This is a genomic window from Paucisalibacillus globulus DSM 18846 (assembly GCF_000482485.1).
Lineage (GTDB): Bacteria > Bacillota > Bacilli > Bacillales > Amphibacillaceae > Ornithinibacillus > Ornithinibacillus globulus.
The window spans coordinates 115,344-173,014 of sequence record NZ_AXVK01000021.1 but is presented as its reverse complement, the minus strand read 5'-3'; the positions used below and the strand labels follow the sequence as shown (position 1 = coordinate 173,014).

Annotated in this window: 45 protein-coding genes, 2 pseudogenes, 1 riboswitch and 2 other annotated features (2 of these 50 cut by a window edge); of the genes and pseudogenes, 20 read left to right on the top strand and 27 right to left on the bottom strand. The window is 34.8% G+C overall.

Translation table 11 applies throughout. The annotated features are described in order from the left end of the window. From K332_RS0107090 to K332_RS0107075, 4 genes are all read right to left on the bottom strand, one after another. Positions 1-518: the 5' portion of an aminoglycoside phosphotransferase family protein gene (locus tag K332_RS0107090; RefSeq protein WP_026906824.1), read on the bottom strand. Its footprint begins 487 nt before the window's first position; the window shows 518 of its 1,005 coding nt (coding positions 1-518); it begins with the start codon at positions 516-518; its stop codon lies beyond the left edge, outside the window. Positions 519-625: 107 nt separating this feature from the next. Beyond that, positions 626-892, bottom strand: a complete 267-nt coding sequence (locus tag K332_RS0107085) for a CD3324 family protein (protein ID WP_026906823.1) — start codon at positions 890-892, stop codon at positions 626-628. 412 nt (positions 893-1,304) lie between these two features. Continuing rightward, positions 1,305-2,612 carry a DUF4179 domain-containing protein gene (locus K332_RS0107080; protein ID WP_026906822.1) on the bottom strand — a complete coding sequence of 436 codons (1,308 nt, stop codon included), beginning with the start codon at positions 2,610-2,612 and terminating at the stop codon, positions 1,305-1,307. Continuing rightward, complete coding sequence (locus K332_RS0107075) at positions 2,605-3,126, bottom strand: sigma-70 family RNA polymerase sigma factor (protein ID WP_026906821.1); 522 nt, start codon at positions 3,124-3,126, stop codon at positions 2,605-2,607. The genes K332_RS0107080 and K332_RS0107075 overlap by 8 nt, the downstream gene beginning before the upstream one ends. A gap of 372 nt (positions 3,127-3,498) precedes the next feature. Here K332_RS0107075 and K332_RS0107070 point away from each other — a divergent pair, with 372 nt between their 5' ends. Together K332_RS0107070 and K332_RS0107065 are read left to right on the top strand one after the other, a co-directional pair. Beyond that, a complete protein-coding gene (locus K332_RS0107070; RefSeq protein WP_026906820.1) occupies positions 3,499-4,440 on the top strand; it encodes a phosphotransferase enzyme family protein in 942 nt (313 codons plus the stop codon). Between the two features lie 252 nt (positions 4,441-4,692). After that, positions 4,693-5,088 (top strand): hypothetical protein, encoded by a 396-nt coding sequence (locus K332_RS0107065; RefSeq protein ID WP_051359375.1) that lies wholly within the window; start codon positions 4,693-4,695, stop codon positions 5,086-5,088. 71 nt (positions 5,089-5,159) lie between these two features. Here K332_RS0107065 and thrS read toward each other — a convergent pair whose 3' ends face one another. From thrS to K332_RS0107045, 3 genes and pseudogenes are all read right to left on the bottom strand, one after another. Beyond that, positions 5,160-6,371, bottom strand: coding sequence for a threonine--tRNA ligase (thrS, locus tag K332_RS22075; protein ID WP_051359374.1), 1,212 nt, complete (start codon positions 6,369-6,371; stop codon positions 5,160-5,162). A gap of 54 nt (positions 6,372-6,425) precedes the next feature. Continuing rightward, positions 6,426-6,659, bottom strand: a binding site (T-box leader). Positions 6,660-6,785: 126 nt separating this feature from the next. Beyond that, positions 6,786-7,020: a binding site (T-box leader), on the bottom strand. 199 nt (positions 7,021-7,219) lie between these two features. Further along, positions 7,220-7,414 (bottom strand): annotated as a pseudogene (locus K332_RS24840) (DinB family protein); the annotation flags it as partial. Positions 7,415-7,605: 191 nt separating this feature from the next. Beyond that, entirely contained in the window at positions 7,606-7,983 is a 378-nt protein-coding gene (locus K332_RS0107045; RefSeq protein WP_026906818.1) for an iron chaperone, read from the bottom strand. 391 nt (positions 7,984-8,374) lie between these two features. Between K332_RS0107045 and K332_RS23215 the strand changes: the two genes are divergently transcribed. The 3 genes from K332_RS23215 to K332_RS0107035 all read left to right on the top strand — a co-directional run bounded on the left by K332_RS23215 (position 8,375) and on the right by K332_RS0107035 (position 10,795). Continuing rightward, positions 8,375-8,554 carry a hypothetical protein gene (locus K332_RS23215; RefSeq protein WP_051359372.1) on the top strand — a complete coding sequence of 60 codons (180 nt, stop codon included), beginning with the start codon at positions 8,375-8,377 and terminating at the stop codon, positions 8,552-8,554. Between the two features lie 8 nt (positions 8,555-8,562). Beyond that, positions 8,563-9,360: a DUF3231 family protein gene (locus K332_RS22065; RefSeq protein WP_169727353.1), complete on the top strand. Its 798-nt coding sequence runs from the start codon at positions 8,563-8,565 to the stop codon at positions 9,358-9,360. A 475-nt stretch (positions 9,361-9,835) separates the two neighbouring features. Then, positions 9,836-10,795, top strand: a complete 960-nt coding sequence (locus K332_RS0107035; RefSeq protein ID WP_026906817.1) for an ornithine cyclodeaminase family protein — start codon at positions 9,836-9,838, stop codon at positions 10,793-10,795. 183 nt (positions 10,796-10,978) lie between these two features. Here the strand turns inward: K332_RS0107035 and K332_RS0107030 are convergent, their stop codons facing one another. Together K332_RS0107030 and K332_RS0107025 are read right to left on the bottom strand one after the other, a co-directional pair. Further along, complete coding sequence (locus K332_RS0107030) at positions 10,979-11,557, bottom strand: hypothetical protein (protein ID WP_026906816.1); 579 nt, start codon at positions 11,555-11,557, stop codon at positions 10,979-10,981. 171 nt (positions 11,558-11,728) lie between these two features. Beyond that, positions 11,729-12,490, bottom strand: coding sequence for a Cof-type HAD-IIB family hydrolase (locus K332_RS0107025; protein WP_026906815.1), 762 nt, complete (start codon positions 12,488-12,490; stop codon positions 11,729-11,731). Positions 12,491-12,625: 135 nt separating this feature from the next. On the opposite strand from K332_RS0107025, the gene K332_RS0107020 reads away from it, so the two are divergent. Next, positions 12,626-13,096 carry a DinB family protein gene (locus tag K332_RS0107020; protein ID WP_026906814.1) on the top strand — a complete coding sequence of 157 codons (471 nt, stop codon included), beginning with the start codon at positions 12,626-12,628 and terminating at the stop codon, positions 13,094-13,096. A gap of 217 nt (positions 13,097-13,313) precedes the next feature. Here the strand turns inward: K332_RS0107020 and K332_RS0107015 are convergent, their stop codons facing one another. Next, positions 13,314-14,432 (bottom strand): nucleotidyltransferase domain-containing protein, encoded by a 1,119-nt coding sequence (locus K332_RS0107015; RefSeq protein WP_026906813.1) that lies wholly within the window; start codon positions 14,430-14,432, stop codon positions 13,314-13,316. 263 nt (positions 14,433-14,695) lie between these two features. Between K332_RS0107015 and K332_RS22060 the strand changes: the two genes are divergently transcribed. Further along, positions 14,696-15,445 carry a tyrosine-type recombinase/integrase gene (locus tag K332_RS22060; RefSeq protein ID WP_245604642.1) on the top strand — a complete coding sequence of 250 codons (750 nt, stop codon included), beginning with the start codon at positions 14,696-14,698 and terminating at the stop codon, positions 15,443-15,445. A 431-nt stretch (positions 15,446-15,876) separates the two neighbouring features. On the opposite strand, the gene K332_RS0107005 is transcribed toward K332_RS22060, so the two are convergent. Continuing rightward, positions 15,877-16,386 (bottom strand): GNAT family N-acetyltransferase, encoded by a 510-nt coding sequence (locus K332_RS0107005; RefSeq protein WP_026906812.1) that lies wholly within the window; start codon positions 16,384-16,386, stop codon positions 15,877-15,879. 410 nt (positions 16,387-16,796) lie between these two features. On the opposite strand from K332_RS0107005, the gene K332_RS22055 reads away from it, so the two are divergent. After that, entirely contained in the window at positions 16,797-17,000 is a 204-nt protein-coding gene (locus K332_RS22055) for a hypothetical protein (RefSeq protein ID WP_036688299.1), read from the top strand. 330 nt (positions 17,001-17,330) lie between these two features. Here the strand turns inward: K332_RS22055 and K332_RS0106995 are convergent, their stop codons facing one another. Then, a complete protein-coding gene (locus K332_RS0106995; protein WP_281170908.1) occupies positions 17,331-18,521 on the bottom strand; it encodes a sugar diacid recognition domain-containing protein in 1,191 nt (396 codons plus the stop codon). 205 nt (positions 18,522-18,726) lie between these two features. On the opposite strand from K332_RS0106995, the gene K332_RS0106990 reads away from it, so the two are divergent. Continuing rightward, entirely contained in the window at positions 18,727-19,893 is a 1,167-nt protein-coding gene (locus K332_RS0106990; protein WP_026906810.1) for an NAD(P)/FAD-dependent oxidoreductase, read from the top strand. Between the two features lie 54 nt (positions 19,894-19,947). Here K332_RS0106990 and K332_RS0106985 read toward each other — a convergent pair whose 3' ends face one another. The 3 genes from K332_RS0106985 to K332_RS0106975 form a co-directional block, all read right to left on the bottom strand. Next, complete coding sequence (locus K332_RS0106985) at positions 19,948-21,402, bottom strand: sodium/proline symporter (RefSeq protein WP_026906809.1); 1,455 nt, start codon at positions 21,400-21,402, stop codon at positions 19,948-19,950. Between the two features lie 441 nt (positions 21,403-21,843). Continuing rightward, complete coding sequence (ade, locus tag K332_RS0106980) at positions 21,844-23,583, bottom strand: adenine deaminase (RefSeq protein WP_026906808.1); 1,740 nt, start codon at positions 23,581-23,583, stop codon at positions 21,844-21,846. A 153-nt stretch (positions 23,584-23,736) separates the two neighbouring features. Next, a riboswitch (purine riboswitch) is annotated at positions 23,737-23,838 on the bottom strand. 358 nt (positions 23,839-24,196) lie between these two features. Beyond that, a complete protein-coding gene (locus K332_RS0106975; protein WP_026906807.1) occupies positions 24,197-26,596 on the bottom strand; it encodes a class III lanthionine synthetase LanKC N-terminal domain-containing protein in 2,400 nt (799 codons plus the stop codon). 131 nt (positions 26,597-26,727) lie between these two features. Between K332_RS0106975 and K332_RS0106970 the strand changes: the two genes are divergently transcribed. Next, positions 26,728-27,588: a helix-turn-helix domain-containing protein gene (locus tag K332_RS0106970; RefSeq protein WP_026906806.1), complete on the top strand. Its 861-nt coding sequence runs from the start codon at positions 26,728-26,730 to the stop codon at positions 27,586-27,588. Positions 27,589-28,336: 748 nt separating this feature from the next. On the opposite strand, the gene K332_RS0106950 is transcribed toward K332_RS0106970, so the two are convergent. After that, complete coding sequence (locus tag K332_RS0106950) at positions 28,337-29,188, bottom strand: helix-turn-helix domain-containing protein (protein ID WP_026906805.1); 852 nt, start codon at positions 29,186-29,188, stop codon at positions 28,337-28,339. A 232-nt stretch (positions 29,189-29,420) separates the two neighbouring features. Here K332_RS0106950 and K332_RS0106945 point away from each other — a divergent pair, with 232 nt between their 5' ends. Continuing rightward, the gene (locus K332_RS0106945; protein WP_026906804.1) at positions 29,421-31,037 is read left to right on the top strand and encodes an ABC transporter ATP-binding protein; all 1,617 of its coding nucleotides are present in this window, start codon (positions 29,421-29,423) and stop codon (positions 31,035-31,037) included. A 142-nt stretch (positions 31,038-31,179) separates the two neighbouring features. Here the strand turns inward: K332_RS0106945 and lanKC are convergent, their stop codons facing one another. The 5 genes from lanKC to K332_RS0106860 all read right to left on the bottom strand — a co-directional run bounded on the left by lanKC (position 31,180) and on the right by K332_RS0106860 (position 41,559). Next, entirely contained in the window at positions 31,180-33,840 is a 2,661-nt protein-coding gene (lanKC, locus tag K332_RS0106940; protein ID WP_026906803.1) for a class III lanthionine synthetase LanKC, read from the bottom strand. Between the two features lie 2 nt (positions 33,841-33,842). Further along, on the bottom strand, positions 33,843-35,585 hold the full coding sequence (locus K332_RS0106935; RefSeq protein ID WP_026906802.1) for an ABC transporter ATP-binding protein: 1,743 nt from the start codon (positions 35,583-35,585) through the stop codon (positions 33,843-33,845). A gap of 3,342 nt (positions 35,586-38,927) precedes the next feature. Then, positions 38,928-39,719 (bottom strand): EcsC family protein, encoded by a 792-nt coding sequence (locus tag K332_RS0106870; protein ID WP_026906801.1) that lies wholly within the window; start codon positions 39,717-39,719, stop codon positions 38,928-38,930. A 220-nt stretch (positions 39,720-39,939) separates the two neighbouring features. Then, on the bottom strand, positions 39,940-40,845 hold the full coding sequence (locus K332_RS0106865) for a M23 family metallopeptidase (RefSeq protein ID WP_245604638.1): 906 nt from the start codon (positions 40,843-40,845) through the stop codon (positions 39,940-39,942). A 210-nt stretch (positions 40,846-41,055) separates the two neighbouring features. Next, entirely contained in the window at positions 41,056-41,559 is a 504-nt protein-coding gene (locus K332_RS0106860) for a DUF1697 domain-containing protein (RefSeq protein ID WP_026906799.1), read from the bottom strand. 209 nt (positions 41,560-41,768) lie between these two features. Between K332_RS0106860 and K332_RS0106855 the strand changes: the two genes are divergently transcribed. From K332_RS0106855 to K332_RS0106830, 6 genes are all read left to right on the top strand, one after another. After that, positions 41,769-42,236, top strand: a complete 468-nt coding sequence (locus K332_RS0106855) for a VanZ family protein (protein ID WP_026906798.1) — start codon at positions 41,769-41,771, stop codon at positions 42,234-42,236. Positions 42,237-42,287: 51 nt separating this feature from the next. After that, a complete protein-coding gene (locus tag K332_RS0106850; protein WP_036688295.1) occupies positions 42,288-42,722 on the top strand; it encodes a GNAT family N-acetyltransferase in 435 nt (144 codons plus the stop codon). 489 nt (positions 42,723-43,211) lie between these two features. After that, entirely contained in the window at positions 43,212-43,898 is a 687-nt protein-coding gene (locus tag K332_RS23210) for a hypothetical protein (RefSeq protein ID WP_026906796.1), read from the top strand. Positions 43,899-44,098: 200 nt separating this feature from the next. Further along, positions 44,099-44,707: a hypothetical protein gene (locus tag K332_RS0106840; protein ID WP_156914156.1), complete on the top strand. Its 609-nt coding sequence runs from the start codon at positions 44,099-44,101 to the stop codon at positions 44,705-44,707. A gap of 15 nt (positions 44,708-44,722) precedes the next feature. Then, the gene (locus K332_RS22045; RefSeq protein WP_036688292.1) at positions 44,723-46,360 is read left to right on the top strand and encodes a DUF6792 domain-containing protein; all 1,638 of its coding nucleotides are present in this window, start codon (positions 44,723-44,725) and stop codon (positions 46,358-46,360) included. Further along, on the top strand, positions 46,357-46,695 hold the full coding sequence (locus K332_RS0106830; RefSeq protein WP_026906794.1) for a hypothetical protein: 339 nt from the start codon (positions 46,357-46,359) through the stop codon (positions 46,693-46,695). Before K332_RS22045 ends, K332_RS0106830 begins: the two co-directional genes overlap by 4 nt. Positions 46,696-46,907: 212 nt before the next feature. On the opposite strand, the gene K332_RS0106825 is transcribed toward K332_RS0106830, so the two are convergent. Next, positions 46,908-48,611: a DUF2207 domain-containing protein gene (locus tag K332_RS0106825; RefSeq protein WP_026906793.1), complete on the bottom strand. Its 1,704-nt coding sequence runs from the start codon at positions 48,609-48,611 to the stop codon at positions 46,908-46,910. A 243-nt stretch (positions 48,612-48,854) separates the two neighbouring features. After that, positions 48,855-50,918, bottom strand: coding sequence for a catalase (locus tag K332_RS0106820; RefSeq protein WP_026906792.1), 2,064 nt, complete (start codon positions 50,916-50,918; stop codon positions 48,855-48,857). Positions 50,919-51,207: 289 nt separating this feature from the next. On the opposite strand from K332_RS0106820, the gene K332_RS22040 reads away from it, so the two are divergent. Next, positions 51,208-51,765 (top strand): C1 domain-containing protein, encoded by a 558-nt coding sequence (locus tag K332_RS22040; protein WP_051359370.1) that lies wholly within the window; start codon positions 51,208-51,210, stop codon positions 51,763-51,765. Positions 51,766-51,917: 152 nt separating this feature from the next. On the opposite strand, the gene K332_RS0106810 is transcribed toward K332_RS22040, so the two are convergent. The 3 genes from K332_RS0106810 to K332_RS0106800 all read right to left on the bottom strand — a co-directional run bounded on the left by K332_RS0106810 (position 51,918) and on the right by K332_RS0106800 (position 53,320). Continuing rightward, positions 51,918-52,481, bottom strand: a complete 564-nt coding sequence (locus K332_RS0106810) for a DUF5067 domain-containing protein (RefSeq protein WP_026906790.1) — start codon at positions 52,479-52,481, stop codon at positions 51,918-51,920. A 168-nt stretch (positions 52,482-52,649) separates the two neighbouring features. Continuing rightward, complete coding sequence (locus K332_RS0106805) at positions 52,650-52,916, bottom strand: hypothetical protein (RefSeq protein ID WP_211237407.1); 267 nt, start codon at positions 52,914-52,916, stop codon at positions 52,650-52,652. A gap of 119 nt (positions 52,917-53,035) precedes the next feature. Continuing rightward, positions 53,036-53,320, bottom strand: a complete 285-nt coding sequence (locus K332_RS0106800; protein ID WP_026906788.1) for a hypothetical protein — start codon at positions 53,318-53,320, stop codon at positions 53,036-53,038. Between the two features lie 280 nt (positions 53,321-53,600). Here K332_RS0106800 and K332_RS0106795 point away from each other — a divergent pair, with 280 nt between their 5' ends. Further along, positions 53,601-55,784 (top strand): dynamin family protein, encoded by a 2,184-nt coding sequence (locus K332_RS0106795; RefSeq protein ID WP_026906787.1) that lies wholly within the window; start codon positions 53,601-53,603, stop codon positions 55,782-55,784. Positions 55,785-55,907: 123 nt separating this feature from the next. Here the strand turns inward: K332_RS0106795 and K332_RS22035 are convergent, their stop codons facing one another. Beyond that, positions 55,908-56,549 carry a restriction endonuclease gene (locus K332_RS22035; protein ID WP_051359369.1) on the bottom strand — a complete coding sequence of 214 codons (642 nt, stop codon included), beginning with the start codon at positions 56,547-56,549 and terminating at the stop codon, positions 55,908-55,910. Between the two features lie 970 nt (positions 56,550-57,519). On the opposite strand from K332_RS22035, the pseudogene K332_RS22030 reads away from it, so the two are divergent. Then, positions 57,520-57,671: pseudogene (locus K332_RS22030) on the top strand (endonuclease MutS2) (it continues 1,716 nt past the right edge of the window).

The following is a 57,671-nucleotide window of genomic DNA, read 5'->3' as shown; positions in this document are numbered from 1 at the left end:
GACCGGTAATGGAAATAGGTATTCTTCATGAGATCCTTATTGCTCAGATTGGTCAGGCTTTGTAGCACTGCAGGCTGCTCCGCATACAGTTTGCCTTGATAGCGTCCTAACTCAAGCGCAGCCTGTTCATACATATCACCGGTCAAGTCTAAACCGGATACGCCATCAATATACTCCAGCCACAACTGGAATTCATTACCTTCACTATTGATTTCGGCATGATAACATGTCGGCCAGCGAAAGGCATCTGAGAACGTCGCTCCTAAGTCAGACGTATAGAGATCATATTCCCGGCGCCATGAACCCGGATCGCCGTAACGCTCCCATTTCTTCTGAGCTTTCAGCACGATACGGTACGGCAATTTTTCACCAACCACGGTTTCGGCATTCCCAGTTACCAGGTACACATTCCCCACAGTTCCACCCTGTAACCGCATGGTTTCGTAGTCAGCCGAGATGATATCCTTCTTGAACCGTTGGCTTAAGGCATAGATTAGTGTTTCGAATCTAATAATTATTTCTATTTCTTCCATCCTCCGTTTTTCTTTTTCTACTTTAAAAGGTGCCTGTCACTTCCCGAAATATGTCGAACACCGATATTTCGGGAAGTAACACAGGCCCCTATTCAACGCATCTTATAAATAATCTTTCGTATACTGTCAACCGACAAATGAAACTTCTGCCCTAATTCCTCGAATGACTTTCCATTCGTGTATAGGTGTAGAATTTCTTCGTTTCGCTTCGTAATTAGTGCTTTTGATCCACTAACTTCTCCCCACCCCACACGCTTTTGGTTTGCTTTGGGAATGTAAATTAAATCACCTTGAATATATTCCTGCATTTCCTTCAGCAAACTAGGGGGAAGAACCTCTTTTGCATTTTTGTACTGCACGATTTATGTCCTCCTTGTTCATATGAAAATAGTTATCAACAAAAACCCGTTTTGTGTCCAATATTTACAACCCCTTTCCAATGTTTATCTTATTAGAAAAACTCGCATTCGCTCAATCCAAAGCGAATGTGTTAGTTTTTCTTATGTCGGCGGAAAGCTTTTTATACTTTCCTAACTACTAAAAAATTATAAATGATTCCTTCGATTATTGAAAGATGATAATTTTCTGATATACAGTACTAAATGAATTGGGACCGTTAGAAACGGTCCCAATTAAGACTTCCCATTACTGGGAAATCACCTCTGTAATTATGTTCAACTTAAACCAGCTCCTTTCGCAAGAGTCTATCGGTCCGACACCTTTATTAACTCATATTCTTATCCCTTCTCACAAGGGAAAGAATAGGTATAATTATTTTATCCTTACTTTCGCTTCACCATCTATCCATTCCGGGTAAAAGACAAGCTCAATGATAATCGGCGATTGATATTGATCTAAATTCTTTTCATAGGATACACCCATTTTACTTACATTAATTTCTCTTGATGTAGTAAAGAAGGAACTACTTTCTAAAATTTTCCCATCCGTATCCTTTGTCTCTCCAAAAATATGTCCGTTAAATTCATTATCTGCATGTACATCTAAGGAAAGCGTATCCTTTTTTATTTTTAGATTCCTTAGTTTATTACCTTTTGGCTGCTTCAGTATCTCTTCCTTTTCCGTATCGATAACTAAATAGGCCTCCTCTTTGTCAAGAGCCTGAATTCGATTAAAGACAAGATAAAGCTCCTCTGGCTCGTGAAAATAATTACTTTGCAAATAAATTACTTTTTCCTTGTCAGATGGACCTCCCGATGCAGAAAATCCATTAGCAATTGCTCCCCATGTTTCCCCTGTTTCATCAACCAATCTAAGGTCTTCAAAATCCAATAGTTGCTTAGTATTATCTGGATCTGCTTCTACATGAACAGCAACCCTCGTCGGGTAAACCTCCACCGTTGTAACATGTATTTTCTGGCCATCAATTTCAGCGGTTTCATTAACTTCATAAACTTTCTTTGTTTTGACCGTTTCGTCTAGTGAAAACGGGATGCTGTATTCTTCTCCATACGCCTCAAAACTTAGTAAAAATTCATTCTCATGGTAGGGAGTCTGAAAGTAAAATTCCATCATACCTTGTTTCGTCACCTCATCATCACCATAATAGGTACCATAGTAAGAGGAGACACCATTATCAAAGTTCTCACCGGTCCGATCGGTTAAATCTGCATTTTCTATAGCTAGATTTAATTTTTTTTTCGAATCCCAAGAATAAAACAAAACGATACCTTGTTCATCAGCTATCACCCCGTCAATCGTGATACGTAATCCATCCTTTTCCACATATTCTCCAATTTCCTGGTAATAGTCATTTTCAATCGCCATCATCATCCCTTTATCATTGGAAATCATCTCAACAATTTTTTCCATGCCAGGAATGTTTGAAACATATGCCGCAAATACTGGTGAGACACGGATGGAAGTAACAAATGCCAAAAGTACGATAGCTACCAGTGCCACACTTAATCCCCATTTTATGCCGCGACGATTTCGCTTTTTCCCCTCTTTTGCCTGCAGGAATCCTTTCATAATCGCAGCATCTAGTTCATCTTCAGAAATGGGCGTTTTATCCAGTGACCGACCAAACTCCTTCAGTTTTTCTTCCTCCCTATCAAACATTTAGTTCTCCACCTTTCTCCTCCAGAATGTCACGAAACTTATTTAATGCTTTGTTCAACCATGTCTTGACGGTTCCTTCTGGTCGTCCCATAACAACAGCAATTTCCTTAATCTTTAGACCGTGAAAATACATCAGGGTTAAAACTTCCCGTGAAGTATCATCCAACTGCCCCATGGCATCCTGTATTTCCATGACGGTGTGATTATCAGTTGCTCCGAGTGAATGGATCTGTTCCTCACTTACAATGATTCGTTTCTTCAATTTCAATTGGTCATTGCAATAGTTAATCATAATTCGGATTAGCCATGTTTTCATATAAGAGGGTTCGCGGAGCGTATGAATCTTTTTATACGCGCGAAAGGTCACTTCCTGGATTGCCTCCATTGCCTCATGCTCATTTTTCAAATAAGCAATCGCTGTTTTATACAAATCTACTTTATAAGCCTTCATGACTTGCAAAAAGGCTGTGTCGTCACCTTTTATGGCTCGCTTTATTACTGTGTTTTCTATCAATCTGTAACCCCCTTACTGCTCTTTCTGTATATTAGACTATGAAGTTAGGAAAAAGTTTTATGGATTTTTTCTTGGAAGAGATTGCTAGAGGCATTCATTCCAAATAAAGTCACCTTAACTAATAGTAGCATTTTGCCCCGGGATTGATGGTAGGAGAAGCTAACCACCCATGAACGTTCTCAAACAATCCACTCAAGGTCAAGATTGTATATTTCCTTTTTTTCTAAAATATCTGTATTATGTTATAATTTACAGGCATTAGAAAGGTGTGATAAGGGTGTTAACCATTAAATTATTATAATGATTCCACTCATACAGATATTTCAAATGAAGAGTGGCAACCATAAAATTTAAAGGTAGGTAACATAGATTATGGAACAAAAAATTCTTAGCTTACTAAATGAAATATATCCTGTTGATTTAATAAAAGTAGAATCAGTAACAAATGAGATGTTCCGTTGTACCAGTAGAAAAGATGACTACTTCGCAAGAATCACAAACTACAAAAGTTATGATGAACAATTAGAAGAAGTTAATTATACAAACTTCCTGTATGAAGAAGGATTAGGTGTGTCACCAACAGTTTCTTCTTATAATGGTAAGGTAGTGGAGAAGATAACCCTTAACAACAATGAAGTATTAACCGTTCTTTATAAATCGGCTCCTGGTGCACACTTACCGAGAAACCAATGGAATGCCAATATTTTAAGGGAATTAGGAAGACAAATAGGCCGATTACATCGTTTTTCAAAAAAATTTGAAGAAATACACCCGGTTAAGTATATAAACGATTGGCATGATAATGAGGAATATGCTTTTCTTAAATATATCCCTAAAGAAGAACACACTATTAGAGATACTGCACAAGAGGTATTATCAACGATTAGAAAAATACCTAAAAACCTATCAAACTATGGATTGTTACATGGAGATTTGTGGTTAGAAAATATTTTAGTAGGTCATGATTCGAATCTTACAATGGTTGATTTTCAAGATTGTGAGAAAAACTTTTATATTTTTGATTTAGCAGTTCCGATATATAGTGCGATGGAATATTCGTTTATCGGAGGAGGTAACATTGTTGACTATGGACAGGGTATTACAAAAGCAATCATCGAAGGATATCAAGAAGAAAATGAATTACCCATGGAAATGTTAGACAAACTCCCTCTGTTTATTAGATTAAAAGAAATATTTGAGTATAGCTTAATGCACATGTACTGGGATGAAGACAAGCTAACTGAAGACCAGATAAGAATAATGAACCATTTTAGGTTGAGGATTGAACAAAATCATTCACTACTTAAAAGTTAGCACGATACATTTGCTGTTGCATGAAAGGCAGCGGGATTTCAATAGAGCAATGTTGATGATCAGCACTGCTCTTCTTTATTCTAGTAATACTGTTTCACCAAATGAGCTTGAATCTTGTTGTTTTACTCCATCCCAAATTTTGATAGTTCTGATGAATCGATTGGAATGTAATCTTAAAAACAAAATAGAGCTCAATAAGTTGAAACTTAACACCTTTGTTCCACGTCTAAATTTTAAAAGGGGGTTATTCTGATGTGTAAAAGAATGTTATTTATCGTTTTATTTTTATCAGTGGTAATGGTAGCTTGTAGTAATCAAATAACACCGAAAGAAATAAAAATTGTCTATGATAACCCAACTCCTGAAGAAGTTTTAACTGGGAATGAGAATGCAGATATATTTGTCCGTAATGGTATTGTATATACTAACGCAGAGGATATTGAATGGGTTAATGAACAAGATTTTACTTTAGGCGAGGAAGTTGGCGAAATTAAAAAACAGACTACCAATAGTGATGAGTTTGAGAATTACACTGCATCCAAATTGGAAGTTGGAACTAAAATATACGAAACCGTAGAAAAAGGCGACATCTATATTGTAATAGTGGATGATAAAGAAATTAGATATTTAGGATTAAGAGAAGGCTAACTAATCGATATTGTATTAATATTAAACCAAAAGCCCAGAAGAAGTATATTCCTTCTAGGCTTTGAAGTAGGTTAACTATTTTGATTAATTTCTATGATGAACCGTTGAATTGCTTCTTGTATACCCATCACACCTAAGTTTCCCTCTTTTCGCTTTCGTAAAGCTACAGATTGACTCTCTATTTCTTTATCGCCAATCACAATCATATAAGGAATCTTTTGTTTTTCAGCTTCTCTAATTTTCCACCCCATCTTCTCCGACCTGTCATCGACTTCTACTCGTAAGCCTGCTGATTCAAATTGGGATTTCACCTCATTTGCATAAGCGGCATGTGAATCGGATATAGGTATTATTTTTGCTTGTACTGGTGCCAGCCAAAGGGGAAACTCCCCAGCGTAATGTTCAATTAAAATCGCCATAAAACGTTCTACAGAACCAAAGATAGCTCTATGAATAATAACAGGACGATGAAGGTTATTATCCTCACCTACATAAGTACAATTAAACTTTTGCGGCATTTGAAAATCTAATTGGATTGTCCCACATTGCCAGCTTCTTCCGAGAGAATCTAATATATGAAAATCAATTTTCGGCCCATAGAATGCTCCATCACCTGGATTGATTTGATAATCAATCCCCTTCTCCTTTAATACAGATTCCAACGCTAATTCAGCTTTATCCCAGATAGCTTCAGAACCCATATATTCTTCCGGTCTTGTAGAAAGTTCTACCTTATAGTCAAAACCAAAGTGTCCGTATAGCTCATCAATCAGAGCAAGAACTTTCTCAATTTCGGATTCTATCTGGTCAACACGAACAAATAAATGTGCATCATCTTGCGTGAAAGAACGAACTCTTAAAAGCCCATTTAAAGAACCTGACAGTTCATGTCTATGAACTAATCCAAGCTCTGCATAACGGATAGGTAACTCTCGGTAACTTCTTCGTTTGCTATTATATATTAATATTGCTCCTGGGCAGTTCATTGGCCTAATGGCATAATGTTGTTCTTCCACATTGGAAAAGTACATGTTTTCATGATAATGGTCCCAATGCCCTGACTGTTCCCAAAGTTCCTGTTTCATCATAATAGGTGTTTTAATTTCCTGATAAGCTGCCTTTTGGTGCTTTTTTCTCCATAGGTTTTCAAGTTCATTGCGAATGACCATACCATTCGGCAAGAAAAAGGGCATTCCTGGCGCCTCTTCCATTGAAGTAAATAGTTCTAATTCTTGACCTAGCTTTCTATGATTTCTTTTTTCTACTTCCAACTGATTAGACATTTAATTTCCTCCTAATTTTTAATTTAAATATAAAAAGACCGCATTCCTCCCAACAGTAGGGACGAGTGCGGTCGTGGTTCCACCCTAATTCCATAAAGCTCCAGTAAGAATGCTTTATGCTTAGAAAATGATAACGGTTTTTCCGATTATAGATACTTTGATCAAGTCATTTCCCTATAATAGCTCCAAGGTGGTAAATCATTCACTTTTCTACAGGGATTTCAGCCAACGACCCTGTTCTCTGATAAGAAAACGATAAATGATTCATGTCCTTTTCATTGCCTAATTATTAAATTTATATATTAGAAAAACTCGCATTCGCTCGTCTTTTGACGAATGTGTTAGTTTTTCTTATGTCGGCGGAAAGTTTTTATACTTTCCTAACTACTAAAAAAAGACCGTACTCCTCCCAATAGAAGGGACGAGTACGGTCGTGGTTCCACCCTGATTCCAAAAACACTCCAGTAAGAATGTTTTATGCTCAAAAAAAGATAACGGTTTTCCCGATTATAGATACTTTGATCAAATCATTTCCCTATAATAGCTCCAAGGTGGTAAATCATTCACTTTTCTACAGGGTTTCCAGCCAATGACCCTGTTCTCTGTTAAGAAAACGAAGAATAATTCATGTCCTTTTCACAGCTAATTCAATTTGCAATTTATAGTTGCTCACCATTTTAGTACACATAGTGGAAAAGGTCAAGTAGCTAACTGACTCAGTTTGAGTGTAAGTTGAACAAACCTTAGCTTTTGACTGGCTGTTTGATATCCCACTTATAATTCGCCGACTCATGGTTGAGGGTCTTACATCTAGTTAATCTGCTATAAAATACTCTCCAGTAGATTACTAGGTTACCTAAATACACCACCCAATGTCCTACATCTTCTTTATACCGCTTCGCCATTACCCGAACAATTTGAGCAATGTGTATTAAATCATGAGCGAACCATGTGGATAATAATTGTTTTAATTTTACTTCGCCAAACTGAGGATGGATACCTATCAATTCTAGATTGGATTCAGATTGGATAAGCGTTTTAACTTTTTCTAAACTTTCTGCTCTACTTAACAAGCTTTTTTAAATCCCCAATCTCCAAACCGAAATAAGGTTCCTTTACTCCGTGATTAAAGAAGATTCTTTTCATTTGATCACTACTAATTCTTCCTACCTTGCATGATTTCTTCATAAGTCATCTTCGTACCATCCTTTATCTGAATCGGAAGCATCATTTTTCAACAGGATGTATCTTCACCAGCGCGCCACATATCAATTGTTGTATGGATAAACTGCTCCAATCCCGTATCCTCAATTTTTATCGTCTTTTTGACACGAATACAGCCTTTTCCATAATTATAGCCATCTAATAGAGTTTCTGCATTTGCTATCTTATCTATTGTACCCACATAGAAGCTGACATAATGTTTTTGTGCGTTTAATGCAAAGATATAGTTATCCTCTTTACCATAATTCAACATCTTATAGCGTATCACCTCTTCCAACTCGGGTGCATAAGCAAGAATCATTTGTCGAATTACGAGCAATCTCTCTTTTCGCCAATCATTTTCGAGCATATCTAAATATTCTTCCGCATTCTTTGCATCATATTGCATATAAAGTCTCACTCCTACTTTTTTAATTTTAATGTTTGGGAATACACGTACCTCATCTCACTACCAAGTAAAAAATCATCCAATTTCGATTATTTTATATAACAATTTTACAATTCTTTGTTCGATGTGTCTAATGTCCTTTGTAGAATCAAATAGAAATCCCTTTTCTCATCAAATCAACTACTATCTCTACAGATTCTTAAAGACACAGGGGTCAGAACTGGTCCATACACCAAAATAGACCATTCTTAAAACTACTATAAAATGAGAAAGACCAGAGATATTACCATGTCTTCGGTCTTATTCCTCTATTTACTAAAAATGTATAAACCTCCAGAAAATACAGATGCTATATTCAATGAAAAGCATACGGAATATTGGAGGACTATACATGACCGAAAAACCTAAAATGAGTTCAGTAGAATTTGGCGCACTATGGTTGACCTATCATAAAAAAGGCGTCATTTTACGGATGTTAGAGTACTTTATTGAGAAAGCTTCTGACCCAAAAGCGAAAGAGCTTATGTCTGGTTTGTGGGAGCAACTTCACAAAAAAAAACGATTGAAATGAAAACCTTAATGGAAAATGAAGGAGCTGTTGCCCCGGAGGGATTCACCAAAAAAGATGTGATTCTAGAGGCACCAACGTTATGGGAAAATGGTTTTGATATTATGTTCAGTCGAATTCTAAAAGAAATCAGCTTAGGATTATATGCAAATCATATACCATCGACCTATCGTAAAGATATCATTATGCTATACAGTGATCTCACGAAGCTATCAGATACGTATTATGAACATTTCACACAATATCTTCTTGAAAATAATTTTCTATCCCGGCCAACTTATATCAATATGCCAAAATCAATTGATTATATCCAGAATAAGGATTATGTAAAAGGAACAAATATTCTTGGAAAAAAACGCCCGATTAATTCCGTTGAATATAGCAACATATATCGTTTAATTGAGACGAATATTTCAGGTATGCAGCTATTGGAAGGATTTATCCAAACGGCAAAGGATGAAGAAATAAAGAAATACTTTACCAAAGGAAGAGAACTTTCTAAAAAAGTTATAAGGGAGTATTCAAACATTGCTCTAGAGGATAATATTCAACCACCTGCTACACCTGGTGGCACAGTAACTAATTCAACAATAGCGCCATTCTCTGAAAAGCTAATGATGTATTGTAATTATCTCCTTTCAGGACTTAGCCTTGGGGCAGGAGGTTTTGTGGCTGGTTTTAGTTTAAGGAATGACCTGCAAATTAAGAATGCAGTCTTCGCCAAAGACATCTTTGAATACCAACGGGAAGGTATTATGCTCATGATATCGAAAGGCTGGTATGAGGAACCACCGAAAATGGATTTATAATTCATTTAAGGAGTTTGCCCTATGGATAAATCACTATGGATTATTGTTCTTCTCGGTGATTGTGGGGTATTTATTACATAGAATTTTTCAAAAAGCTGATTACTTTATAAAGGTAGTCTGCTTTTTTTGAATTCAGAATGGATAGATGATCAAATTGCTTATTCAAGCAATGGCCACGATTGCAGAAAAATAAAGTTCTAGTTCCTCGCTTAACGAACGAGGAATTAGGATTTTATTTCTTCATTTATCAAATTATTCCTAACCAAAACTAAATTGTATTGGAATACCAATTCCCTCTTTTTCCTCTATGGTTCCACCTAAAAATTTTGATACTTTAGGCCAGTTAAGAATGACTTATTTTTAAACCCGTACTTATAATTAACTTTTCATTTATCACAAGGCAAACTCATATAGTACTACAAAATTAATATTCTAAATGTTAAGATTAATTATATGGCTATAAAGGGGGAATTGTATGTTATTTTTAAACGAAAACGATATCAGACAAGCCATTACAATGAAGGAGGTTGTGGATGGAATTGACCAAGCATACCAAATTTATGAAGCCAATCGTTATAAGGCACCGGTTCGAACACAAGTAACAGATGGAGATGATACATTAGTATTAATGCCTTGTATAACAGAAGATTCCATTGGTACGAAGCTAGTCACCATTTTTCCAAATAATGTGGAGAAAACCATTCATGGATTAGTTCTATTGAATAATAGAAAAACAGGTCAAATAGAATGTTTACTAGATGGGTCCTTTTTAACTGGCTTTCGAACAGGAGCCATCGGTGGGTCAGCCATCAGGCATCTTGCCAAGCCAGACGCATCCAAAGTGGCTATCATGGGAACAGGTGTCCAAGGACTTTACCAAGCCGTAGCCGCTTGTGCCGAACGTCCCATTAAAGAAATCTATTTATTTAATCGTTCACCAGAAAAGATACCTACCTTCAAAGAAAAACTACAAAAGTGGATAGGAAACGAGATTAAACTAGTTGAGGCAAACACCGTAGAACAAGCAATAGCTCCTGCTGACATCATTATTACGACAACCACCGCTAAGTCACCAGTACTCCCAGATAATCAGGAATTACTTCAAGGAAAATTAATCATTGGGATTGGATCATTTCAACCTGACATGCGAGAATTCCCAGAATGTCTCTACCAATTGACAGACTGTATTCTACTAGACACCGCAGATGCTTTAGAAGAATCAGGGGATTTAATACAGCCACTTGAAAAAGGATGGATAACAAGAGAAGCTATCCTCCCAATGTCTAGCTATCTCAAAAATCCTAACAAAACCAAAGCCGAAGACCAAACGATTGTATTCAAATCAGTAGGTATGGCCCTATTTGATGTTGTCGTTGGAAACATAATTTATCAACAAGCCATTCAAAAGAACATCGGTACAACCCTTACCCTATAATATCTGCGCCCCATTATTAAGTTTAAACGGTTCAGTTAGAGGTGCAAAATTGATAATATCATCATATTTAGCAAGTGAATTAGCAACACAATTTGCTTGCTATTTTTTATTGTAATATCTGTGTTTAGACATAGTAATTAGTAATGGTTCCAACAAGATGACAACAGCTGTTGTCATTACAAACTATGAAGATAGTTTAAATATGCGATTTTGTGTTTTAAGAAAACATTCCAAATTAGTAAATAGATTCTCAGATTTCAAAAGTGCTTTTTTCTCTAGGCCGGTTAGTTCAATTGCATTATCCGATGCAAGTTTGTTTGTATATTCAAACAATCCATTCATAAGCAAATCAATCTCCTGCATTGAAAGTGGAATGTTGATCTTTTCGTAATTTGGAATCCTTTTTACTTCATCCAAACGCTCCATCATATCTGAAATCAACTCCGTAGTAAGAGCCCCTTTGCACACAGCGTCCAGGTAAACCTTAAAAGCCTTTTTAAATTTCACAACAGGTTGTTGTACTTTTTTTGAATCAAAATAATGTCTTGTTAGCTTATAACCACTCTTACCTATCTTAATAAGGGTATCCCTATTATTCCAGGCATAATGAAGAATAATCTCTGTCTTACTGGCTTCACTAAGATGTTTGACAAGTTGTCCTTTGTTATCACGTACCACGCCACCAATTATTTTATATTCTCCGGTATCAATCTTCTTTATTATTCCATCAGGGATTTTCAAAAAAACTTGAACAACTGTCATTCTAACCACTCCTTTAATCTACCTCACATGCTTAATCTAAAGCAATCTTTTGAAAGACGGAAGAGAAAATATAAAATAAAACTGTATCTTTAGTTGAAGAAAAAGCGCACTTTTCCTTCTTGAGGTAATGCACCCGTTACTTTAAGTACAATACTTCACATTCTTTTTCGGTTAAATAACCCCGTACTTCTTCAATGCAAAAGCTATCCCATCTTCACTCGATTTTTTTGTTATAAAATCTGCTACCATTTTTAATTTTTCGTTTCCATTCCCCATCGCAATGCCAAGTCCTACTAATTCCAACATATCTATGTCGTTCTCTCCATCCCCAAACGCAATAGCCTCAGACTTATCAATATTAAAATACTCTAATACTTTGATAATTGCTAAAGATTTTGATATGTCTTCTTCTAATACATTTAATACAAAGGGATGCCATCTTTTAAAGGTTAGGTGCGGGAATTTCTTAATATATTTCTCGACCATTTCGTTATTTGCGAAGAGACATATTAAAAATATCTCATGATTATATACTTGTTGGTTTATGTTAGGATAATCCTTTAGTGATAAGGTTTCCCTTAATGCTTTTAATATGTTGTCATTCTTTACACCATTCATACTAAAATCTTCCGAATAGAATGATAATCCATGATTCTCTGCATATGCAAATTCAACCACTTCTTGAACTATTCTCTTATCCATTGGCACTTTATGAATGATTTTTTTATTATGTTTTACATATGCTCCATTAGCGGTAATGAAAGTATGAATTCCTAACGCTTCTATTTCGTTACACATGGATAATGGTCTACCTGTTGCTACTACAACCTTTAGCCCCTTTGTTTGTAACAATTCAATCACTTCCTTGGTACTGCTTGAAATGCTACCATCCTCATGGTTAGTAATAGTTCCATCAACATCAAAAAAAACAATTTTATACTTCGTTTATAGCTCCTTTAAATTATTTTAAGAGTAGTAATGTTACTCTTATTTAAACAAATTGTACCAAATTATTAGTATTTAAGGTTAATATAGATACAGAGTATTCTTTCTAAAGGAGCGAGTATGATGTTAGATATGTTTTTATATAACTGGCAGGTACGAGAAGATTGGTTTAAATGGTGTGAATCCTTATCTGTAGAAGAGTTGCGAGTAGAAAGAATTGGCGGTATGGGAAGTATTTTAAAAAATCTTGTTCATATTATAGATTGTGAACTGGTTTGGGTTAATTATATGCTTAAAGAGCCACTTGTTTATGCCGAAAAAGATTCCATTTCTTGTTTAGAGGATGTAATAAAATTTTCAAATTTCACCAAAACAATAACTCAATATTTTCTTTGGAAAATGTCTGATGACTTTGAAAAAAGAAAAGTAGAAATAAATAGCAGGAATGGTACTACATATTTATTTACCAATGGAAAGATCATTCGTCATATGATTTCTCATGAGATTCATCATATTGGGCAATTATCAATTTGGGCGAGGGAAATGGGACTAAAACCAATTTCTTCGGATCTAATTATTAGAGTATACTCTTAGATTATATGCCCCTTGAAATAATTTTTTTAAAGGGGATATAATTCTATTTCTTTAACTTCCTTATTCTCCTAAACTGCTACATTAGCTTAATATCTGTTACCCTACCCCAATACTAACATAATATTACAAAATCTTAATCATTAGAAACAGGTGACCCTATTGGATCACCTTTTTCAACTCTTGCACCCGTTTGTTGAATAAGGATTATTCAATCCTTTTAGAGTGATTGTTCTACAAGTTTTTGAAAGTCTTCAAAGTTGTTAAAAATCTCCAGATTGACTCCTCTTGATTCTAAAAAGTTTTTTACCGATATATCAAGTTCAATAACAGCATCCTTTAATGAATTAAGATCATTTGGATTATAAATTGAGATTAGATCATAGAACGCTAGACGTTGGTACACTTCATTTAAAATATCGAAAGTAATAAGTTGGTTATACCAAACTCCTTTTTCAGCGAATGCCAAAAACCTCATAATTTCATTTTGAAGTTGAATTGTAGCGAAAAATGCACCTTTATAATCTCCTCTATCACAAGCAGAAACAACTTTATTAAAGATTGATTTTTCTTCTTCATAAAAACCTTTAAAAAGGGAAGTGAACTTTGGAATCTGGGCAATTTTTTCTTGCTCTGTAATTACCAATAACCGCATATTATTCAAAAGTTCTTCACTGGCTCTTTGAATTTCATTATAAGCCTTAGATACTATGATTGTGTTTACCAGCTTTTCAAGATTAGCTGGTTTTATTTTTAATTCATTTATTTGTTCAAGACTTCCTCCCCACCATCTTTTCAAATATACCTGATTAACCATAGCAAGACTTTCAAAAATATTTGTTAATATCTCATAAGATTCATATCTTATAGCAGAAAGATTATCACTGGACTTCTCTATATTCATTTTATAAAGATGAAGATAACAATCTTTTACCTTCAAGAATGCTTTATCTATCATTCCCTTTCTACTTTCCGGTCTCTCGATTTTTGAAATTTCATCTCTTATTTGGTTAAATCGTTTTTGATCCTCGTCGGTTTTTACGTATAAGATTTTTGAATCTGCAATAATGGAAACAATAGGCTCCTCGAATGACGCAATTCTTTCTGCCCTTTCCCAACTAATTGGGAATAAGTCATAACCAATCCCACCTAAAACAAATTGAAAACTAGCTTGAAAACCTCTATCTGTACTAGGTATAAAAAACATATCTAAATCTGATAATTTAGTTGCTTTTCCTTGAGCATAGGAACCATAATATGCAATTAGAGCAATATCATCCTTATATTTCGTTTTTAAATTTTCCACCAATATTTCAGCGATTTTAAATACTTCTTCCACTTTTATCAGCCTTTCTTTCTATATTGACTTAGTATTAAGACTATTTCTCTAAAAACTTTATAAATCCCTGCTTGTTCCATTAACCTGTCCTTTAGTTCAATAACGTAACTTAATTTTAACATTAAATTCCATTCAATTAATCCGAATTATTTAAATAATTATTTTACTTGACTACCTGGAAATGATATTGATATTAATAATTTCGGGAGTGAGTAATTATGTTATTATCGGATGCCGCATAGGGTTATGAGGCAGATAAGAAGATTAAGGGATTTTCCGCACAAACATTAAATGCTTATAGGCTTCAAGCAAAACTACTAATTGGTTATCTTGGGAATATCAATATGAATAATATAACAACCCTACAACTAAAGAATTATTTAGCTGAATCTAGTAATAATCTAAAACCATCAAGTTTGTCTCATCGTATTAGATTTATTCGTTCCCTATTTCGATGGTCACACGAGGAAGGCATTATTGAGTTAAATCCCGCTAGTAAAATTAAAGAACCAAAGGTAGGTAAAAGGATTCCAAAGTTTCTTACTGAAAGAGAAATTGAGTGTCTACGGGATGCGTGCTTTATTCCAGTAGAGAAAGCTTTATTTGAATTTATGTTTTCTACTGGATGTCGAATAGGGGATATTGTTTCATTGGACCGAAATAGTATTAATTGGGGAAATCAATCTGCTATTGTTCGTGGGAAGGGGGATAAAGAACGAGAAGTGTACTTCAATATACGTTGCGATATTTGGTTAAAGAAGTATTTAGATAGTAGAGATGACAATGATCCAGCTATATTCGTTACCGAACGTTCTCCGCATAGGATGAGTATAGCTCAAATGAGATACATCATTAAACGGATATCCAAACGTGCAAAAATTAATAAAACTATTCACCCTCACCAGTTAAGGCATAGTTATGCAACTCACCTGCTGAATAACGGAGCTCCGCTAGAAGTTATTCAAAGCCTGTTAGGTCACGAAAAAAGTGAAACAACTAGAATTTATGCTTAATTAAGTGGAAGACTTCGGCAAGAGTTTTATAAAAAGTATTTTTAAAGTAAAGAAGAGCAACACTGGTAAATCATCGTTGCTCTTTTGAACTATTGCACCAGTTAGTTGAATTAGAAAAAGAGCTACATAATGTTGGTTCGGAATAAAGTTTAATGTAAAATATCCCCCAAAATCAATATTTTAAGTTAAATGATAAGAACCCGTTTTGAAAAATGATTAATCAAAAGGGTTAATTCCTTGTGGAGTACTATGCGATTTTTATAATAAAGTTTGATATTTTTTTACCTAGTAATTCTAAAATAATTGCGTCCGATTGCGGTATAAATATTATATTTTTGCTGAGACAGATTTAAGAAAATCGGTTTCCTTATAGCTATTTGTGTTTATTATGGGTCAAGAAGTTGAGAGTTTATATTTCATTTCGAGAGAGTCTATATCTCCGATGCTTCTTTTATATTTTTAATAGCCAACATAGAATTGCCCTGAACGATACCTGTTTCTGAAAATCCAAATGAAGCGTATAATTCTTTAGCTGTGAGATTACTTGTGTGATAAAAGAGTGCTACGTATTCTGCTTCTCCAAAAGGCATCGCTTCAATATCCATCAACATTTTTTCAAAGGCAAGTTTGCCATACCGTTTCCCCTGATAACGCTTGTCAATCATAATATGCCAAACAAAATAGCCCATCTTCCTGTAAAAATCTTCATTTTCAAATGATTCATGATCCAATATATCATAAGTATACATCAAAAACCCCACTACAACTCCATCAGCATAAATGGCGAAAGGGATAGCAGGTTCCCCGTCTTCGTTCAACACATAAGCGTCTGCAATACTTCTGAGGTTAGTAGTAAGTATAAAATCTTTCTGGTTTTCTCTAACCTCAAGTGCTATTACTTCATCTATGTTATCGCTGGTTATTTTTCTCAATTCAATCATTTTTTTATTCTCCTCTCCTAAGACAAGTCATTTCTACATATGATCTCAAATCATTCCAATAATTTATTTTTCTTTAGTTTTCCCCGCATTCAATAGCTCTTTCTCGTCAAAAATTACTCATTTAATTAATTGTTCGGCATCCCACTTAGTAATACCTGCTTGTTAAACTAAACTGCAAGTTAACTTAATATCTCCTTTCCATACTAACATAATATTCAAATAATATTATTGTATTTTTAAAAAGAAAAAGACAATCATTTTTAGACCGCCTTGTTGTACTATCGCACCCATTAGTTTAAGTACATTTGTTCACAAGTTTAAAGTTTTTAGAACCTGCCTGTTATTTTTTGAGTATAAGTTTAAATGCCGTTACAAATAATACCCCTATAACAAATGAGGGGGTTAATAAAATGGAAGAATCACCTACAAGTAATAATGGAATGAACACAAGCAATAATGGAATGAGTACATCTAATAAGATAAACCTTTCAGGTCTTGGTGTTGGAGCAATTGTACTAACCACTGTTTATACGGCGGTTTTGGCTTCACAGTTAATGGCTACCAAGCATAAAGTCGATTACCTTTATTACAAAGAATTAACACAAAATAAATAGCTAATTATAGACGGTGCGTTTTCACCGTCTTTTATTTATATAAAACAGAATTTGAACTAACCTGCCCCGTTAGTTTAAGTTCGTTTCTTCACAATCTTTTTTTATCTTACCACAGAATTTACTATAATTAGAGTATATATTGAAAATTTCAAATAAATAGCACAACAAAAGGATCCGTCATTTATTATGACGAAACCAATGTTATTGATAAGTTTATTTAGCTGATTATTTGCCCTTTAATATGTGTTTTATTTAAGGTGATATTTTTGTTGTTAATTAGGATTTTGTACTCCAGAACGGAACCGTTTATATTCAGTTGAAGAAGCACCTTCATTGTAAGCCCTTACAATTTTTACGAAGCCATAAATACAATAATGTACAATCATCAAAGTTCTTCGTATCTAAATTAGTGATCGCCTCAATCTTCTGCAAACGATAAATTAGGGTGTTTCTATGCAAATATAAAGTCTTTGCTGCTTTGCTAATATTCATGCTCGTTTCACAATAGACAATAAATGTCTTCGCCAACTCCTGAAATTTTTCATCGTTCGTAAATGCTTTTAAATTGCCTCTTACCTTCTCATAGAAACTATCGTTTACCTGCACTGGAAGCAAAGTGATGAGTAATTTCCAATTATGATAACTATAGATAGTTGGGGTAATATGTAACTTCTTTCCATAACCTATTAGCCTTTCCGCTTCCAGATAAGATTTGTGCATGCCCTGCAAATTAGTACAACTATTCCCCACAGCTATTCGGATATCCGTAATATCATAGATTTGAAAATACTGTTGCAACTTAAGGCTATGTTCATGAAATTTCTTCAAGGCCTCTTCATAATCTGCTTCATTCTTCACTGTTTTCAATACGACTATTTTCTCCGTATTTAAAAATGTGCAAAATGATTGTTCATCACATTTATAACTTTTTAGTGTTAATTCAATTAACTTTTCATTCAAGTCTTCTAAATGAAACGGAATAGAAAAGTTATCGATTCTCATTAATGCATCACCAATATCAATCACAATACAAAGTCGCTTTGCCACATAAGAAAAATCAAGCATTTCACAAAACTGCTTTACCCGATGTTCACTAATCGATTCATTTAATAAAATATATTGCGCAAAACTCTCTAGATTTTTATTCTTTAAGCTTTCTAGCTGACGATAAACCGTTTCTTGCCACATCATTTCAATGTACTGTTTAACTAAATAGACGTAAGGCTTTACCTCTTCTGGTGGACCAATTAAGCCAACAACACCAATCGTTTTGTCATCAAACTGTAGTGGGGCCGCTGCTCCTGGTAAGACATTATCCATATCTTTGACTTTATCTTCAAAGTATAAAATTACTTTCCCCTCTCTGATCACCTCTTTTGAAGGAGTATGCATGGTCCCTTCTCTCTCCGGAATAGAGGAACCGATAATTTTACCCTCTTCATCACTTAAACTAAATGGAAAAGGCAAAATATCCGTAATATTTTTTACTACCTTTTGTGCAAATTGTACTAGTTGCTCGATGAGAATCCCTCCTCTTCAAATGCCCTTTGTCCATTATTCTAGCACTTCATCCGTTTTTTGAAAATAAAAAATAAATAAACTTTTGTATAGTTTAACTATAGATTTCCATTATCCTATCCGATATAACTAGATTACTAGCTAACAATTTTCTTATGTCGGAGTAAAGTCTTTATACTTTCTAAACTACGAAAAAAGGGTGAATACGATGGAACATCATACAGATGTCATTATTGTCGGTGGAGGGGTTATTGGTTCAAGTGTTGCGTACAATTTGCTACAAGATGGTTTCGAAGGTGAGATTACCATATTTGAAAAAGACAAAACATATGAATTTGCATCAACCCCTAGAAGTGCTGGTGGAATTAGACAATTATTTACCTCAGCTATCAATGTTCAAATATCACGATATAGCTTACAAAAATACCTTACCTTTCCAGAAGATATGGCAATTGGATTGGAAAAAGCAGAGATAGACTTTCAGCAACGAGGTTATTTATTTCTAGCAAAAGACAATCAAATGGAATACCTTCGAAAACAGCATGTCGTTCAAACCCGAAACGGAGTACCCGCAGAACTACTTTCAAAAAACGAACTACAAGCAATTATCCCAGAACTCCATATTAACGACCTAGTAGGTGGTCTTTATTGTGCTGAGGATGGATACCTCGACCCGTATTCCGTCATGCAAGGCTATATACGCAAGGCCAAGCAGCTCGGGGCTAATTATGTATATGAAGAAGTAGACGCTATCTGTAAAGAAAAAGGCAGTGTCTCGGGTGTGAAATTAAGAAATGGCGACTTGTATCATGCACCAATCGTCTTAAATTGTGCAGGAGCATGGGCGCCCGCAATCAGTGGAACAGTTGGTATTTCTATCCCAGTTGAACCACTAAAACGACAGATCATCCAATTCGACTTTGCCAAGCCACTAGAAAATGATTTACCACTTACTGTTGATCCATCCGGCGTTTACTTCCGCCATGAAGGTAGCTCAGTCATAGCCGGCTATTCAGAAAAAGTAAAACCAGGGATTGATTTCAAATGGAGTAGAGAATTTTTCTATGAGACACTTTGGCCAGTTCTTGCCCACCGGATTCCCAACTTTGAAAAGGCAAAAATTAAAAGTGGTTGGGCTGGCATTTACAGCATGAATACCATTGATCAAAATGCCATTATCGGATCACACCCACAGTTGAAAGGCTACTATTTAGCATGCGGTTTTAGTGGGCATGGTATGCAACAGGCACCAGCAGTTGGGAAAGGCTTATCGGAGCTAATTCGAACCCAGAAATATGAAACACTAGATTTAAACCAACTTTCCATTGAACGATTTTCTACGAATAAATTAATAACGGAAGGTGCTATTGTCTAAAAAAAATAAAAAGCATTAGCGGTGTTGAACTAAACCACTAATGCTTTATTCATGTTACATAACTTTTTCCATGTTCACTTCTTCCGCATTGTTATCCGGGAATAGAAGACTAAATACAACCCCGAAGATCAATGCGATAAAGAATGTTGTGAACAAGGAAGTAATCATACTCTCTAATGGGGTACTAATCCATAAAATGGTACCGAACAGCCCAGATAAAATCGTTGCAATTACCCCAACACTGGAGTACTTTTTCCAGAAGAACGTCATAAGAATTGCTGGTGATAACGTACATCCGACACCGGCCCAAGCCCAACTAACAATAAGATACAATAACGATTCTGAAACGAGAGCAATTGTCATTCCGATGAGCCCAAACACCAATACGGATAACCTTGATACCATAACCAACTGTTTTTCCGTCATCTGTATACCTAACGCTTTATGAATAATATCCTCACTAACTGCCGCTGTAACAACAAGTAATTGGGAATTCGCCGTAGAGATGATTGCTGCAAGCACACCTGCAAGCAAGATTCCTGCAGCCCATGGAGGCATAAACTGTAGAATCATGGTAGGTAGAATGGTTTCAACATCACTAAAGGATCCTTGGTCATAAATCGCAATCGCGCAAATCCCGATTAAGAATGCCCCACCATATGCTAAGAATGTCCAAATAATAGCTACGACACTTCCTTGTTTGGCTTCTTTTTCATTCTTCAAGGCCATAAACCGAGAACTTAGCTGAGGTTGTCCCCCTAAAAATCCGAAGAACCATGAGAAGTTATTGAAGAATAGTACCCCGAGCGAAAAGCCAGTTAAGCCACCAAACCAGGAACTATACGTACTTCCTGCAGTATGTAAAGATTGTGTGATGGAAAGATCATTTGTAAAAATGTAAATTAAGGCAATAATAGGGAGACCAACTAAGGTGACGAGCATCATGATACTTTGGATTACATCTGTCCACACAACAGAGATAAATCCACCAGTGAATGCAATGAGGACAATAACCACCATGGATACGATAACACCAATATAAGTAGGCATATCAAACGTAGTCAATAACATCTTACCTGCACCAGCCATTTGTGCACCAACATAGAACATTAAAAATCCACCAATAAGAATACCACATAACCACCGAATAAGTTTAGCCCTCTGACCAAAACGATTAGCTAGAAAATCAGTAAGGGTAAGGGCATCTTGCTTATCCGTCTCTTGCATAAATCGCTTCGCTAAAAACAACCAGGAAAAGATAATCCCTGATGCGATACCAGCAGCTACCCAGATTCCGGAAAGTCCAGTGGCAAAAACAAACCCAGTATATCCTAATAACAACCAGGCCGATTCACCAGTAGCCCTTTCCGAGAAAGCAAGTGCCCAACCTGGTAACTTCTTTCCCCCCAATAAAAAGTCTGACTGCGTTTTACTTGTCTTACTAAAATACGCACCTATTAAGATCATAATAATACAGTAAACAAGAAACATGACTAGTATTGTTTGCATATTTTTTTCCCTCCCATTTGTTTTCTAAATATTATAATAATTATGAACGGATTATTATACTTAATCTATGGTTAAAGTGCATAAAAATGTAAGGGTTTACAAATTGATGTAGAAAGATATTAAATAAAAATCCTTGCTTATTGGTGTAGTTCTTTAGACAGTGCAGGGTGTACAAAGTGCATAGTATGTTTACTGGTGCCTATCACTTCGCTAATTCTTGCAATTCCTGTCGGCAACTATCGATTAAAAGGAGGTCAGAAATATGGGGAAAGACTTGCCGCTTTATAATTAGAAAATTTGCAGCCTCCACCAATAGAAAGAGGTATACAAATTCAATTACGAATATGTATACCTTTGGTTTGCGTTGTTAATTTGTACTTCAAACTGACCTATTTACTAATTGTTGATTGGATGAACCCCATAAAAGTCCATAATTCTGCACTAACCCCTTACTGACACCGGAACAAACTCAAATTTAGTCACATCCACCAGCCCTAAGTCCGTAATTTTCAAAGTAGGAATCACCGCTAAAGACATAAACCCTAACGTCATAATTGGATCAACATCCTCTGCTATTCCAAGAACTTCATGAGCTACTTTGTTTACCTTACTTTGCTCAGAAACGACTTCTTCTCCTGAAAGATTACTCATCAACCCCGCTACAGGAAGCGCCATCGTACAGATGACTTCCCCATCATCAACCAAGACCACACCACCGTCTTGCTTTTTCAAACTCTCAATCGCCACGGCCATGTCCTCGTCATTCGTTCCTGTCACAATCAAGTTATGGGAATCACGGGCAATGGAAATACCAATCGCACCTTTTTGAATGCCATAGTCTTTCAATAAACCAACGAACACATTCCCAGTATTATTATGTCTTTCTACAACAGCAATTTTTGTGACTGATTTTTCCGGATTATACTGGAATTCCCCTGCTTCGTTCCGTTCTACTTCAACGATTGCTTCATTGGTCAATGCCTCTGTTTGAATAACCTCAATTGCTCTTGCTTTATTCGAATCTAATTTTAAACGGAGCTTTTCTTTTGAAAAATCGCCAATATGGACACTAGATTGTACAGCCGAGATATCCGCCTTGGTAAATGGTGCCACATATTTTCCTTGATCCGCCACCAGTTTTCCATCAATGTACGTTTGTTCGACCACCATATTATTAAGATCAGAGAATACTACTAAATCTGCCTTTAATCCTGGTGCCACTGCGCCACGGTCATGTAACTGACAGCATTCAGCTGTATGAATAGTAGCCATCTGGATTGCTAGAATCGGATCCACGTTTTCTTCTACACAAATACGAATGGAATGATCTAGATGTCCTTTTTCAATAATCGTTTTTGCCTGCACATCGTCCCCACATAATACACAACGACGTGCATTTTGAGGAGTAACACCTTTTAGCAATGTACGCAGATTCTGTGTAACAGATCCTTCTCGTAAGAAAACATACATGCCTCGAGAAATTCGTGCCTGTAATTCTTCCACAGTGGAACATTCATGGTCATTCTCGATACCCGCAGCAATATAGGCATTAAGATCCTTACCACTCACCATTGGGCTATGTCCATCGATTCGTTTATTTAACTTTCTAGCAACTAGTATTTTATCTAGAACACTATCATTCGCCTGTATCACACTTGGAAAATCCATAAATTCCGCTAGTCCTGCGACTTTTCCCTCTTCAAAAGGAGCAATCATATCGTCTGCAGTTATCACCGCACCGGCATTCTCCATGTTGGTAGCTGGAACACAGGAAGGCATCATATACTGGATATCTAACGCGGTGTGTTTAGCCGCTTCCATCATATAATCCAATCCTTTCAGCCCTGCCACATTCACAATTTCATGAGGATCTGCCATAACCGTTGTTGTCCCATGGGGTACAATTAAACGACCAAACTCTTCTGGCGTCACGTAAGAAGATTCCACATGAATATGTGGATCAATAAAGCCAGGTGCAATATACTTTCCATTTAAATCAACAGTTTCTTTCGCCTCATATGTTTCGCTGATACCTGCAATTTTGCCATCAACAATTGCCACATCACCATGAAGAATACTCCCCTGATAAACATCCACGATTTTCCCATTTTTTAAAACTAAATCCGCGGGTTCACGGCCTGCTGCTACATCGATTAGATGTGTCAATTCACTTTTTTCCATTTCAAATTCCCCCATCCCTGATGTCATTCACTCTGTTTGTCATTAAATAAAAATAAAAAGCCCGAAGAACTGCCACACCCTTATATCTACGAGTGAGCAATATCCTTCGAGCTAAATGCCGAAAAAGTATAGTAATAGAATAATAGATATTCCCTACTATATTTCGCTACCCATAGTCAGTTCATTTACGGTGAACCGGTAGAAACTCGCAAGCCATATCCTTGCTATTATATGAGTGAATGGTATGTAATTAATTTTCCTTATTATAGCACTTCATAATGGGAATTCAATAGGAAAAAGGGTGATTAAATATTTCTGAGAACTTGAAAATGAATTGTATAGCGGATTCGGAAGAATGTTGAATCATAATCAAGCCACTGAACCTGTCCCCACGGCTTCTCATCTCTTTGTTTGCAATACGTCTTTTTGTGTTATAAAAAATATTCATTTTCCCCTTATTTTGTGTAACTGCCTAAAGTTCTATTGACTATTATACATAAAGTGAAACTTTCCACTTACCAAAGTTACTACAAATTGACCAAATAAAAACCCAAACCAAAATACTTCTCCCATTGGTTTGAGTTTTTTATGAACCTTAAATGGAACTATTAAGCTACGTTTTTTTAAATTGTACTTTTGAATTAACCATGCTTTCCATATGGTGATATAAAATCATCGCCTTATTAATTAGTAACCTTAGAAGAGGAGTTAATCGTTTCACTTCCTTTTGACTATTTTCCTCGTAAACCTTTAGCAACCGTTTATAAAAGTGTGAAATACCATTCATCCCGCTATTGAAACTAAAGTCGATTTGAAAATGATTGGATGGGTATACATGAAATGACCCAATTTCAAATTTAAAAAGTCGTATAACCGAAAATTTATCCATAGCACTGGTTAAGTAATCTTTATCCTTAAAGTATAAGTAGGCATCTAGGAAGGTATCTGCAATTCCTGATAACCCATATAAATACGACGGATTATTAGGGAAGTTATGGTCAATACCTTTTAAATATTCCTTCGTTACACGTTCTAATTTTAACGTACGATTATGGTTCAGGATTAAAAACGCTACTTTTATAAAACCAGCACTATAATTTAAATAAGGTGAACAAGTATTATTACTATTAGGGATTAGCTTGCCGTACCCTGTCTCTAATCCATTTTCATCAATACTTAACAATATTGCAGTTGACTTATCTACAAATTCAGGATTCTTTGTTGCTTCATATAATCTAATGTAAAAAAATGCTACCGCCAATGCACCATTTGATAAACTGTATTTCTTATTAGTTAGAAAAGACTCGCTCTCTTTTTGTATTGCCACTTCTAGATCTAAAATTTTATTCAGAATGCTTTTAGCTGGGGACACATGAAATGCTTTTAATAGAACAATGCCTTTATTTACATTACTTAATGCCCCAAAATCTACTTCCAGCTGATAATCAGCACTATAATACGTGTAACCACAAAACTCCCGAATTTCGTTACTTGGATAGAAATACGGTTCTTGTTCTTTGATTATCACATATTTCTGATTGTTTATTGTTTCTGTTAGCTCCAGATAATCAGCTAATACATTGCTTGTATCAACTATTGTTTTACCTAAATAAGGGTCTAAGTTACATGATCTGCTAGGATTTCTTAAATCAACTGAGGGGTTGTATATTAAATTATAGATTAATTTGTATATTCTTGGAGGTATTGAGTACCTCTTAATAAATTCCATAAAAATATTCAATGTAGATTTACCACTTCGGTCAATAGCAAGCACAGTATTTGCATTACATAAAATATTCATTAGTAAGTACCCCAATTTTTGCTTATCTTGATCAAATATATTCAGCCCTGATAACTTTTCATTACTAAACTGAATATTGGGTACAAAATAAGTATCTTTTGACTTATTCTCCGTAAAACAATCTTCCATATCAATGAAATATACATTGAGATTTTCGTCAATTATTATATTATCTGGGGAAACATCAACTAATGCAATTTTTCTATCATGTAGTGCAGCAAAAGCAGATATAATATTTTTCATTACTTGTTCAATTTTATTTATAGAATTATGAATACGTTCTGTGGAAGATTCATGAATAGTTACAGGACTATAATTAGAAGAAAATTCTCTTAATGTTTCTCCTTCGATATATTCCTGAACAGAGTAATAGTGCTCCCAATCATAAAAGGATTCAATAAGCTTCGGTGTATGTGGAAAATCCTGTAACACATGTAACACTTCACTTTCCTTTTTTCTAAAGGAGATGACAGTGTCCTTTTCAGAAATTCCAATATTTGGACGAGCCTCCTTAATTACTACCTTTGTTCCATTTTTGTTTGACCCTAAATAAATGCCACCACCATTGGTTTGATGAATTACCTTATCAATGGTGTAATGTTTAAACAAATATGGCTCTTCCATTGGAACCTCCTCCTTATTTTCTAGAAGAGGATCTACTATTCCGTTTTTTTCCTTATAATATGGACCTTCTATATCTGGAACCTTCTGTCCGAACCCATCATAAACAAAGTCTGTTTTATCATTAGGTAAAATTAAACCATACCGATAATATATAACCTTAGAATCTAAATATCTTTTATCGGTGAGAATATATGGTCCATGTTCATCGCGTAATATCGTGTAAAGCTCCCTTATAGCTGTGATAAATTCTAATTTATTAAAAGGATAAATGGTAATAAATTTTCCAGCCGATTTTCGATCACAGTTTTTTGATAAAAGGCCATGTAAGGTGTGTTTATTGTGGATGTATTTAAACGATATCTGTTTTTCACTACAGTACAAACCAACTTTATTTAAAATACTTAAATAGTTATCAAAGAAACATGAGATGTGTATTTTCCATCCTTGTCTCGGAAAGGCCTTTAAATCACTATCTAAAAATGTATGGTGTACCCCCTCAATTTTATAATTAAATAAATTCTCCTCATTACGTAAAATAATTGTTTTATCTTTGGCTTCCTTCACCCCAGCCTCATCCAATAGTCCCATTTTGCTCAACTCCTATCCAAAATCATCTTATTTTCCTTTTCAATGTACACTTTATATATTATTATTATTTTGAATATTACATCAGAAAAGTTTCATATTTGAAACTAACAAATATTTAGGAGGATAAAGAATTGAAATTTTACGGTTCTGTTATTAGAGAAATAAGAGAAAGTAAACAGGTGACTCTCGATATGCTGGCAGATGAAGAAATTTCAAAATCTATGCTTTCAAAATTTGAAAGAAATCAAGCTGATATTTCTTTATCAAGATTTATTCATTTAATTAGTAAATTACATGTTTCATTTTCTGAATTCATGCTTATAGCCAATGAATATGAACTGGATGAGTTTAAGAAGCTAATTAGTGATGTAACAGGAGCATATCAAAATGAAAGTGTATTAATACTGAATAGATTGATGCAAGATCAGCAAGAACTATGGAAAAGGACAGGCACGACACAATATAAATTGAATTACATTATGATCCAAGCTTTAAAAAATGATCTAACAGGAGGCGAGAATTTAGAAGAGGATATTAATTATCTTACAAACTTTTTCTTCAATAGTGAAAACTGGGGTAACTATGAATTAGTCTTATATGGTAATACAATGTCCATGCTTCCATATGAGCAAATTGTCATTTTGTCAAAGGAATTAGTAAAGAAAACATTTATATTTAAACATGCAGAAAGTAACCTTGCCCTAATTATAAACCTACTCATCAATACCATCTTATTATGCCTAGAACAAAGAAATTTAAAAAATGGCCTATATTTCCTCACTCACTTAAAAAACGAAAAGATCCCAGAAAACTTTTTCCTAGAACGTGTAATCTTACTATATGTTGAAGGATTATATGAACATTTAAAAAATGAAGGAACGAAAACAAATGAGGGATTTAAGAAAGTACAATATTCCCTAGACATCATGGAATCGATTGGTGCAATTACCTATCGAATAAAGTTTGAAGGATTTTTAAAAAATTTCTTATAATATTGTGTTTCTTATATGAAACATTTTTTAGGTCTCAAGAAAACCTCAGTTATAATCTAAATAACAGTTCGGCAAGAGGTAACAAACCAAAACAGTTTCGAACTGTTGGAGTAACAAAATACTTTAAGCAAACAAAAAAAGTTTTGTTAGTTAATAGGTAGAAGTCAGTTATTGCATTGCCACTTACTAGCTTATCTTTCATACAAATACTAAGATTAAGGAGGTGCTATTATGAAACTTTTAGACCTACAAAAATTAGATCCAAGCGAACTTATTAACCCGAACGGACCCATCTTTACTTGGAAATGTCCTGATGTGCCAGAAAAGTAATATAACAAATTAAACTTTCACTTCATTTTACATCACAAAAATTAGAGTAGGAGGTGCTACCATGAAACTTTTAGACCTACAAAAATTAGATCCCAGCGAGCTTATTAACCCGAATGGACCCATCTTTACTTGGAAATGTCCTGATGTGCCGGAAAAGTAAAAAACAAATTAAACTTTCACTTCTTATTACATAATCAAGATTAGAGTAGGAGGTGCTACCTGTGAATTATATAGAATTTCAAGGTATTGATAATAATATACTTGGTACACCCAGACAACTTTATCATCACTTGGAAGTGTACTATTACATGAATAAGTTCTATTAGAGAACTATTAATCAAATAAAAGTTAGCAGAGGGTTGAATATAGTCAACCCTCTTTAACTTCCAATCCCAAGTAACAGTGAAAAATCTCGGGCTTATTTCAATATCTGTTTTAAGTAATCACCAAATATACGTTCAAATTGAAAAGAACCCGCCAAATTCATTACAGCTAATGCCTCTTTTGCTTCTTTTTCGCCTTGATTTCTTTCCCCAATTTTAATACCGTACAATCCCTTAATAAACTTTAAAATGACTCTTTCCAGAAAGTATGTTTCATCCATATCCAGTTCTTCGATTATCGTGATAAACATTTTTGCATCGTGTAATCGATTTCCCGTCAAACAAACCATTGCCATATTTTCAAGCGTATTAATAATCGTTTCAAAGCTTTGTCGGTTACTATGAAATCTCTCCGTTTTCTTAGCCAAATCCTTCGAAATCGTAATGGATGTTTCAAAAGGAATGAATGCCATCGCATTCGCAAAAATAACCATATCGAATTGTGTCCACATTTCACACTTAAAAAGGTAATCAATTAAAAAGGCTGGGTCCTCACCATTTTTCATATCCTCCCCCTGAAGATTTTTATCATGGTATTCTAGAACAATTGCGACCAGCCGGGTATACATATCCGATGTTTCTCTGTATTTTTGCCATTCTTTCTCTACTAATTGGTGCAGTAACGTTGTGTTATTTTCAATTAATGCTTTAGATAGTAATTCTAAAGAAGACCTGTTTCTTTGTTTTTTGGTAGATAAGTAGACAAACTCTTGCATGGATACTTTTAACTTATCTAAAAGATGAACTAACTTCTCAAATGTAATATCTGCCTCCATTCGTTCAAATCTCGAAATAGTTGATTTTGAAACAAAATCATCAGCTAAGTCTTGAATAGATAACCCTCGACTCATTCTGATTTCCCGAAACAATCCTCCATATATACCCATACAGCCACCCCCCTTCCCGTTTATGAGAAACTTTCAGTATATGTTACGTATCAATATACAATAAATACATAGAAAATTAAACAGTCCAATAATAGGAGGAAGCAATATGAGCACCAATCCATCAGTAAACCGTCTATTTAATAAACACTACAAACAATAAATAGAACGCCTTAACTTATATCAAACTTGGCAAAGAAGAAGTAATAAAAAATGAAGAAAAGGGAGACTATGAATGAAAAAATATATGTATAAAGAAATTTACGGAAATATAGTGATTATCATCATGCTATTTGTTATTTCTCTACTAAGTGTATTAACCGCAGTCATTCTTACGTTTGCAACGAATGCCATATTGGCTGGTGATCTAACTGCATTCATCAAATGGATATTAATTGATTTAGTTGTCTGGATCGTGATGTTAGCATTAAATTATATTGAAACCATATACGAACAAAAAATTATTCAGAGAATGTGTACACAAATTCGCGTTGAATTTGCCAGTGACTTAGAATATGTGAATTATCAAGCGTTTCACAAATTAGGAGATGGACAATATATTTCTTGGATGACGAATGATCTAAATACAATAGAAACCGTTGGATTTAAAAATGTCTATGCCTATATATCTAGTTTGTTTAGTATTATTTTAGCTTCGATTGCACTAGTCAATTACCATTCCGTTCTACTCATATTAACAATTGTTCTATCTTTAATTATGTTATTTGCACCAAATACATTTACTAAATACATCAAAAAAGCTACGATGAAGCTTTCAAAAGCAAATGAAAGATTAACTAGCAAAACAAAAGATTTTATTGGTGGATTTGATGTTCTATATTTCGCCAAAAAAAGGTATCAGTTTAGAGCAAAATTTCTTGATATAAGTACTGATTATTCCAACGAAAAGGTAAATTATGCAAAAGCGAATGCCGTTTTAACAAATAGTATTGGTCTTCTTAATATTTTTTGTCAAATGCTGATTGATGTTGCTACTGGAATCCTTGTCATCTTCAAGCAAGTTACATTTGGTGCAATTAGTACAACTGGTAATCTAGCTTCTACCATTTTTAATTCTTTAGCACAATTAAGCAGGCAAAAAATGCAAATAAAATCTGCACATGCCATTTTTGAAAAAATAAACGATTTCTCCAAAATTAGAGAAAGTAACATGCAAACAAACCAGTTACAATCGGTTAATCAGATAGAATTAAAAAATGTTTCCTACTCTTATGACAACAAAGAAGTATTGCATAATGTGAGTATGTCCTTTAAAAAGGGTGGAAAGTATGCCGTTATTGGTGAAAGTGGTTCCGGAAAAAGTACCTTACTTAAAATTATTTCTGGACAGATAAAAAACTTTGATGGCGAAGTATTCATTAATGATTACCATATAAAAGAACTGAATCTGAATGATTTAACCACATTCATCCAATATGTGGATCAAAGTGTATATATTTTCCAAGATAGCATTCGAAATAATATAACACTTTGGGATGAATATTCCGATGAACAAATTGCTGCAAGTTTGGAAAAAGCGCAGGTTAATTTTGTAAATGATGTAGACAGTGTTATGGATGAAAATGGTAGAAATCTCTCCGGTGGACAGAGACAAAGAATTGCCCTCGCCAGAAGCTTTATCCAGGAAAAACAAGTACTATTAATCGATGAAGGTACATCATCATTAGATAAAAAATCTGCACAACTTATAGAAGACATGTTACGAAATGATCCTACCTTAACCGTTGTCATGGTTACCCACCGACTAGATTCTGCAGATTATGAACTGTTTGATCATGTTTATCAATTACCTTCTATAGATAGTGCAACGAATGAAATAGAGCAAGACTAGATATTGTTCCATTAGTAAAAATCGTTTCAAGCGTATAGAAAAACTCGCATTCCTTTCTATAAGGGAATGCGAGTTTTTCTATTCTATGGATAAAGCGGATGATAATATGGTAGGGTGGCAAGAACATCTCCCAACTCCAGCATTATGAATCTTGTAATATGTCATCCAAATAAAAATTGAAATTATTTTCCTGATTAACGAGCCTATTTAAAAATAAAGCAATCCCACTTGCACCTGAACCAAAATCATTATTTATTACATGTAAATAGTCCCCTGGAAAAGCTAGACCATCCTTCTTTTTCATCAAAAACATATTCAATGAATCAGCGACTTTAAGCGCGTATCCTCTATAAACGTCTTTTTCCGCAAGAAATTGTTCTGCATCCAAAAGCACATTTCCTAAACCTGCTAATCCATTAAATAAACCAGGAAACAGTGTATATATTCTTCTTGAGTCATTTAGAATATTTTTAATGATAGGATCATATTCATTTTCCTTCGTTATCGATTGGTATCTCATTAATGCTGCCGCAACACCAGCAGAACCAGCTAACCAATATGGAGAGTGACTTATACCTCCTTCAGTTTTAGCAGGAAAAGAAATAAAACTTGATTTATCTATCGCATAGGAAAGATCGTGTTCCAACGCCCTTTTCGATGCAATTAAATAGTTGGTATCCTTTGTAATTTTATATAAATACATGAAGAATACAGCGATACCACTGGCCCCTTTTGCGTGACCGATGTATGTAAGCCCATCTGGATTAGACCAGAACATTGTATTGTTATCTGTTACATGTGCGGATTCTAATAAGTGATTACCAGCTTTAACTGCTTCATCTAAATAGGTTTGGTTGTTTGTCTCTTTCCAGAAGAATAGATTAGTTAATCCTATTCCAGCTGTCCCGGTATAGATATCATTAGAATCATGTTTTAGCGGATGCGAGTTAGCTAGATTCATAATATGATATGCGTATTCCTCTTCTCCTAATTGATGTAATACCCAGCCAATCCCAGATAAACCTAAATAGAGACTTGGGGCATATGATTCTATCGATACCTCTTGTTTCTTTATCCAATCCATATATTCGTTTCCATTATTGCCATTAATTTTATTTAAAGCATACAAAACACCTAGTGCTCCATTCTCAACATTCAAGGGATTTACTATCTTAGGATCTGTATAAAACAAGTAATCATTATTTTCTTTATTTGCTGTAGTAGTGATATATCTAGTAATATCCTTAATGACATGTTTAATATTATCTTCGGAAGATAATAGATGATTACTAGTGGACATCCTGTTTGAAAGTATTATGTTTCTATCACCTTCATCATTGAGATTTCGTAGTACCTCATCTAAATTCATACGTTCCTCTGGATTGTCATTCATTAAAGATTGAATAATATGAATGTACTTATATGGAAGATTAATTTCCTTTTGCATTTTCCCAAGAAACTCATTAACAAAACCAGGATGTAAGTCTAATACATTATTGTACGTTGATAGTGTGCTAAATAATAAACTACCTAGACCATAAAGCTCCGTCTTTAGTGAATAGGTTTTGTTTTCTAAGAATAACGGATCAATATATCCTTTAGAGTACATGATATTGGAACTGGTATCACCAATTTCTACTGCACCATCCAAATCGATAAAGATAACATTTAAATCATCTGTGATAATAAAATTCCCTAAATGAAAGTCACAAAAATAGATATTCTTCTTATGAAGAATGGATAGATTATTAATGATATTTCTCCATATAATTTCTAATTTGTTTAAGAATACATTGGTATCCTTCTCGGGCAAATTAGGATTTGAAAATACAGCACGTTCTACAATATATTCCCTTAGTAATTTTCCCTCGATGAAACTTACAACGATAAAGTAATGTTCCCACTCATAAAATGAGTCGATTACCTGTGGGGAAATATCTTCACCCTCTAGTAACGTTAGGATATTTAGCTCTTTCTGTTTTATATTTCGTGCATCAAATTTGCCAAATTTCCTCTGAAGTGTGTATGGCCTTGCCTCTTTAATCACTACTTTTTCATTTCTTTCCTTATCAAATGCTAAGTATATTCCTCCAGAATTATTGAAAGAAAAGGACTCTAAAATCGTATACCTACCATTTTTTAAAGAAGGCACTGCTTTCTCCTCCTCATTTTCATTTGGAAAAGGATCCTCAACCCAATCAGGAAGTGCAAAAATAGGTTTTCTAGAATCGACTTGATACCTATTATTAGGAGATTTCAATATATAAGACCTATTACCATCATGCTTTAAAATATAATTTCCTTTAATTCCACCATATCGATAATAGAGTACCTTACAATCAGCTTTGAACCTTTTATCACTTAATATATAAGGTCCTTCGAATCCTTTTAAGGCCTCGTAAAGTTCATTCATCAGTAACTTAAAGGAAGAAACATCAGAAGGATAAATAGTAATAAATTTTCCTGATGAGCCTCGAGGATAATTTTTATCTGAAGAAAAACTGAGTATGCCGCTATCTAGCATAAACTTAAATGATGTAGTGTTTTTGATACAAATATCGGAAACAATATCAATGATTGCCCTTGCATTAGATAACGTAGCGGAAACATGGATTTTCCACCCTTGCTCAGGTACCACTTGATCGTTATTCCTACTATTAAAGTATACTGCATTCCGATAGAGTGACCATTTTTCATTGATTTTTTCTTCCACTATTTTGATATACTCATCACTATTCTTATAGTCATTGATTGAGGCATGATAATCTTTTTTCATTATTAAGCTATAAAGGTTCGTTTCCATAATTAAGCACCACCTAAATTTATAGTTAAATTATTGAATGAAACAGTCTCTTTGTCTTTTGTAAATAACTCGTAAAAGTAAGATTTTCTTAATATCAAGGAATGAAAATCCCCTGATTCAATCAGTCTTCCATCTTCTATTACAAGGATTTCATCATAATAGGATAAGAGTCTTTCATTTAACCCATGTGTGATACTAATTATGGTTAGTTCCTTGTTTGTTAACAGGTCTTCCTGTAATCTTAGGGAGCTTTCAGAATCTAAAGCGGAAGCACCCTCATCAAGTAATAGAACATTTTTTCTTTGGTATAATGCTCTTGCAATTCCTATCCGCTGTTTCTGGCCGCCAGATATATTTTTTGATTCCTCTTGAAGGATGGTTTCCACTCCCTGCTGGAATCCACATATAACTCCATCTAAACCAGTTACTTTTAATACATAATGAAAATGTTTTTCGTCAAAAGGATGATCCAATATAATATTTTCTTTTATACTTTTGTTAAACATAAACACATCTTGTTCGACCATCGCTATGTCCCTACAGACAAGGCTTGAATCTAATCCTTTAATCTCTTTTTTATCAACATGAATACTTCCAGAATATTTTTTTAGAAATCCTACCAATAGTTTAAAGAGGGTGGATTTTCCAGAACCACTTTTCCCTACAATGGCGTACTTTCTACCCTTTTTGAATTGATAGGAGAAGTCACTTATCGTATCCCTTTTTCCATCATATGAAAAAGAGACATTGTGGTAAGCTATTGCGGTTTGAAGGCACTTTTCAGATTCATATTCCTCTAATTCTATGTCATCACCATTTGTATTAGCCATCAGTTTACTAAGCTTTTTGTTAATTTCTTTTGAGCTTTTTATTTGCGTAATTCTAGCAACAATCGATTGAATTGGATTGGTCACATTATTGCTTAGGTGAATTACAGCTACTAAGCTTCCAGCAGTTAAAGTACCAATAATAACGAAATAACCCGAAATAATTATTCCTATCACTAGTGTCAATATACCTAAAGTCATGGAAACCCCATAAAAGATAGATTGAAGTCGAAGTGATTTAAGTTTGACATCCTCAAGTGTAGTATTTATTTCCTCAAACTCCCTGTAGGACTTACTTTCCAAATTGTATGACTTAATGGTAGAAAAGCCACTTAGTAGATTTTTTAATAATGATGTATAATTTGAGAACTTCTCCGATACCATATTCTGTCGTTTACGAAGCGGTTTTCCAAAGATAGTTGGTATTAAAAATAATAAAATCCCAGAGACTAACAGTGTAATCGTGACATATGGATTAATGTATAGTAACACAATGACAGTTAAGATAAAGATAGCGACGTCACCAATAAGTTGCAAGATGGACATCATATAGTTACTTTCAATAATATTAATATCATTTGTTAAATTAGATATGTATTCGCCATTGTTAAGAACATAATAATTTTCGTAGTCCTTTGATAGGATTCCGTTAAACACATCATTCTTATAATCGGCTATCGTTCGTTTAATAAAATATGCTATTGTTACATGATTAAGGTATACAACAATTCCGAAGGTCGAAAAATATAAACTCGCCATAATCAAGTAACTCTTAAACCCTTCCATATCCTGATTAACAATATAATCCGTTAATTCTTGCAAAACAATTGCAATGTAAACTTGCATTAAAGAAAATACTAATTTAAACAATATACTTGTAGATAACAAAATCTTATGTTTTAAAAAATACTTGGCCATGAAATCCTCCTTTCGGTATCGTGTATACCTAATAAAATATATCTAAATATGGATAATAAGAAAGGAAAATATAGAGTGGCAATCTCTGAATCAAAATTTCATGTTGATTAGTTGATCAGGATTCATAGTATTCCCACTCTCAAGTTCCTATCTTTTTTTGAATTATACTTAGAAGTAATTTACTTGATCATCAGGCTAAGTTCCAACTAGCGCACTTCGCTATTTCCACCACAACCTAGGCTCCATAAACTATTAAATGTTCCTGTTGGCTCAACTACTGTTTGGTCTACATCTTGTAAATTCAGTACGGAAGTCATTTGTTTCCTCCTTTCTAAAATTCTCCGAAACTATATTCCTTTTCGCTTAATAGACAACTAGCGAATTTGGTTATCTCCACCACAACCTAGGCTTAGTAAACTATTAAATGTTCCTGTTGGTTCAACTACTGTTTCATCTACACCTTGTAAATTAAGTACTGAAGTCATTTGTTCTCCTCCTTTCTATGTAAAATTCCCTAAAAATCATACCCTCTATCGTTTAATTCACTATTAGCGAATTTGGCTATCGCCACCACAACCTAGGCTTAGCAAACTATTAAAACCACCTGTTGGTTCTACCACTGTTTGATCTACATCTTGTAAATTAAGTACTGAAGTCATCTGTTCTCCACCTTTCTATGTTTCCACTTATTTTTTTGGGGAATTCATATCCCCTATTGATTAATTCACTATTAGCGAATTTGGCTATCTCCGCCACAACCTAGGCTTAGTAAACTATTAAATGTTCCTGTTGGTTCAACCACTGTTTGATCTACACCTTGTAAATTAAGTACTGAAGTCATTTGTTCTCCTCCTTTCTATGTTAATTTCTCTGAAAATCATACCCTCTATCACTTAATACACTATTAGCGAACTTGGCTATCCCCACCACAACCTAGGCTTAGTAAACTATTAAAACCTCCTGTTGGCTCAACCACTGTTTGATCCACATCTTGTAATTTAAGTACTGAAGTCATTTGTTTTCCTCCTTTCTATGTTAATTTCTCTGAAAATCATACCCTCTATCACTTAATACACTATTAGCGAACTTGGCTATCCCCACCACAACCTAGGCTTAGTAAACTATTAAAACCTCCTGTTGGCTCAACCACTGTTTGATCCACATCTTGTAATTTAAGTACTGAAGTCATTTGTTTTCCTCCTTTCTTTGTTTATTTTTTTGGAAATCATACCCGCTATCATATAATTCACTATTAGCGAATTTGGCTATCCCCACCACAACCCAGGCTTAGTAGACTATTAAATGTTCCTGTTGGTTCAACTACTGTTTGATCCACATCTTGTAAGTTAAGTACTGAAGTCATTTGTTTTCCTCCTTTCTATGTTTTTTTACTGGTAGCTCGTTCTATGAACTTAATTATCTTTCATTGTGTAATAGACAATTAGCGAATTTGGGTATCCCCACCACAACCTAGGCTTAGCAAGCTATTAAAACCACCTGTTGGTTCAACTACTGTTTGATCCACATCTTGTAAGTTAAGTACTGAAGTCATTTGTTTTCCTCCTTTCTATGTTTTTTTACTGGTAGCTCGTTCTATGAACTTAATTATCTTTCATTGTGTAATAGACAATTAGCGAATTTGGGTATCCCCACCACAACCTAGGCTTAGCAAGCTATTAAAACCACCTGTTGGTTCAACTACTGTTTGATCCACATCTTGTAAGTTAAGTACTGAAGTCATTTGTCCCACCACCTTTCATGGATTACTAAATTGCTGCTTTTCCCTACAATGAGTCAAGATATATTATTTATGCCTTAAACGATACTTTAGTTAAAAGTCTCTTATCGAACAACTTCTCGAGGATCACATCCCCAGCTTAAAAGACTATTTATGACAATACCCGCTGGATCTACCACTGTTTGATCTACACCTTGTAAGTTAAGTACAGAATTCATTTATTCCACCACCTTTCATGGGTTACTAATTTGCAGCTTTTCTCTTCAATGAGTCAAGATATATTTTTTATGTCTTAATCGAAAAACTTGAGTTAAAAGTCTTTTATCGAACTTGTCGAGGGTCACATCCCCAGCTTAAAAGACTATTTATGATAATACCCGCTGGATCTACCATTGTTTGATTTACACCTTGTAAGTTAAGTACGGAATTCATTTGTTTCACCACCTTTCATATTTACTAATTTGCAGCTTTTAATCTTTACTAAGTCAAAGTTTCGTCATTATAAATTTTCAGAAAAAAATAATAAGCAAAATTTTGTTGTATTACCTTTCAGGTACATCAGCACACTTCCAAGTGAAAATCGGTCCATTCGGATTAACAATTTCGCTAGGATCTAATTTTTGCAAGTCTAAAATTTTCATAGTAGCACCTCCTTTAATTTTTTTGTAATCATCAAATGATTGCTGTTGAGTTTAAGTAGTAGCATCGAATGACATTTTTCTTTGATATGTAGCTTTAGTATGTTCATCACTTAGCAGCTTGATTGTAATTTTGTGCTTTCAAAGTTTCTGGTTGTTAAGTTTGTTACAGCCTCCTGTGCTGTTAGTTACAGTTTAGGCTAGGATAAATGAAAACTTAAAAAATGTTTCATATAAGAAACGCTCAATAAATCACGGTTCTTTAAAAAGAATTTTAGATGATAAATGTCCGAATAGACCCAATTTATTCCATCATGTCTAAAGAGAATCGGACCTTTATATCCTTCATTTTGTAATTAATTTTCTACCCTTTCTACATTAAGTAAATCACTCGTTTTCGAGAAATTTCCCAAAGATCCTTTCCATTTTTTCTATGTGTAAAGGGGTATATGCTATTTTCTAATGTTTCATCATTTTTTTGGTACAATGTGGCATTCTGCAATAGCTAACTAACAACCATTTATTTTTAAGACAACAGACACTTTAAACACTTGTTTACTAGCTCTTTTTTTCAAAATAATAAAATCACAATTTTTTATAAATTTTTTCTGTTAACTGTTTATTAGTTTCGCATATGAAACTTTTTCAGCTAGATATTCAGAAAAGGAAAGGATAAAGAAGCAGGCGAAGATATATGCTTTGTGAAGAAAAACTTTATTTGCGGGGTAGACTTATTGTGGGTACCAAAATGAAAGGAATTCGAGGGGGCTACGATTGTACGAGGATATGGGAGATAAATCAAACAATCAGGGTTATTCCAATAAATACTCCATAATGTTGAGGTAATCTTAGAAAGGTTAACGCTTTTCTTTTAATTATCTGCAAAAAAAATCCCTTCCAAAACTAGAAGGGACCAACAGATTGACATTTCAATATATACACAGGATAAGTAAACTATTTAGATAATTAATTTGTTAACCTCTCACTAATCTTCCGCTTCCGGTACAACATTCTCCCCGCTTCAGCAATATCCTTAACAGCAGAACGATTTGTAAAAGCACCAATTAACAGCCCAGCAATCGGAATCATTTGAAACAGCTTCTTCCACCCAAACTGATCACGGAAGGTAAAGAACACCTCTCTCCACCCCTGAAGTTCTGACATGACGAATCGTTCCGTATCCTCATCTGGATTATCAATCTTTGATAATGTCGCCAAGATTGCCTGTTTGCCAACATAATCTGAAGAGACAAATTGCAATACTTTTACAATAAATAATCGCTCTTTTTGTTCCCCTGGGTCATAGCCGTAGCAAATGGCAATATCCTGCAAGGTTTTTAGTTGTAACCCTAACAGTAACGGGATATCAATGGCCAAAGTGAAGATCCCACCGACTCCAGTACTGGCCCCCTGCGCAGTAGCAATTCTCTTTCTATTTTTCGATAAACTCTCTGAGGTCTCGTCCATTTCTACAATAGATAATTGCCTCACATCGTCCAATGTTTCCACATTCTTACCAGGATAATATTCGGTTACTTTGGAAACTGAACTTAAATAACTGCCTCCTGATTGGATATATTTCCCCATTTCATCAAGCATCTCACTCATCTTTTTTTGAATAAAAGCAGGTGTAAATTTATCTAACAGTTTAAAAGGTAGTCGACCTAGCCTTTCCCAAAACCACAAATCACTTTGGTCCTTTTCCCATTTATGTATGGTTGCTAGTTCTTGTTCTAACCATTCTTTGGATTCCGTCATGAATTATTGCTCCTTTAAGTGTGAAGATATATAGTAAATTTCTTTTAGTATACTATTATTGTCGTGACGTTCACAAAATCCTTCTAAGGAAAAGACCTCACATTAGGCTGAAAGAAATAGATTAGAACTAATGTCCCTAATACATAAAAAGGCAACATCCCTTTTCGTTAAAGCAATGTCAATGGACACTACAACGATGAGAATGCGCCTAGTCAGCCCTTTACCTTATCAAATTATTCCTAAGTAAAAATTGATCGTTAAATTTAATCGGAATACCAATTCCATCTTTTTCAGCGTGAATATGCAAATGGGGTTCACTGCTATTTCCAGAGTTCCCAACCAGGCCAATCGGGTCCATTTCCTTAACGTTATCCCCTTCTACCACTTTTACGCTATCCTTTTTCATATGCGCAATATAAACAACGGAATCCGTATTTTCGCAAGATATAGCCACATAATTCCCTTCAGGATGTTCGGAATCCATTTCAGAAGGATTCATGTCAGGAAGATGATTTCTAGACTCAAGCACTTCCCCATTACACGGACTATAAAGAATATCCCCATAAATAGCGTATTTGTCTAATTCCTTAGGATAAAAACCCTTTGCTCGTATGCCCAGTTTATTTAACTTTAAGATATCTAGAGCAAATTGTTGAGGCTCATAGGCGTTATGATAATTGATCTGGGTATGGTTGCCGCCATGACCAACATAGTAGGTTCCATCCTTTAATGGGAAGGATAATTCAATTGCCTGCTGTTGTGTAGCATAGCCAGATAGAGCACCACCGTTATAGAAACCAAAAATAATGGTTAACAAAGCAAAGATACCAATGTTTACTTTTTGTTTACCCGTTGGTTTTACATAAAAGGGTAAGGCTTTTACCTTTTTCCATGAAAAGAAAAGGCTAACGAACAACAATAGTATCATGATATACCGGAAATAGTAACCGAACCAATCCCATCGTCCAGTTTGAAAAATCCAACCGACAATCATAACAACCGCTAACACTTTGAATATCCATTCGAATTTACTACTATTCTTTTCTTTCCACAATAAGAAAAGAAAACAAAGAGGCAGCACCAGTTGAAATAATACAATTTGTAACAGAGCCAAGAGCAATACCAACTCCTCCTCCTATTCCAAATATGTAAAGCGTATACTCCACTCCTTATACGGCTCAATAGGTAATTAGTTTCGCATTTCTTGGCAAAATTTTTAATAAAGAAACATTCCTCTTGATTAATTACTTCTCCTACAACCTCCTCAAAAATAGTGAGCATTAAATCTATTACTCTTTCTTTTTAAAATTATGGGGGCTGACCCATTTTTTATAAACTACATTTTCGACAAAATTCTATCCACCGTATTGCGATTACGAAGGGTTGAGGGAATTTGAAGCTTTCTTTCAAAAAAGGCATTATTATATTTGGTTTGATGAAAATGCCCAGCTGAAATATCGATAATAATTGTTTTTTGATTTAGTACATCAAATTCATCCGTAATGGTAGTTTGAAGGAGCTCGAACTGTTCATGTGATAGGGAATGTTTTAAAAATACAATGTATACATGGTCTTTGTTGAATAAGGGATGTTGTTGGACTTTATTTAATTCTTCCTTCGTACGTATCGTTACAGGAATATCAAATCCATAGGTTTGTTTGAGCTGTACTTCAATTTGTTGTTCGTCACAGCTGTAATTATCGAATAGTATATTTCCAGTTTGTATGTAACTTCGTACGTTTTGAAAACCCATTTGTTCAAAAAGAGACCTTAAGGACTTCATATCAACTTTATTCACTTTTCCTAAGTTAATTCCTCTTAGTAATGCAACATAAGACATACCAAATTGCCTCCTACATTATTTTGTTTATTATAACTTTTCAATCATATAAATGTAAATTGAATAAATGACATTGTTAGTTTACTAGCAATTTTTGAAGAATAGGATAAGGTCTGTTTGGATTTTATGTTAAAGTATAGTTAAAGATTTTGAACATTGTGTTCTCCAACAGAGCAGGATTGTTTGGGAAAGAAAAGTGAGGGAAAAGAGTGAAAAAGGCAATAAAGGTTATCTTTAGTATGAGTTTTATCGTTTATTTATTTGTATTGGCAATGCTATTATTCTTAAATAGAGCTGGTAGTACTTGGTCTACAGGCCTTTCTTTGTTAGAAACGATAAGATTCAATTCCAACTTCATTCCGTTTAAGACAATCATTACATATATTCAAGCAATGTTTGATGGTAGTATGAATGCCGATATTCCTATAAAAAACCTATTTGGTAATTTGTTTATGTTTTTACCAATGGGTATATATTTACCATTTTTCATAAACAAAGCAAATAAAGTGCGGACATTCATTGCTTTAATGACTATCGTTTTATTACTGATTGAAACCATACAATTAATTTCAAGAAGAGGAAGTTTTGATATCGATGATTTCATCCTAAATATGATTGGTGCGTTAATCGGTTTTGGAATTTGGAGATTAAAAGTTGTGCAGAGAATACTAGGATAATAATTATTTTTTAAAATAGAATGGGTACTTAAACAAAGGGTGAGTTTGAATTTGGAATTAAAAAATGTCATAAAAGCCAAGTTAGATGATATTGAAAACATTGTTGCAGTTGATAAGGAAATTATTGGCAACGATAGCAGGAGATCCTATATAACAAATTCTGTTGAAGAAGATAGGTGCATTATTGCAAAAGATAAAAATGAAATTGTTGGCTTTTTAATTTATAATACTAGTTTCTTTGATTGTAGTTTTATATCATTAATAATGGTATCCCCATCAAAAAGACGTAAAGGATATGCAACAGCCTTAATAGATTATTTTGTCCAGATAGCACCTACAAAAAAGGTATTTTCATCAACTAATCAATCTAACAAAGACATGCAAAAAGTATTTATTGCGAATGATTTTGTAAAAAGTGGAGTCATTGAGAACTTGGATGAAGGCGACCCCGAAGTAATTTATTTTAAATCGAAGAGATTTACATAGATTATGCTAAAGATGTTTTAAAAAAAGAAATCAGCATACTATTAGACAGTTAGAAGCTTGTGGGTTAAATTTCCTCAGGCTTTTTTGTTCTTATTTATAATGTTAATTGATTGGATATTTAATTAGTAATTTGTGGTTTTCCCAGGTTTATAAGAATCACTTTCCTTAATAACTGAAAATTCTATTCCTTCAAACTCCCCTATTCTTCTACAGACACCAGAACTAAGACAAATTACGTCACTTCCACCAGCCCTTAGTCTCTATTTTCTATTCTCTGGGTACCAGTGATGCCCGAGCGATACTTAAGAACCAGAATGCCACAGGACAAAAGAATCATTTTACTTAAAACAGATTTTTATTGAACACTAACGATACATAAGGTCGTAAGAGTATTATATTCTGAAAAATAATATTATGAATGTTTTACCAGTAGATACTGGAATACGATTAGATAGTCAGTGGGAGTATATCCAATTTGGAGGTGTATATATGCCAAGCCGTGGTCTACAAATATCTATAATAGTGTTAGTAATCATTATATTTGCTGTAGGAGGTACTTTTGTTGTGGACAGAATGAATACACCCACTACACCTGCATTTCTAAATGACTTTACAGCTGAATTTCTAGTGAAAGATGCTGAGACACCAGATGGATTTCATTTATTTGAATCTGGGACAGGGAAATATACGATTTTATTTCCAGAGGAATATGTTATAGCAGAAAGTTCTTATTATAGAAAAAAAGCTTCTGGAAGTGGATCTCCTGATACGGAAAATGTTTATCTTAGCAAGGATGGTGTATCACCAAAAGAAAATAGAATGATACAGAGTTTTAACTTGTTTTTGAATCCAGACGGTAATTCAGTTATCGATGCCAGGTTAGACGGTATCCGTAGCAAATTAGGAGCTCCAGAAGATAGTGATTTTACCAAGAAAGAATTGGAAGACAAAACTATTTACTATCTAGAATATATAGATGAATACGAAACTGAAGATGGTGGCAAGAACACCTATGATTACTTGTATGGGTATATTGTAGATAACAATTCTAAACAAGCTCTTCATGTTGAGCAAAAAAATGTTTGTATGGATAGTGATACTAGAGAATGCCCTATTAATTTTGTCGAAGAACATAAAATGGGTTTAAAAATGATGGAGAGTGTAGATTTTAAGTGATATTGATGTGATCAACTTGACGAAAGCAACTTTATTAAATGATTTTTATTCGAGTAAGGATAACCAGTGTAGTAAATAAGGGACTTACAAAAGAAGAAGGAAGAATAAATTTGGAGGTGCATATATTGCCAAGCCGAGGACTACGAATATCTACAATAGTGTTAGTAATCATTATATTTGCTATAGGAGGTGCTTTTGTTGTGAATAGATTTAACACACCCACTACACCTGCATTTCTAAATGACTTTACAGCTGAATTTCTAGTGAAAGATGCCGATACACCGGATGGTTTTCATTTATTTGAGTCTGGGACAGGGAAATATACGATTTTGTTTCCAGAGGATTATGTTGTAGAAAAAAGTTCTTATTATAGAAAGAAAGCATCGGGCAGTGGGGATCCAGATACAGAAAATGTATATTTAGATAAGATGGGAGTATCTCCGAAGGAAAACCAAATGATTCAGGGGGTAAAATTATTTTTGCATCCTGATGTTAGTACAGTAGATGACATTAGATTAGACATGATTCGGGATAAACTTAACGCTCCTGATGATATTGAATTTACCGAAGAGAAACTAAAAGATAATACAATTTACTACATAGAATATATTGATGAATATAAAGAAGACGATATGGTAGATACCTACTACTACTTATATGGACTTATTTCTGACAATAATTCGAAACAAGCTATCTTTTTTGAACTCGAAGACACATGTTTTAATAGTAATACATTAGGATGTTCTATTAATTTTGAAGCAGAAAAGAAATTAGGTACAAAAATGATGGAGAGTATAAAATTCAAATAATATGAGGTGATAACCTTGAGTAAAGACCCTCTATTAAATGACCTTATCAGGGCAAGGATAACCAGTGTTGAATATAAGGGACTTACAAAAGAAGATATTGAAAAATTATATATCCAAGAATATGGAGAATTGCCGCCTAACTTCGATATTATTACATCGGATGAATTGGGTATTGGCGAAATCTCTGGCTTTGATGGTACTGCTATTCATTTTCATGACGAGAATATTAACGAAGCCTATTTTTTCAAAAGAGGTACTGAAGTGGATGCAAATAAAATAACGGAACTAAATTTACTGGAGACGTTAAAAGAGTATAAGAAAGATCCAAGTAACTTAAAAGAAATAGTCTTTAAAGGTAATGAAGATGTTTATACTGATGGTTATACTGTTTTATTAGGTTCCGAACAATTATCTACCGAAGAAAGCAAATATTTTACCAGAAAGGTAGAAGAAATAGTAAAGAATACAAAAAGTGATATTGAACCAACCTACCATCTTGATGGGCACTCTTTGGGTGGAGCGGAAGCTCAAACAAGTTTACTCCTTTTGAATGAATTATTTGAAAACGCAAACGTATATAATGATGCCCCAATGAACATTTACAATGTTATTCTATCTGATAGCAAGATGAAACAAAAGATTCAAAAGAAATACGGTATTCGGGTAGAACATCAAAGCGATCTTCATCAGATTCCCAAATCCGAACTTATAGCTATACTTGATGAAAAATATGGCCATCTTAGCAATAAAATAACCTACTACCGAAATAACGATGATCTTCTAACAACCCTAAATTTGCCATTTGAGTATCGTCTAACCAACGAAAAAAATGTTGTGGTATTAGATAGTAAATCAGATGTACAGATGGTAGATTTAGTAAAAAAATACCCTGGTTTCACTTACTATATTATGAATATCCTTTATCGCGCAAATAGCGAAGAAGGACTTTCCTATCCTGAAATGATACTACATGCAGGTCTTGCAATACGATCTCAACTTTTACCAACATTTTTACAAAATTCAATAGAAAAAGATATTAATAACCTCATCGCTGATTTTGAAGAAATGAATGTAGATGGTGGAATTGGAAGTGGCCATAGTATCGATAAACTAATAGAAAACTTGGCTGCTTTAGAAGGACGGACGATAGTTGATAATGAAGAAATCATTTATATTGGTAGTTCAGGAGGTAGTGGAGAAACAATCCAACTAAATATCGACAAAACATACCAATTCTATGTAACTGGTTATTCCATTCTTGATGGAAAGAAAAGTTATATGCATCTTATTAGGAATATACATGACACGTATTTGACAGATGCGTACAATAACATCATTAATAAAGTCCAAGGAAAAATGAATGACATCGAAAGCTCCCCTCATGCATATCTGTCTTCTTTTGATCGATACACCCATGATGCAGAGTATTATATTTACTATAAAAACTTCCGATTCACCGAAGATATCCCAACGACCCTACCAAGAAATATATCTTTTTATACAGATGATATTCTCCATGTAATCCAACAAGAAACAACAAGACAGGAAGATTTTTTAGATAAATATAAGGATGGTATTAAGCAGCTAGTTAGTGAAGATAAGCGAATAGCTTTACTATTTGATACCTATTCAGAAAGAAGGGGTTCATCATGAATAGAGGAACTGCCCAAATGATTTCACCTGGAGAAGTTGATAAAATTGCACAGTCAGCAAAAACAAAAATGGAACAAGGTTTATTAGCAATAGAAGCAATAAATCAAGCCTTCATTCGGCAAGCAAAGGCTGTGAGTGAAAGTGGTTTTAGCGGAGAGTTTAGGAATGCCTTTTCCGAGAAAACAGATAAGGAGCTTGAACTAATTCAGGTGCTCGATGCAGATAATCTAGAACGGATTAGACAAATGATCATTAATTTTGAGGACTTATTATCCGATATATCCTATCAAGACTATGTGTATGAAACTGAATTAATTCCTGCAGTAAAGAAATAAAAAGGATAAATAAAGGAAGCAAGAAAGGTATTCACTTGCTTCCTTTTTGAACGCCTTCTATAGATGCTGTCGTACTATTCTCCTCTTACCAATTAGCTGTTACGCATGAGTAAAAGGGTCTGCCCCTGAAAATCAGTCTAAAAAAGCACTACTAAAAGATGGGGTTTTTTAAAAAGAAAAGGGATACATGGCCTTTACTATTTAGCCCATTATCAAAACGCACCAGAACCGCCACCGCCGCCACCAATGCCACCACCCACCCTAGGTGTTCCACTGCTGCTGGTAGTTGAAATGTCGGGTGCCGCTGCGACTTCAGCCTGGTCAAAATGCATATGTGCCGATGATGCGATCATTAGGAATAATAACATATTTGCTCCTGAGTCATGATTCAACTGTTCATACTGTGGCGCATGTTCCAAAAGGCTTTTGTTTTTCTTTTGAATGGCTTGATTGTTTCGACCGAGTCCATAAATGAATGCACGCTTCTGATCATCGTCAAGCCATTCACTCCATTCTGTCGGGGTCAAATCGGCAAACTTCATTTCGAATCTTTCCCATTGTTCTTTAATATAAGCCCCTTCAGCCGTCTTTCGTTTGTCACTAATAGCAATTACAATCACGGAAATTGCTAGGATAAAGGCAGCAATCATCCAGCCATACAATTCATACACCCCAAACAGAATGGTGAAAGGGAGCATAATAAGACTTGAAAACCCAACTGCAATTCGTCTATTATTCCGTTTTTCGTAAAGCCCTTTTGCTTCCACTTCCTGTTTGACACTTTGCTGCCATTGCATGAAATTATTCCGATAGCTTTCATGATTGCTTTGATTTTTCGTGTACGTTTCAAGATCGGACAGGCGGAATGTTCCATTTTTGCCAACCATGTCAAATAACCAAGCAATCAGCATTTGTTCGTGCATATGATCTGTCTGCCTGTTGACTACAATAAATTTCTCATCATCTTTTTCTTTCACATAGCCATTGCGAACCAAATCAAGTAGTGCTGCCGTCAAGGCACGTGTATCAAGCACCCCATTGTTCATATACTGAATGGTTGCTGGCATGCTCAAGCCTGTTTTTGGTACGAAAAAGGCATCAACAAACTGGCGCTCATTCTCTGATTTAATCCTGCGTTTATATAGATTACGTCCCATCATTAGGATAAGCAAATAAAACACAAATCCACCGATAACAAAAGGTGCTATACGATTAAACATATCTTTATCCTTTTGAAACGCCGCAATTTCAGCTTCTTTCTTTTCCTTATCCGCTAAAATGTCTTCCCGAATGGACGTATCCCCCGCAGATGGTGCTCCAGAAAATAGCGCTGAATCATACGCTGCCCGGACATCGCCTTGTTGACCAGCAGATACATGCCCCATCGCAAAATGGACAACACCGTCATTGTCTGCCTGACCAGAATCCCAGGCACTATCATAGCCAATGAATTCAACATCTCCAGTCGGTTTAGGTGGATGAATGTAGATATCTAGGTTACTATAATCGGATTCATTATTTTGATCAAAAAATGGCCAGTAAAATTGTGCCATATCCGAATATACCTCTACCCCATCTTTAATGGTATAGGTCAAATGAATGGTGACTGTTTCATCGGCACCACTGCGATACACTTTATATAAATTGTCTTCCTGTTCCACATCCAATGCAGTCCCATTTTCAGTAGCTTTCACATCCTGAATCTGTGTGCCTTCTTTCGCAATCAATGTACGAGTAATCCCATTAAAGTCACCCTCAAAGGCATACGTGTGTATCTCCTCTACCTGAACATTCCCGTCCGGCCCTAAGTAAGCATGGATATCCGTTTTTTCAATATCATACTTAACAGCTAGGGCATGGATTGGAAATAGTATATAAGCAAGCAAGGCAACAATAGATATAGATAATTTTTTCATTTTTCTGTCCCCCAGTCATGTAGTACTTATACGATTTATGTAGGGAATAGGTTTCAACTGGGACAGAAGGTCAGGTTTGTTATCCCACTTTAACTAGAATCACTATCCCCTTTTTCTTGAAATTCTGGTTTTATTTTGCATCAAAAAGGGTGTCTGTCATTAAAGCTAACAGACACCACAATTTAAGGTGACATTGGGGGCAGACCCTTTTTCCTAACTTTTTATATTTGAAGTTAAGTAATATTATCTTCTATCCCAAAATCGTTGATGTGCAATTGCAGAGACAAATTGTTGGCTGAATTCCGGATTATTTGCGGCGAAAACAACCCCGGCTAAGTTGTTATTCTCTTGTGTGTGAATATAAGACTGCCCAGTGGTGGCTACTCCTATTGGCTTGTAGTGTTTATACGCTACAGTTATAAAATCATGTAACTCATAATTAAACATTTCCTGATTGTTAGAACTTCCACCAACGACATAGAGTGAGTCAAGTAAATACGGACTTGTCGTAAGGAATGTTTCATCCACATTTAGTTTTGTACCATCATCTCCTGTAACAACACCAAGATTTTCACTTACTACGACAACAAAAACACCATTTTCTTTCAATACTTTTATTGTATTCGATACTTCGTTTGCGTTAAAGCCATTGCCAATCAATACGCCAACCTTTAACGAGTATGCATATTTCGGTGTACTAGCCTGGCTAAGGGAAGGATAACTTGTGGATACAGGGACGTTTGTTCCGCTTGGACGATCGACCCCGACATTATCTGCTACAATAGTAGCCATTTCTTTATCAACATTCACTAATATATCAACACTTTGTTGGCGGACCGATTTGCTTTTTACACTTCCAATTTGATAATTAAGCGCTTTAATCATATGCTGTTTCTCGATAGGGGTCAGGCTATTCCAAAAGATTCTTGGCTGTGTAAAGAAATCATCAAACTTTTCACTTCGTTCACGCGTGACATGCCCCTCTACTTTGATTGGATAATGCGCATAGCCTCCCTCTTCAGGCGGTGTTGTGTACGGTGTATTGTTTTCTAGTGAATTGTTATGATAGCTCGTTTCATCCACATCGATTCGATACCTCATATACCCCTTGCGCTGGTTATTATGGAATGGGCAGATTGATCGATTGATTGGTAAATCTTCATAGTTTTTACTACCTAACCGGTGGTATTGTGCTGTTTTGTAGGCAAGTAGCCTTCCTTGTAGAACAGGATCATTGGAAAAGTCGATTCCGGGAATGACATTTCCGGGATTGAATGCAGCCTGCTCAATTTCGGAAAATACATTGTCAACATTACGATTCAATGTCATTTTACCAATGATTTGGACTGGGATGAGCTCCTCTGGCCAAAATTTCGTAGAATCAAGAATGTCAAAGTCATACTTGAATTCATCCTCCATAGGTATCAGTTGGACACCTAATTCATATTCGGCAAAAGCCCCCCGGTCTATTGCTTCCCTCAGATCACGTCGATGGAAATCCGGATCAATTCCGCCAATTTTTTGCGCTTCATCTTGGAGCAATGAATGTGATCCAAGTACAGGTTTCCAAACAAACCGAACAAAAGTCGCGACATCCTGTTCATTAACGAATAGGTACGTATTAACGGACCAGGATTCCATCATTCTGTAGCTTCTTAAAATCCCCCGGTCCGACATGACCCACAGCGTCATATGGAGTGATTCAGGATTGTTAGCAACATAATCCCAAAAGGTGTCATGAGCACCAGCAGCTTGTGGCATACCTGTACGTGGTTCTGGTTGATACGCATGGATGATATCAGCAAATTTCATTGCATCCTGGTTAATCAAAACTGGGAACCCAATCATCGTCATGTCGTAATTTCCTTCTTCAGTATAAAATTTAACGCCTAAACAACGAAGATCCCTTGCCGTATCTTTTGATCCTTTACTTCCTTGCACGGTAGAAAAGCGAACAAATAGAGGAGTCTTTTTACCAGCTTCCTGTAAAAAAGCCGCTTTTGTGAACTGCTTCATCGATTGGTAACATTCAAACACTCCGTGAGCCCCATACCCTCTAGCATGAACTTTTCTCTCAGGTATTTCCTCGTGCACAAAAGAAGTAATTTTTTCAAAAAAATGAACGTCTTGCATCAAGCCAGGTCCCCTTTTCCCGGCCGTTAAGATTCTCTCATCATTCGAGATTTTTGTTCCTTCATTAGTCGTCATTGGGTTTCCTGCATTTATAACACGAAATTCTTCTAATTGCTCATTCTTGCTATTTGCATTCACTCTCTTTTGATTATCCGAAGATGGATTCTGAGACAATTAAATCACCTCTTTATTTTATTTCACCGGTACATCATATGTATTCGCCCACAAGTTAGTTACTTGGAAAAAGGAGCCATGGGGACAGGTTCCTTGGACTCCTAAATTCGGGTCTGACCCTTCCCTTCCTGTGGTGTTTTCCAAAGAAATCACCCACTCCAAACAAGAAGGGATCGAACCCTTCACTTCTGGAAAAGGTCTCATGAGGGGTGGGTATTCTAGTAGCTAGCTAAGGTTTTATCATTTATGATATAATATTTAAAATATTTAATTTAGCAGGGGTGAGTTGATGAACCAACTTAACTTACAATCGGATGAAGTAGTGATTATAAGGCAAGATAGAGTTGTTCACGGTGGCATTATGGCTAATCATACGGATGAACTAATCTTAACTAACCTAAACTTAATCTTGATTAGTAAAGGTATATTTGGAAAAGTAAAGAATATATCCAGATTTCCAGTTGATCAAATTAAAGTATTTAATGGTAACGCACAAACAATTTTAGGAAAACGTTCTAACGGATTGCCACAGCTTGAGGTATACTTCACGAATGGTCAAGAATACTTTGGGTTTGAATCAAAGAAAGTAGTAAAAGATTGGATAAAAGCAATTAATCAACTTGTGTTGGGGCAAGATTTCACAATAGATCGATTGGACAATAAAACCATACCAGGAACAGAATTTATTGCAAGTTCTATAAAGGATACGATTAACACGGTTAAAGATGTATTTGGCAAAAAGCCGGTGAAGGTCACCCAAGAGTGCCATTCATGCGGAGCTCCTATATCAGGTTTTCAGGGTCAAGTTGTCAGATGCCAATATTGCGGTATGAATCAGCAAATGTAAAGCTGAGCAATCAAGACTTAGGGGGCTGTCCCCAGATGTGATAAAGGGCTCTATAAGCTAATTACAAAAAAAATGCAAGAGCACCGGACCTACTGCTCTTGCATTTACGAATCATCATATTCCATAATACTATGCACACTATTTGCCTGATTCTATTTTGTTGTTTCAACTTTCCGTTCAAATAACTTTTCATCTGTCATACTGAAATTATAAAGTCTAACTGGTTCACCAGGATAGAGAATTTCAAATCCTATAACTGCGTCAACAGTTGCACCTGGTTTTATATCAGTACCACCCATTTCAACCAAATCTGTTTTGTAATCATCCGGAAAACGCCCATTTGCACCATTTAAGGATTCAACAGTTACATCCGTTTCTTGCTCAGCAAATATCCCCATAGACATCCAGGGACTTATTGGTTCATCCGTATTATTGGTAAATGACAATTCTACTGCCAATACCTGAACATCATGTTTGCCTGCTATTTGTTCTACCTCTTTTATTTCATATACATAATCTCCATTGTCAAAAGTAGTATCGCTAACTTCCTGATCTTCTTCCCCCTCTTGATCTTGAGCCTCATTATCTTGGGTATTGTTATTTTCTTCTACATTATTATCTTCATTTGTATTGTTGTCTGTATCATCCGTATTACCACCACAAGCAACTAGAAAACTCAATAGTAAAATGTTGAATAAAAATAATGCCTTTTTCATTCATATCCTCCTTAACAAATTGTTTATTTAGATGGCATTACTTTAGTATGAACAACATTTTAGCTATTATAAGTTTTTGTTAGTGATTTATTTAATGATTCTGTCCCGTATTACACCATTCCATTCACATCGTCACCCCTAGCATCCATCCGATACCAACCGCTTCATCTAGTAATCCGGTGCAAGATTCGATCCTCTTGAACGATAAGTCATAAGGCCATTTGCCACTAGTTCCTCTCTTGCCCGCTGAAAGGCGCTCTCCGAAAGACTACCCTTTATCTTCAATTCGTTACTAGCAACCACAAATTCCAACGTCCATCTTTCCCTATTATTAATATGAAGTAGCAAATGCCATAAGTTCACTGCGGAAGCTGATAGTGACTCCAACACATCTGAATCATAAAATGCACAAATCCCTTTACTATAATTCATCATGTATCTTCCTTCCAATTATGGAATTAATCGCAGGTTCACTCGGATCAGATTTCAAATTAACACCACGATCATGATGGTGAGTTCTTTATTCTTTTCCCCACAATTAACATACAGAAATCCTAATGAAGTCTCTCCATCCTATAAAATTGTGTCCCCCTCGTCTTCCCTGGGCGATATTCAATGTACCCATGTTTAATCAATTCCTTTCTCGCCCTTCTAAACGTTATTCCTGACGAACCACACTTTACCTTTAATATTGCTCCTATTACAGAAAACTTCTTAGCCCAACCTGCCTCTTTATTACTATGTAACAATGCAAACCATAAACTCCTTGCTGCCCCCGATAATGGTTCCTCTTCCATATACTCAAAAAAATTAAATAACTCCTTTTCCATATAATCCATCTTTGAATCTCCTTATCTATGATTTATTTGAGGGAAATATGATCATCGTAAATTAATAGTTAAATCATATATTTCCCTTCCTATCTATAATCGAAGTGGAGATAGAAAAGGTGGCATTTTTTTATAAACTTTTTTTAAGGTGTCCAATAGGATTCATCGAACATCCCTACATTCTAAATTTTATACTTGACTTTCCAATTTATATAAAGTAAATTAAAAATACCGGAAATGGTTAAACGTTTCCCGTTTACTAATTTCCGAAATATAGGGAGGTCTACATATGAATTTTGACTTAAGGTATTTTAGAGAGGAAATCTTGCATCAAACACAATCGGAATTTGCTAATGTAATGGAAAAATCCCAAAATACAATTTCAAGATGGGAAAAGGAACCCAAAAGTATAACTCTAGATATTCTAGATGAAATTGCTCAAAAATCCGGATATTCAGTAATTGATTTGCTTAATATTGAGAACGTCAGCAGAAAACCATGGAAATGTGATAGTTCTAACGCCTCATGTCTAATCGAATTAACGAAAGAACTCAACACCAAACTTGCCCAACTAAAAAACGTAAGAAAGAATGTTCAAACAGAAAGTCTGAATTATACAAAATATATTGAAAAGCTGTCTAACATATATAAACATTCGTTTAAAAAAATACATAAGCCAACTATTGCATTCCTAGGAAATAGTGATGTTGGAAAATCTACTTTAATTAATACATTAATCGGACAAGAGGTACTACCATCAGGATGGACACCAATTACTTCCTTATCGATTTATGTAAAACACATAGAAGATAAACCAAAGTATTTAAACGATGATTCTGCTATTGTTGTATCCAGCCCTCTAAAGGGACAACCATTAAACATTGATTGGTTAACAGATGAAAAATATTTTCAAGCCAGTTGCATTGAGTCAGGTAGTACTGCATTATTAGAAAAGTATGGAAGCCGCGAAGGTAAAATATATAAAGAAAAACTTTCTGAAGCAGAGGCTGCAGTAGTGTATGTTGATGCACCCATATTAAAACTTTGTACATTACTTGATTTACCTGGATTTGGCACATCTGATGATGTAAACGATGATTTGAAAGCAGCTGAAGGGAAAGAAAATGCTGATATTTATGTTTACATGTCATTAGCCAATGCATTTATGCGTGGAACAGATATAACATACTTAAAAGACATACTGGATAGAATGAAACCTTTTGAAAATGGTCAAAATGGTTTAGATCCGCTATCTAACCTCTTTGTAGTTGCAAGTCAAGCACATGTTGTATCTTCAAATGAAGAACTAAATAAGATTCTTTCTGATGGCGCTAATCGAATGAATAGAGTATTACCAGAGAATTATTGGCTAGCTAGATCAGAATACTATAACGTGGATTATACTAATGATTCCTTTACGAAACGTTTCTTTTCGTTTTCTCGTGATAACCAAACATTGACAAGCAGTTTCAAAACCAATTTAATTCATTTATTAGAAACATGGCCTAATCTACTTTGTAAAGATTTAAGGAATGAGCAAAGTCAGGCAACCAAATTGCTAACGGATGAACTAAATGCTGAAATAAAGTCTCTTCAGTCTTTTCGTAAAAATAAAGAAGAGGCGGTGGAGTACTACGAAAAGTTAAAAGCTGAAAAGCAAACAGTTTACAAGAAAAGTGAGGAATTTGTAAACAACTTAGAGGAAAAAATTGACTTATATAGAAAACAATCCATTGTGGACTTTAAAGATGCATTTGACCGAATTATTAATGAGGATTCAATCATATCGATAATAAAACAAAAAGAATTTAAAAATCGAAAAAAAGATAAAGAAGAACTACAAAACTACTTGAATAACACATTGAAACAGAAATTGGATACGATTTGCCATCGTTATTCGTCTAAACTATCCATTTATCTCCATGAGCAACTTGAACAATTAAATGTTGGGTCAATGAGTGGTGTAGGAACCTTCGACTATAAACGTGCTTTTATCTCTACTCTAGCGGGGCTATCCACATATGGTGCCTTAACAGCATATGTCGGTACTTTAGGTAATCTAGGTGGCTACATTTTAGTTACAAAAGCTGTAGGAGTTCTATCCTCATTAGGAATCTCTGTGGGTGGTGGCGCCGCAGCAACTACCTTTGTTGCTGCTATTGGAGGGCCGATTACTATCATTATCGGTGTCGCAGTACTAACAGGTATAGCAGCTTCCATCATAACCGGAAGAAATTGGGGTTCGAAATTCGCCAGTCAAACTATCAAAGCATACAAACAACACAATGTAAGAGAAACCTACACTGGAGCTCTAGAAAATTGGTGGAATGAAACAGATAAAGCAATCAACAAAGACAAAATGATTGCTGATTATGAAGAACAACTTGCCGAAGCAGAAGAAAAAGCAAACTATAATGAAGAAGAGTGCATTAAGTTAGAAAGTGCGCTTGATGATTTACTAAATATTATTTAATTTGAGGCTGACTCCCCCTTGTGTGCGTTTTGTTGGGAGTCAGCTTTTGTTTCCTTCCAATGCTATTCGGCAAACCATTTACCTGACACGTTGGCTTCCCATTCGCTTTCGTTACTTCCACTTTTACAAAATTAATGATTTATTATCGAAGTTGTTATTATTATTTGTTATCTTTTCTATTATCTCAACTAATTTTTCACCATTAATTAATTCAATCGGTTTATCTAAACAATAGGATTTTGCTTGTTCCGTAAATTCTCCAGTTGTTACAAAATAGCCCTTTTCAGCTTTACAATCAATTACTGCACTATGAAATTTTTGAATATCTGGCCGTGTAACTTTGGTTGTAATATTATATCGCTTGCACTCTGCAATCGCGAAAAAATCTTTATTATAAATCATAATATCCTTTCCACCATCACCAGTAGGTGGCGTCACATGAGCATCATAACCAATTTGGCGAAACAAATCGCAAATATAGTATTCAAATTGACGAGGATGCATTTTTCTTAGTTCTTTTAAATTACCTTGTCTTTCCAATGCTCTTCTACGCTCTTCTTGTTTCTTCAACTTTTGATTATGTTTTATGTTTTTTCTTACAAAAATTATTCCAATCAGTAATATTCCGATTACCGTCCAACTTAGAAGCGACAAGCTAGACAACCATAAAAGAAGCTGATAAATTGCTGCAATTAATAAGAAACCTAGAAATAAAGTTATGTATAAAAAAGCACTATTATTTGTTACCTTTCTCCTTCTAGCCAAAACGTATAACACCACCTTTGTAAATTAGTATATCCATTGCCAGCTACTAATTTACATTTATTAGAAATTAGACCTTTAATCTTAAGTCATCTTTCCAACGCAGATTATAACTTTCGACTTAATGAAGAAACATACTAAATAGCCCTTTGATCCAAATTCTCCCTTAAAAGCTTCTCAACATCTACATTTTCTCCATCGTTCACAACCTTTTTCAGCACTTTCTCCTTCCGCTTCCTATCCTAAAACCAATCCGGAACAACCTCTTTGTTTCAGGTGACACTACCTGGGTGTCTTCTATGGTTTATTTGGGTAAAATATGACCATGGTAATCAACAGTAAAGTCATACAATAATCCCTTCCACATCTATAATCGAACTAGATATAGAAAAGGCGGCTTTTTTTAAAAAATATATTTAAAGGATGTTCAATATGATTCATCATACATCCTAATAGGTAATTAAGATTAAAAAACAAAAATTACTCAGCTATAGCGTAAGGTCAAAATAATTGATTGCTTCAAAGTTGTATTTAACGATACAGAATATTAGGATTATTTACATTTCAAACATCACACATTATAATAATCCTTGTAAAGTCGATTTCAATGAGTATATTAATCATAAATAAGAGGTGCTTTTTGTGAGTGCGGTAGTTTCTAAATAGGAAAACATGAAAGGAAATAAAGTTAGTTTAGCAATAGGGGATTTTTGTTTTTTCACACCCCTTATTTGACTATGAACTTATTTCCACCTATGAAGATACCTACCCTACTTTATCAATAAGTGCATCCATTCATGAATGAAATTATCTTTTTTGATGGTTTTTTATTCATGTATTTCCATTTGCCTTGTTAACGTAAAAGCTGTGGTATCTACCGCAGCTTTTTTTAGTTTTCATCAGTAACTCATTGAAATCCTATGTGTAGGTTTCTTCATTGCTGATTAAATTATCACATGGAGGAGAATAAATAATGAACGAAAATACGTTTGAAAAATTACAATACAACGAACTAAAGGAAATTATAAAATCTTATTGTGTTAGTGGACTTGGTAGAGAATTAATTGAAAAGTTAACCCCTAGTTCTAACTTAAAAGTAGTAAAACATCGTTTAATGGAAACATC

Excerpts from the sequence above, each read along its gene's own strand:
- K332_RS0107080 (WP_026906822.1), bottom strand. The coding sequence starts at position 2,612 with ATGTTTGATAGGGAGGAAGAAAAACTGAAGGAGTTTGGTCGGTCACTG.
- K332_RS0107070 (WP_026906820.1), top strand. The coding sequence starts at position 3,499 with ATGGAACAAAAAATTCTTAGCTTACTAAATGAAATATATCCTGTTGAT.
- K332_RS0107065 (WP_051359375.1), top strand. The coding sequence starts at position 4,693 with ATGTGTAAAAGAATGTTATTTATCGTTTTATTTTTATCAGTGGTAATG.
- thrS (WP_051359374.1), bottom strand. The coding sequence starts at position 6,371 with ATGTCTAATCAGTTGGAAGTAGAAAAAAGAAATCATAGAAAGCTAGGT.
- K332_RS0107045 (WP_026906818.1), bottom strand. The coding sequence starts at position 7,983 with ATGCAATATGATGCAAAGAATGCGGAAGAATATTTAGATATGCTCGAA.
- K332_RS23215 (WP_051359372.1), top strand. The coding sequence starts at position 8,375 with ATGACCGAAAAACCTAAAATGAGTTCAGTAGAATTTGGCGCACTATGG.
- K332_RS22065 (WP_169727353.1), top strand. The coding sequence starts at position 8,563 with ATGGAAAATGAAGGAGCTGTTGCCCCGGAGGGATTCACCAAAAAAGAT.
- K332_RS0107035 (WP_026906817.1), top strand. The coding sequence starts at position 9,836 with ATGTTATTTTTAAACGAAAACGATATCAGACAAGCCATTACAATGAAG.
- K332_RS0107030 (WP_026906816.1), bottom strand. The coding sequence starts at position 11,557 with ATGACAGTTGTTCAAGTTTTTTTGAAAATCCCTGATGGAATAATAAAG.
- K332_RS0107020 (WP_026906814.1), top strand. The coding sequence starts at position 12,626 with ATGTTAGATATGTTTTTATATAACTGGCAGGTACGAGAAGATTGGTTT.
- K332_RS0107005 (WP_026906812.1), bottom strand. The coding sequence starts at position 16,386 with ATGATTGAATTGAGAAAAATAACCAGCGATAACATAGATGAAGTAATA.
- K332_RS22055 (WP_036688299.1), top strand. The coding sequence starts at position 16,797 with ATGGAAGAATCACCTACAAGTAATAATGGAATGAACACAAGCAATAAT.
- K332_RS0106990 (WP_026906810.1), top strand. The coding sequence starts at position 18,727 with ATGGAACATCATACAGATGTCATTATTGTCGGTGGAGGGGTTATTGGT.
- K332_RS0106985 (WP_026906809.1), bottom strand. The coding sequence starts at position 21,402 with ATGCAAACAATACTAGTCATGTTTCTTGTTTACTGTATTATTATGATC.
- ade (WP_026906808.1), bottom strand. The coding sequence starts at position 23,583 with ATGGAAAAAAGTGAATTGACACATCTAATCGATGTAGCAGCAGGCCGT.
- K332_RS0106975 (WP_026906807.1), bottom strand. The coding sequence starts at position 26,596 with ATGGGACTATTGGATGAGGCTGGGGTGAAGGAAGCCAAAGATAAAACA.
- K332_RS0106950 (WP_026906805.1), bottom strand. The coding sequence starts at position 29,188 with ATGGGTATATATGGAGGATTGTTTCGGGAAATCAGAATGAGTCGAGGG.
- K332_RS0106945 (WP_026906804.1), top strand. The coding sequence starts at position 29,421 with ATGAAAAAATATATGTATAAAGAAATTTACGGAAATATAGTGATTATC.
- lanKC (WP_026906803.1), bottom strand. The coding sequence starts at position 33,840 with ATGGAAACGAACCTTTATAGCTTAATAATGAAAAAAGATTATCATGCC.
- K332_RS0106935 (WP_026906802.1), bottom strand. The coding sequence starts at position 35,585 with ATGGCCAAGTATTTTTTAAAACATAAGATTTTGTTATCTACAAGTATA.
- K332_RS0106870 (WP_026906801.1), bottom strand. The coding sequence starts at position 39,719 with ATGACGGAATCCAAAGAATGGTTAGAACAAGAACTAGCAACCATACAT.
- K332_RS0106860 (WP_026906799.1), bottom strand. The coding sequence starts at position 41,559 with ATGTCTTATGTTGCATTACTAAGAGGAATTAACTTAGGAAAAGTGAAT.
- K332_RS23210 (WP_026906796.1), top strand. The coding sequence starts at position 43,212 with ATGCCAAGCCGTGGTCTACAAATATCTATAATAGTGTTAGTAATCATT.
- K332_RS0106830 (WP_026906794.1), top strand. The coding sequence starts at position 46,357 with ATGAATAGAGGAACTGCCCAAATGATTTCACCTGGAGAAGTTGATAAA.
- K332_RS0106825 (WP_026906793.1), bottom strand. The coding sequence starts at position 48,611 with ATGAAAAAATTATCTATATCTATTGTTGCCTTGCTTGCTTATATACTA.
- K332_RS22040 (WP_051359370.1), top strand. The coding sequence starts at position 51,208 with ATGAACCAACTTAACTTACAATCGGATGAAGTAGTGATTATAAGGCAA.
- K332_RS0106810 (WP_026906790.1), bottom strand. The coding sequence starts at position 52,481 with ATGAAAAAGGCATTATTTTTATTCAACATTTTACTATTGAGTTTTCTA.
- K332_RS0106805 (WP_211237407.1), bottom strand. The coding sequence starts at position 52,916 with ATGATGAATTATAGTAAAGGGATTTGTGCATTTTATGATTCAGATGTG.
- K332_RS0106800 (WP_026906788.1), bottom strand. The coding sequence starts at position 53,320 with ATGGATTATATGGAAAAGGAGTTATTTAATTTTTTTGAGTATATGGAA.
- K332_RS0106795 (WP_026906787.1), top strand. The coding sequence starts at position 53,601 with ATGAATTTTGACTTAAGGTATTTTAGAGAGGAAATCTTGCATCAAACA.